A 56,093-nucleotide genomic window follows, 5' to 3' on the forward strand; every position below is an offset into this window, starting at 1 on the left:
CAGGAATGCGTGCCTCCTTAGCTCGAAACTGGCCGCGATAGTCCTCACGTAGCTTCTCGCATACACTTTCTAGAGCAGATGACTGTCGCTCCAACGCGTCTGAGTACTGGGCGATGAGAGTATTTCGGGGAATGGTAGTAGCACCACGCTTCACCTGCGGGGTGTGCGCCCATAGTTCGTAGATTCGCTCACGTGGAATACCGTTGCTCAGATATTCACGGTAGTAGGAATCCGTGATTGCAGGCGAGTATTGGCTGCGTCGGTAGCGTTCGACAGTATCGAACAATGTGATGACATGTCGGCTTGGCGCGAAGACCAGCCGTCTAACAATGTCCTCGACAGTTACAATGGTTGCCGCTTCAACCGAGTCGGCGCGCTCAAGCATTTCATCGCCCGCGAAAACCCATGCAAGCGCTTTTGCCCGTCGGGCAGACAACGCAAGGACTCGAGGTAAATGCCTTCCCATAGCGTTGCAAAGCTCTTGGAACTGCCGCTGTTCCCAGAAGTGGATTTGTCCTGTAATAGACGTCCCCCCCTTCATTTGCTCGGCAGTTTCAATCCACGTGGCAATTTGGGTCAGGAATCCTTCCAGTGCGACCCATTCCGCTAATAATGACTTATCGTCAACAATGAAGGGGACCGGTCGGAATCGGCGTGGTGACTGGCCAGCTGTGAAGGTGGTTGCAACACCGCTGAGCGCGAGCCCTGTTAAGAATCCTGAGCTGGAGTCAAAGTTGATGCTCGCGTAGAGCAAGATGTTTGCGGCACGGACCAACGAAGCAATGGCACCTGTGGTGTCTCTGGAAACATTGCCGGAGTTGATGGCTGCCGACCGTGCGGGAAAAGCCTTAGCCTCTTTTTTCAAGAGAGTGTGTAATTGCAAGGCAGGATGGCCCAATGCGCCAGCAAGCGCTGCGGTGTCAGCTACGGTATTCTGATGGAGAACTTTTTTGGCTCCTCGCGTAATACCCGGAACTAAGCAAAGGTGACCTGTAGACTCTGCTAGAGGCATGCAGTAGTGCCCAGGGTTTACGTCTACGACGTTTCGATGGGCCTGGCCCATGTGACGCCTGTCGCCCAGCCAGTCACATGCGCTGCAACTGCCTGAAATGTGCCAGTCTAGAGCCTGCCAGCCCTGCCCAGGTGTTTTGCCCATGCGCACAACCCGAGCTACATCATTGAAGAAGCTACGGATCGTCGGAAGGTAGAAGCGAAGCTGAGCATCTTCCGAGTCTGCTATCAACGCATCAAGTAACGCCTGCTGGGTAGTACCAGCTTGTGCCTCAGCTTTGTCGAGACTACTGTTAACTTGGTTGTGCCGTGTCCATAGTCTCGCGTCGAGACTTACAAAAAATCGGCAGGCGAGCTGCGGTCGGGCTTGTAGCCAATTTGCTAGCATCACTGCATACATCGCAATCTCCGAGCAGTAACTCGGGTTTGACTCGGAGGTATGCTTAACGTCGAAAACGCAAACGGCTTTCCTTGGCTCAACCAGCTCATTTATTGGGCCACGGGTCCCGTTGGGCAGAACTTCTTGGTCTCCCGCCTTTGCTTCCCGAATGTAAAAAATATCAGGTACGAAGTCGGTTATGGGGGGGATTTGCGAAATATCTGCCGCATCCACTCCTATCGTTGAAAGCACGGTTGACTGCTGTGCTCCAATCGAAAAGTGTCCTTGCAAGATGAGCTGGGGTGCAGACGTCACTGCAGTCAGTATCGACTGTAGATCGACGGTCCCGTACTGGTTGGCATTTTTTGAGTACTGCACTATGCCGCCGAAAAGGCGTACGAGCTGATCGTTTCTGCCAATTTCGAAGTCTTTTCCATGCACAGCCAGGGTGCCAATGCCAGGCCGTTTGATTGGCTCAGGAAGGCCTGCAGCCGCCATTGCCTTCTTGTCGTGCAACGATAGGAACAGCTCCTTATCGCATTTGGTTCGAAGGAACATCGACAAGGTACTCTTCGATACCTTTAACTGGATGGAGCCTCCTGCAGTAGCCATATTCTCTCCCTAGCTTCTTCTTACATGGAAGTCATATTCTTTGGCCGCAGCTGAGCCCGCAGCCATGTGGTCGGCTTGGCGTTTTCCAGATGCAGCAGTCTTTGCACTACGCACTGAGACCTCGTCCCAATGTACACCAGACGCCTCTAAAGACGCGCGGATTAAAGCTTTCGCATCGACCTTTGAAGATGGAATGATTCCGAAACGGATATGCATATCCAAGTCTTCAGCTTTCGTCCTAGCCATGTTTTTCCAAACTCTGCCAAGAGACTCTGCGAATGATTCGATCCCTGCGTGCTGAAGCTGTTCGCTATTACCATAGGCAACGTGATCCGGACCTCCCAGAAACCAGTTCCTTAGCCACTGATCCTCGACATAAGTACGCATGCCGTAGTACGGCGGCGATGTGACGACAACGGAAAAGTCTCGACAAGATGGCGGCAGCGAGGCCGCTATTCGAGAGTCTCCCTTACGCACATCTTTCAATACTCCTGTCTTAGGCAAGTGGGTGCTTTCAAGGCGCGTAAGCTTACGCTGCAACACCTTTAGAACATCTAGCTCTGGCGCCACTAGCCCGTTTTCCTCCCAATAGCGCACAGAGTAATCCGGCTTGGAGGAAAATGTGCGCGGCATTTGATTCGAAAAATAAGAGTGCCGTTCTGGCGTTTTGCTCATCGGGCCATGCAGGCAACCAAGCATCGCGGCGCGCAGGATAACTGTCGTATCAGTGTCACGCCCCACTCGAAGTAGCCCTTCGCGTATCGCACAAACCCTTCGAAGGACGTTGGGGTGAAATGCAGTTTTAAAGAAGCTGCTATCTGGTACTGTGGATGAGTCGTACTCTTTAATGTAGCGCTTAGCTAACGCCAACGCTTTAGTGGTGTAGACTGCGGCTAGCTTCGCACGGGCGATAGCGATTGCAATCGGAGAGCTATCAATACCGCGGGCGGACAGCCCCAGCTTGCGCGCAGCAAACAGCGTTGTTCCGCGACCGCAAAACGGGTCCATCACTACCGGGTTTGCCTCACGGTACTGCTCGAGTACCTCGAGTGGATACTCGAGCGGGAACATCGTGAAGTATGGGCAGATAGCGTTGAGAGCATTGTCACGCTCATAGGCGAGAGTTCGAGGCATGTGCGGTCCGCTGCTGATTTGCGCTCGGAAAATAAAGAGCTTTTTGTGCCCGCTCCGGTGCCGGCAGCCTTACCCTCTCGCCGGGTGATTAACCCAGCTATTCAGATCATCCGCCTGCTTTACTCGTCGCGATCTGTGATTATCCTCATTGGAGACCTAGGCCACAACCCAGTTTGAACAAACCGTTGACGTAGGCGGCTTTTCGCCTTTAACGCTCGATATTGGCTACTGAGTTCAGATTTTTCCTCAGACGTCGAACACATGATTTTTCTAGTCGACGAGCGAGTAGCCGTACCGTCAGCAAGTAGTAGTACCGCGATGCCTCGCTGCTCCGGACTGGGCGATGCTTGATAAACCAAGCCAAGTGCTTTCTTTGCCAAGACCATGGCGTCTCTCGTTGCCACCGCTCTGCAATCTCAGCCTGGATGATTTTCGCCTGCCGTACATGGCGTCGCCGGTTTGCGTGTGAGCCGGTCAGCACTCCAGACAAGAACAGCTCCATGTCGAATGGCTTGCTCATGTCCGTCCTCCAATGTAGGCCGCGACCACGTCGATCCGACCGTGCCCAAGCTCATAGCTGATCTGCCTTCGGGCCTCACGATCAAGGGGCTTATCTACCAGGCAACATTGGCCGCCGTTAATAGGCGCGGGGTGTTGGGTAATTTGTACATAGCGTTCACATGCATACGCCGCTCGTAGCTCATGGAAGCCTTTGAGCTTGTGTGCATGCAGGACGTCCCGCGCTGGGCGGATGATTTGTTGTAGAAGATTGAGGTAGCTTTCGTGTGGTGCAATCAGGTTGTGGCTATTCGCAGGCGACACCTGCCATGCAAACCCAAGTGCACTTCGAACGTTGTCGTCCACCGCAATCCAGCGGGGGGCGGAGGAGCCGCTGCGGCCGCCTTTGGTGCCATCCTGAATGTTGATTCTGTCTAGCTCTTTAGCCTCACGGCTCAGCCGTGGCAGGTCAGCCAAGATGGCCTCACGCAAGCGCATGCCGGTGGCTCGCGCCAACAAAACAATCGCGGCGGCCCGTAGTTCATGTTGGTTGCAAAGCGCATCGACGATCTGCTTAACCTGTTCGCGGTCCTGGCCCTGCGGCACTGAATGTCGAACCCCGGTGCGCTGCACACCCAGCGCCTTGCTCGGACTGGGCAATTTCACGCACTGATCACCGCGAAGCGCCGCCATGGTCCTGTTAACGCTGGATAGCCGGTTTTGTGCGGTACTGACGGCGAGGTCACCAGGCCCAACCATGTTGCGCAGATACGCCGCGTAGTCAGCCAACACCTTACGATCAATCTGTCGCGCATTATTGATGCCGGGCCCCTGTTCGGAGCGGCACCATTTGACGAATGCCTGCCACCGATCACAGTGCGCTTTGACCGTGCCGTAATGACCGCCGCCGAACATGTCTTTCAGCGCTTGCAGCCCTGCGTAACTTAACTGCCTGCCGTAACCGAAATTGCGGCCATCGCGTCTACCTACCAATGCCATGTCGGTCACCTCATCTGCCGTTCTCCGATCCTCGCCCCACGTCATCCCGCCAAGAATGCTGAGTGTTATCAGGGATCAAGGCCCCTGCGACCTGTGGGGAATGTCCTCTACGCGGGACTGCGGCTCCTTACGTCCGGGAGCAAGGGCATCTCATGATCTGGCCTCCTGAACACCGTTACCGGTGGGCGGGTGGAGGCTGCATTGGCTGACGAGACCAGTGCCGCGAGATCCTGAGCCAGGTGCAAGCAGCAATGCGATGACCGGGGCATGCCTGACTGTCAGTCAGGTGCAGTCCGCTCCTTGGTCTGCGGCACCATTATCTACATCGCTGTTGCTGGTGACATCAGCGTTTGTCACACCGATTGTCACGAGGGGGACTGGCCGCAAAGCCATATGCGATCGGGGCTGCAGAAGTGTTAGGAGCGCCCGTTTCATCCCGGAGAAAAGAGACGGGCGCAAGCAAGTGGGCAAGCGGTTGGGTTGCTATCAACGCTTTGCAGCCCGTTTTGGATTTTAGATATGAAGGCATGGGCTTTACTAAGTTGCGCCAGCCCTAAGCGTCCAATGCAACCAGCACATCATCAACCACAGCCTTACTCATCTCTTGCAAGTAATGCGAAGCCCAGGCATGCCGGCCTGTATCGCGCTCTTGCGTGGCATCCTCGGCCAGTCGCTTGGCCAGGTGCAATAGGTCCGAAACGTGGGCCAACGCCTCGCTGATCGGTACACCGGCATTAACCCGAAATAACGCCTGCTCGCCCTGGCCGGCAAAGGTCGTAAGGCCGGGAGTAGTGAGGGTATGAAGGTCAGGCATGGGCACCTCCGGGGGAGGTGTGGGATGCAGTCTGCATTGTCTAGCTCCTTGACTGATGGGAGCCGCAACCGTCCTTCCTACGGGATTGGGTGGCGGCTGTACGCGGGGTAGGAATACCGGGAGTCAAGGCACCCGGCACACCCGAAGGTGTCCCGCGCACAGCCACCATTGAACGCTAGCGCAGACACAAAAAAAGCGCCTGCACTGGTTGGTTGGCGCTGTCGCACCTTGACTGATTCGGGTTCCTACGCCCGGTCGCTGATTTGGCAGCGACGGGGGAAGGTTAGCCGGGAGGGCGAGCAAGGACAACCGCTGGTGAGTCAAAGCTGTAAAGGGATGTTATTGGATGGACGCTTTGTTACGTATACGTAGCAGGAAAAAACAACCACCCCAAAACAACAAAGCCCTCGCATTTCTGCGAGGGCTTCGTCTTATATGGTGCCGGCACCAGGAGTCGAACCCGGGACCTACTGATTACAAGTCAGTTGCTCTACCAACTGAGCTATACCGGCATAGGGGCGCTATTATAGCGATCGGTTTGGTTCTGTAAACCACTTCCGCTCAATCTTGCGCAAGGCCACGGTTCACGTGGCCTTCAGCCCTTCTACTACCACCCGCGATGCAGGCTTTCGGCCGTCGGTTCGGCCTTGGCCGGGTCGAACAGCATCGGCTTCTGTTCATGGCAGCCACGCTTGCTGCATTTCACGTAGCGATGCGGCTGCGCCGGCAGGCCGTTGTCGCCCAGCACCTGCATCTGCGGCATGTCCCAGCCCGCAAGGCTGTCGCCGCGGCTGGCGTGCCCACCGGCACAGCCACCCAGCAGCAGGGCAAAGGCCACCAGGGCGATGGTGTTGAAGGTGTTCATGGTCATGTGTGTTTCCCCGATTGCATCATGCGGCCCGCAAGCCGTCAGTCCTTGTTCAATATCCGGTGAATCGTGCCGCCACAACCCTGGTAGCACTGGTCGTACTCGCGCCCGCAATCACTCGACAGCCCCGCGCTGTAGGGGTAGCTCGGGTAGTAGCAACTGCGCCGCGCATCCTTCTTGCTCTTGCCCTGCTGGCAGTACTGGTAACTGCGCATCTCGGACTGGTACAGGGCCTGGTTGGCGTTGTCCTGCATGCGTGCCAGTTGCCCGCAGTAGTTGCGCTGCTGCGAGCACGCGCTGATGCACTGCATGCCGTGCTGGCTCGGCGGTGGCGAATAGCGATAGGTGTAGCTCGGCCCACAGCCGCCCAGCAGGCCGGCGGCCAGCAGCAGCGCTGCGCGCCAGTGAAAGGTGATGCTCACGAGAGGGTGTTCCTTGTTCAGTCCTCGCTGAATTCCAGCAGGTCTCCCGGCTGGCACTTCAGCGCGCGACACAGCTTCTCCAGGGTCTCGATCTTGAAACCCTTGATCTTGCCGTTCTTCAGCAACGATAAGTTAGCTTCGGTAATGCCAATAATCTCGGCCAGGTCCTTGGAACGGATCTTGTTCCGGGCCATCACGACGTCGAGCCTGATGATTATCGGCATGGGGCTAGGCTAGACATAACAGTTGTGTTCATCGCTGATGGTCTTGGCGTCACGCATGAGGAGGGAGAAGGCACACAGCAATATGCCCTTCATGATCTCGTAAACCGCCGCGGATGATACACCGATCCCCACGCTGAAGCTCCTTTCGCCTGGCGGCAGGTCGATGCAGAAGGCCAGGCCCTGCAAGGTGGCGATCACCGGCCACAGCAACGGCAGGCCGATGCACAGCAGGCCCACCCACCACAGCAGCTTGATGTTGGAGGCCGTCCACGTCTGCCCGCGCGACAGGCGGATGAAGAACAGGCCGGTGAGGTACAGGGCCAATACCGACAGGCTGGCCGGGATCATGTCCAGGGTGATGACCAGTGCCTGGGCCAGGACGCTGGGCTGGAAGCCCGGCGCCACCAGCAGGGGCATCTGGTCGGCGAAGCTTTGCAGGTAGGCGGCCAGCACGTCGTGCCGGTCGAAAAGCCAGAACCAGGCATTGCAGCCAAATTCGGCCAGCGCCGTCCCCCACGCCAGCAACGCCGCAAAGGCACCGATTGCACGCAGACGCGAGCGTGCGTAGGCCACTGTTTTGCTGTTCATGGTTTTTCCTTGGTCTGGTTTGAACGGGGCGGATTATTGAGCAAAAATTATCGCAGTACAATAATTAATTTGTGTGGGATGAGGTGGTGTGGCGATTTGACTCGCAGGGGGGCGGGGTCAGCGTTGCAGCCTTCGCGGGTCAAGCCCGCTCCCACAGGGATCGCCGCCAACCTTGTGGGCGCGGGCTTGACCCGCGATTGGGCCTTACAGGCTACGCCGGATTTGGGAATTATAATTTACGGGCCTTGCAGCCACCTTTCAGGGGCTTTCACCAAATAACGAATGATCCGCAGCAAAATTCATTAGTCATTCTCTATCGATTTGACTTCCACAATGCCCTCAGCTAATTTGTTGTGCATTATGTTGAACACTCAAGCGTTGCCGCTCCTCACCTCCCGCCTGGTTTCCCGTGAACGTCACTGGACCGGCGACCTCTAGCGCCACCCTCCCAAACCCCGGCTTTTTTGCTGACGCCGCCGTCAGCCCCTCGCGTTTTTCGTAATGCCCATGGGAGGGCACCATGCGTTCCTGGATCTATCTGTTCATCGCCATCGTGGCCGAAGTGATCGGCACCACGTCGATGAAATTCGCCGCCGATCATTCGCCGATTCTCGGTCACGCCCTCATGTACGCCATGATCGGCCTGTCCTACGGCTTTCTCGCGCTCGCCGTGAAGCGCGTGCCGCTGGGTGTGGCCTACGCCCTGTGGGAAGGCATCGGCATCGTGCTGATCACCGTGGTCAGCGTCACCTGGCTGGGTGAAAGCATCGGCCTGCTCAAGGCCCTGGGCCTGGGCGTGATGATCGCGGGTATCCTGCTGATCAAGTCCGGTACCCGCAGCGCCCGCCGTGAAACCACCGGGGAGGCCCTGCCATGCTGAGCCTGCAAGTGATCCCCTTTGCCTGGCTGGCACTGGCTATCGTGCTCGAGGTGCTCGCCAACCTGCTGCTCAAGTACTCCGATGGCCTGCGCAAGCGCTGGGTCGCGGCGGCATCGATCGTCTGTGTGCTGGCCGCCTTCACGGCGCTGGCCCAGGCGGTCAAGGACATCCCCCTGTCGATGGCCTACGCCATCTGGGGCGGCTTCGGCATTCTTGCCACCGTTGCCATGGGCTGGGCCCTGTTCGGCCAGCGCCTGGCCGGTCGCGGCTGGCTTGGCCTGCTGCTTCTGCTGGGCGGCATGGGTCTGCTGAAACTGGCCTGATCGCAGCCCTTAGAGCCATTCGCGAAAATGCTTATGCACAAGCTGCATGCCAACTCGGCGCGTAGTGCATCGCCAGTGGCCAGCCCGTTCGTCTTTGCGCAAATGGCTGTTTTTGCTCAGGTTTAGAAGGTGAACAAAAAATGACCAGCTGTCGCCAGCCCTTGTCGGGCGGCTTTTTCAGCGATTCATCAAAATGTTGCGCACAGACTTATCCACAGGTTTGCACGTCAACCGCGCTCTGCCAAAAGCATCAGATTCCGAGGCGTGAGAGGGTAGGGGCAGAAGCTGCCCAGGCGCACCTCGAAGCCCTGTTCGCCCAGGTACAGTGCGCGATCCAGCACCAGCCATAGCTCCAGCGGGCGGCGGAACAGGTTGCGCACCTGTTCAAGGTTGCGCACCCGGGCCAGTCGCGCCCAGCCAGCCTGTTCCAGTGCCGCCCAATCGGGCGCACCCGTTACCTGCAGCCCCTTGAGTTCGGCCAGGTCCTGGCAGTACTGGGCGAAGGGCTTGTGCAGCCAGTGGCTGGGCAGCGAAGGGGTGGGCAGGTAGCTGTCGCAGCCGCGAACCTCGCGCTGCAGCAGGTCGAAGCCCAGGCGCCGCGCCATCGACGCGTCACGCTGGCGGCGCACGCGGTTGCCGGCGGTGACGGTTTCGCTCAGCGGCAGGCCCAGGTCGTCGACCGACAGGCTCAACGTCGAAGCTTGAGCGGCTGTGGATAACGGTTGGTAGTGCGCTGCGCTGATACGGTTGTAGCAGCACGGCGCAATCGCCAGCTGACGGCAGCCGCCAGCGCTGGCCAGTTGCATCAGGCGCACGTGCAGGTCGCCGCAGGCATGCAGCGCAACGGCGGTGTGCTGGCTGCCCAGCTGGGTAGCAGCATCGGCGGCCATCACGTCCTGCAGGCGATGCTCCGCAGGCAAGCGATGGTGCTGGCTGAGCTGTTCGCCGGCCAACACCAGCGCGGGGTCGTGTTCCAGGCAGGTCAGTTGCTGCGCCGGGCCCAGCAGGCGCCGGCCCAGGTGCCCCTTGCCCGCACACCAGTCCAGCCAGTGCGTGGGCTGGCGGGCAAAATCAAGGCGCCCGGCAAAGGCCTCGATCTGCTGCCATTTGCGCCCTGGCACGTCCACGTTCAGGCGCGGGTGGGCAGTGGCCAGCTCGATTGTGGATAACTCGCCCACCGCCGACAGCGCCTGGCACTGCGCGGCCAGCTGTGGATAAGGTGCGGGGGCGTTTTCAGGCGGGGTCTCGGCCTCGCTCAGCGGCCGCTGGCGCAGCCAGTGACTCAGGGCGGGGTGCTCGCGCTCCCACGGCAGGTGCAGCTGGGTAAACGGCCGCGGCCGCCACAGGCCCTGGTGCTCCAGCAAAAAGCTGTCCAGGGCCTGGAAGCGGCTATGCAGTGGCTCGCCCTGCAGTACCTCAGCGGCCCTGGCAGGCATCGACCCGCAACCAGCGCTCGAGCACCTTGAAGCCCTGCACCAACAGGAACGAGATCAGCAGGTAGAACAGGCCGGCGGCAAAGAAGATCTCCACCGGCAGGTAGGTGCGCGCGATGATCGTGCGTGCCATGCCGGTCAGTTCCAGCAGGGTCACGGTACTGGCCAGGGCGCTGGCCTTGAGCATCAGGATCACTTCGTTGCTGTAGGCCGGCAGGCCGATGCGCGCCGCGCGCGGCAGCATGATGTAGAACAGCGCCTTGGCCCGGGACATGCCCAGCGCCCGCGCCGCCTCGATCTCCCCGCGCGGGATGGCCTGCAGCGCGCCCCTCAGGATCTCGGCGATGTAGGCGGCGGTGTGCAGGGTCATGGTCAGCACGGTGCACCAGAACGGATCGCGCAGGTACGGCCACAGGGCGCTGTTGCGCACGATCTCGAACTGCGCCATGCCGTAGTACACCAGAAACAGCTGCACCAGCAGCGGCGTGCCACGGAAGAAGAAGATGTAGCCATACGGCAGCGCGCGCACATACCAGTGGCGCGAGGAGCGGGCGATGCCCAGCGGGATGGCCAGGATCAGCCCGGCGATGACCGCGATGGCCACCAGCTCCAGGGTCAGGGTTGCGCCCTGGGCCAGGCGTGGCAGCCACTTGATGATCACTTCCCAGTTCATTGGTTGGCCCTCGCGAAGCCGCGTGCGGCGCGTTTTTCCAGGAAGTGCATGCCGATCATCGCAAGGATGGTCAGGCCCAGGTAGATGATTGCCGCCACCATGTAGAAGGTGAACGGCTGCTTGGTCACGGTCACGGCCACCTGCGAGTGGCGCATGATCTCTTCAAGGCCGATCACCGATACCAGCGCGGTGTCCTTCATCAGGATCATGAACAGGTTGCCCAGGCCGGGCAGGGCGATGCGCCACATCTGCGGCAGGATCAGCCGCGAGAAGATCCGCGCCTTGGACAGGCCCAGGGCCAGGCCCGCTTCGCGGTGGCCCTTGGGGATGGCCAGGATCGCGCCACGGAACACTTCGGTGGCATAGGCACCGAAGCACAGGCCCAGAGCGATCACGCCGGCAGCAAAGGCGCTCAGCTCAAGGCCGGGAATATTCAGGAGGTCGCCCAGCTTGCTCATCAGGCTGACGGTGCCGAAGTAGATCAGCAACACCCACAGCAGCTCGGGCACGCCGCGCACCAGGGTCGAGTAGAAACCGCCAAGCCACTGCAGCGGCTTGTACGGCGAGGTCTTGGCCAGGGCGCCGAGCAACCCCAGCACCAGCCCCAGGCACAGGGCCGACAGCGCCAGTTGCACGGTCATCAGGGTGCCAGCCGCCAGGGCCGGACCGAATCCGTAGAGATCAATATTCATGGGCAGGCTTGTTCAGGGACGGGCACCGCCGCAGGGGCGGTGCCGGTCGGGCGAATCAATAGATGCTGAAAGGGAAGTACTTGTCGTTGATCTTCTTGTAGGTGCCGTCGGCAACGATTTCCTTGAGGGCGGCGTTCAGCCTGTCGCGCAGCTGGGTGTCACCCTTGCGCACGGCAATGCCGACCTTGTCGCTCTCGTTGACCGGGTCGCCCTTGAACTCGTAGTTCTTGCCGGCGTCGGACTTGAGCCAGTCGTAGTTGGCGTACTTGTCGGCCAGGATGGCGTCCAGGCGGCCGGAGGTCAGGTCCAGGTAGGCGTTTTCCTGGCCGTCGTACAGGTTGACCTTGAAGTCGCCGTCCATGCCGCCGTTGTCGTCCAGCCAGGTCGCGGCCTGGGTGGCGCGCTGGGTGCCGATGGTCTTGCCCTTGAGCGAGGCGCGGTCGGTCTTGAAGTCGACGTTTTTCGGGGCGATGAACTGCTGCTTGTTGGAGTAGTACGGGTCGGTGAAGTCAACGGCCTGCTTGCGCTCGTCGGTGATCGACAGCGACGAGATCAGGAAGTCGAATTTCTTGGCGTTCAGAGCCGGGATGATGCCGTCCCAGTCGGAGGTGACCACTTCGCATTCGACCTTCATCTTGGCGCACAGGGCGTCGCCGATGTCCTTGTCGAAGCCTACGACCTGGCCGCTGGCATCCTTGTTGTTGAAGGGCGGGTAGGCCGCTTCGATGCCCATTTTCAGCTTTTCGGCGGCCATGGCGTTGGCCGAGAACACCAGGGTGGCGGCAGCGGCCAGGAGGAATTTCTTGTAGTTCTGCATGCGTGTTGCTCCGTTAGCGGTTGCTGGACATGAATTGTTTACAGCGCGCCGAGTTCGGGTTTTCGAAAACCTGCTGCGGCGATCCTTGCTCTTCCACCAGGCCCTGGTGCAGGAAGATGACTTCACTGGACACCTGCCGGGCGAAGCTCATTTCATGGGTAACCAGTAGCATGGTACGGCCTTCTTCGGCCAGCGCGCGGATCACGTTGAGCACTTCCTGGACCATTTCCGGGTCCAGCGCCGAGGTGGGCTCGTCGAACAGAATGACCTTGGGCTTCATCGCCAGGGTGCGCGCAATGGCGGCACGCTGCTGCTGGCCGCCGGAGAGTTCGGCCGGGTAGCTGTGGCGCTTGTTGTGGATGCCGACCTTGTCCAGCAGCGCCTCGGCGTGCTCGATGGCCTCGGCCTTGCTCTGGCCGAGCACGCGGCGCGGCGCCTCGATGATGTTGTCGAGCACGCTCATGTGCGGCCACAGGTTGAAGTTCTGGAACACGAAGCCGATCTCGCTGCGCAGGCGGTTGATCTGCCTGTTGTCGGCGGCGATCAGTTCGCCGTTCTTGCCGGCCTTGAGCCTGAGCTCTTCACCGGCGACCAGGATCTGGCCTTCGTGGGGGTTTTCCAGCAGGTTGATGCAGCGCAGCAAGGTGGACTTGCCGGAACCGGACGACCCCAGGATCGAAATCACGTCGCCGTCGCGGGCGGTCAGCGAAATGCCCTTGAGAATCTCCTGCGCGCCGTAGCGCTTGTGCAGGTTGCGGATTTCCAGCGCGGGCGTGGCCTGGGCCATGTGCGGTCCTCTTGAGTTCTGGTGCGTGCCTGCTGTTGTCGGCCTTCCTGGCGAGGCGCAACGCTAGCATAGCGCTCGAACGACAGCCAACAACGGCGGGCGGGGCGAAGGGCCTGTGGGCAGGTGGGTGTCGCATCGATGCAGCGGACTGTCGCGCGGATGACCGCGCGCCCCATTTCCACGGGCCGTAGCCGTGATGAAAAAAGGCGCGATGGTGCCAGTTTTGGCCGATGCTGGAAAGCCGTTTTTGACCGGTTGCACAGCATCCGGGGGTTTTGCCGGCCCTGGGCTGCGGCGCAGCCCGGGTCGTTGCTCAACCGAATTTCTTCTGCTTGGAGACGATCTCCGACGCCTGCACATAGGCGTCCTGGAACTCGTCGCTCTCCAGCCACTGCATCGCTTGGGCCTCTTCGGTGCCGTCCAGCCAGTGGCGGTAGGCGCAGAACACCTTGCAGATGTAGTCGGTGGAGTGTTCTTCCTTGTGCCCCTTGAGCACCAGGGCCAGCAGCGGGTCGACCAGGAACACGGCAATCATCGAGGCCAGGCCGGTGTCCTGGGCCTGTTTCATCTTCTCGAACAGCGCGGTGTAGCTGCCCGATTCCATGGCCTTGGTGAACACCTGCTCGACGCTGGCGCTGGCGCTCTCGCCGCTGCTCTTGACCGCCTGGCCGCTGCGTACCATGCGGTTCTCGCGGGCCTTGCTGGCGGCGCGCTTGGCGCGTTTTTGCTGTTTGCTGCTGGAAGCCATTGCGGGTAATCCTTGAAAGAAGGTGATGCGTGGCGCTATTGAACCTCACTCCCTCGGCAAACCCAAGCCTGTGTCGCCGCGTGCAGCAGGGGCGTGCCGCTAGGGCAGCCGCCCGCACAGCGCATTGCCTTCATAGCCGTGCATGATCGGCGCCAGGAACATGAACGGGCCGCAGGCATTGAGGTAGGGGTTCTTGTCGACGCTGTGGGTGGTGTACATCAGCACGCGCTCGTCGCCGAACCTGTCGTGGCCGAACGCGGCTTCGGTGTAGGTCGAGCACACCGGCAGCTTCAGCGGCACGGGCAGCACCACCAGCCACAGGCTGATGCCGCACCATTCCCGGGTGGCTTCGGAACGTTCGGTGCGGGTGATGTGCGGGGTGATATCACGGCCGAGCAACTGGCGGTAGGTGTCGGTCTTTTCGACGCGGGTCTGGGGCGAGGCGGACTTGAAGCCGACGCAACCGTTCAGGCACACCAGCGCAAGCGCCGTCATCACAAGCCTTTTCATCCATGAACCCTGGTAGGCGCCGGCCTGGCCGGCGAAGGTGACGACCTGGCGAGCACCAAATCGCAGGCAATAAAAAACCCCAAGGAATCACTTCGCTTGGGGCTTTTCGGTATTAGTGGTGCCCAGAGACGGAATCGAACCGCCGACACGGGGATTTTCAATCCCCTGCTCTACCGACTGAGCTATCTGGGCAACGGGGCGCATTAAAAGCGTTTTTTGGATTTGCGTCAACGACTTTTTGAAAATTTATTAAATTAATTCCGTCGCTTACGAATTTCCGGGGTTATTCGGCAGGCGGCACGTAGCCTTCGGCCTTCTCGTATTCTTCGCCGGAGAAGAACTTGTCCATCTCGCCCTGGAGGTACTTGCGGTCCTCGGCGTTCATCATGTTCAGGCGCTTCTCGTTGATCAGCATGGTCTGTTCCTTCTGCCAGTCGGCCCAGGCCTTCTGCGAGATATGCTCGAAAATGTCCTGGCCCTTGGCGCCGGGATACGGCGGGCGCTCCAGGCCAGGCAGCTCTTCTTTGTACTTGCGGCACATTACGGTGCGGGTCATGACGACTCTCCTGCATTCAATACGTGGGCCGCGCGTTTGAGCAGTTTCTTGACCGGGGCAGCAAGGCCCAGGCGCGGCGGGGTGGCGAGGTTATACCAGAGCCAGTCGGCCTCGGCCACGTGGTCACCCTGGGGGGCCACCGGCACCAGCCAGGGTTGGATCGCCAGCTGGAAGTGGCTGAAGGTGTGGGTCAGGCTGTCCAGCGCCACGGGCTCGCCCAGGTTCACCCCGTGCTGCTCGGCCAGGTGTTTCAGGTCGTCGAGGCTGTCCAGCTCCGGCAGGCTCCACAAACCGCCCCACAGGCCGCTGGACGGGCGCCGGTACAGCAGGATGGCGCCCTCGTTGTTGGCCAGCAGCGGCATCAGTGTGCTGCGCTGGGGCAGGGTCTTGCGCGGCTTGGGGATCGGGTAGCGGATCTCCTGGCCGAGCATGTGCGCCTCGCAGCCGCGCTCCAGCGGGCACAGCAGGCAACTGGGCTTGCTGCGCGTGCACAGGGTGGCGCCCAGGTCCATCATCGCCTGGGTGTAGTGGTTGACCCGGCTGTGGGGGGTAAAGCGCTCGGCGTTGGCCCACAGCGCCTTGGCCACCTTGGGCTCGCCCGGGTAGCCTTCCTGCGCGGTGTAGCGGGCCAGCACGCGCTTGACGTTGCCGTCCAGGATCGGCGCACGCAGGCCCATGCTGATGCTGGCGATTGCCCCGGCAGTGGACAGGCCGATGCCGGGCAGCTCGGTGAGCTTCTCGACATCGCGCGGGAATTGGCCGGCGTACTGTTCCACCACGATCTTCGCGGTCTTCTGCAGGTTGCGCGCGCGGGTGTAGTAGCCCAGCCCGGTCCACAGGTGCAGCACCTCGTCCTCCGGCGCCGCGGCCAGGGCCTCGACGCTGGGCAGGGCTTGCATGAAGCGCCCGAAGTAGTTGAGTACGGTGCTCACCTGGGTCTGTTGCAGCATGATCTCCGACACCCACACCCGGTACGGGGTGATGCCCTGTTGCCAGGGCAGGTCGTGGCGGCCGTTACGGTCGTACCATTCCAGCACGGCGCTGGAAAACTGCTCGGGATTCATCGTTTGAACAGGCCCTTGAGTGCGTCTTTGAGTTCGGGACTGACCTTGTCACCCAGCTTTTCGTTGAGCTTTTCCTGCAGCTTGTTGCCCAGCGCCTTGCCGGCCAGCTTGCCCAGGCCGTCCTTGTCCACGCGGCAGGCCTTGGCACCCAGCTCCAGCGGGCCACGGCAGCGCAGCGGGAATTCCAGCCCCACGTAGCGCTCGTTGACCTGGCAGGCCGGGTCGGGCATGTCGCGCTTGTCGCCCTCGACGATCACGCCCACGCGGTAGTCCATGCCCAGCACGCGCAGGTCGAGGTCGCCGTGGCCGTTGACGGTCAGGCCCGGGATGCGCACCTTCAGGTCCGGGTTGCTGGCCACGCCGTTGCGCAGCACCAGGCTGCCCTTGAGTTCCTGGAACGGGGTGTCCTTGCCGCGCGGTTCCCCGCTCAGGGCCTTGCGGTTGAGGGTGGCGATGCCCTGGCACAGCTGCTGCTCGAGGTTGGCATTGACCAGCACACCGTTGTTGATGACGAAGCTGGCGTTGCCATTGAGGGTGTCGATCAGCGCCTTCTGGCTGTTGCCGCTGCCGGTCAGGTTGCTGCTCAGGGTCAGCAGGCCCTTGACCGGCGGGGTGTCGGTCTGGCTCTTGATGAAGTGCTCCACCGGTACGCGGTTGACCTGGGTACTCAGGCCGATCTGCGGTACCGCAGGGCGCACGTCGAGGGTGCCCTTGGTAGCGAAGTCGCCGTTGTAGAGGCCGCCCTGCAGGGTGTCCAGGGTGATCAGGCCACCCTGGCCACGGGCCTTGAGCACGGCGTTCTGGATAGGCAGCTGTTCAAGGGTGAGCACGCCGAAGCTCAGGTCTGCCTGCAGGTCGAGTACGCGCAGGCGGTCCACCGGCAGCAGCTTGTCGGTGCTCCAGGCGGTCTTGGTGGGTGCGTCCGGCAGCGGTGTGGTGCCGGCTCCGGCCAGCGCACCGGCTTCATTCTGCTGCACCTCGGCCTGGCGCGCGGCCTTGGCGCCGGTGGCGGCCTCGCTCTTGGCCGGCAGGTAGCGGTCGGCATTGAACGTGTCGGCTTTTAGCTGCACGCGCAGGGCCTGCTTGGCGAAGTCATCCACCGCCAGGCGGCCGGTGAAGGTGCTGTCGTCGAGCTTCACTGCCAGGTCTTCCAGGGCCAGGCGGGTGGGGCTGCCTTCCAGGCGGCTGACCAGCTCGAACTTGCCCAGGGTGGCGGCATCGGCCATCGGTGGCACTGCCACGCCGACGCTGTCGAGGAACGTGCGCAGGTCGAGCTGGGCGATGGACAGGCCGCCGGTGAGCTTGGGCGTGCTGTTCAGGTCACGCACGTTAAGCTCGCCCAGGGCGCGCAGCTGGTTGGCCGACAGCTTCAGGCCGTTCCATTCGGCGACGTTCGCGGCCATGTCCACCAGCAACTGGCCCTGGGCGGCGAAGGTCATGGTCTTGCCCTGCAGCGGCTCGCCGGAGGCTTCGCCGCTGAGCTTCATGTCTTCGAACTGGTAGCGCTTGAGCGCACGGTCGAAGCGCAGTTCGCCCTTGAGCTCGGTGCGGGCGCGCAGGGCCGGCTGGCCAGCGCTGAAGAAGGCGGTCATGGTCAGCGGAATGTTGACCCCTTCGTGAACCGCGCCGGTGCTCAGCTGGATGCTCTCGGCGCTGAAACTCTGGCCGCTTTGCGCATCGCTGTACTGCACCTTGGCGTTGTTCACGGTGAGGCTGTCGATGTCCAGCTTGACCGGGCGCTCGGCGGCGGCCGGCTTGGCCGGGGCCTCGCCTGGGGCGGGTGCGCCGGCGCTGCCTTCGGCCGGTGCAGCCGGGGTGGCGGCCGGCAGCGGCTTGCCGATGTCTTCCCAGTTGCCGTGGCCGTGCTCGTCGCGGGCCAGGGTCAGGTTAAGGCCCTCGACGCGCACGTCGCTCATCTGCACTTCACGGCGCAGCAGCGGCAGTACGCGCACCGACAGGCCGAGCATCTGCAGGTCGGCGAATGGCACCTTGGGATTGTTGAGCGTGGCGATGCTCGCCTCGTGCAGTTCCAGCCCCAGCCACGGGAACAGGCTCCAGCCGATGTCGCCGTTGAGCGTCAGCTCGACGTGGGCCTTGTCGCGTGCCAGCTGGCGGATCTCGTCTTTGTAGTCGTTGGGATCGAAGAGGTGGGTCAGGGCAAAGCCCAGCGCCACAATGATCAGCAACAACCCGAGTATCACCAGCCCCAGGATTTTGCCGAACGCTTTCATGGGCGAGTCCTTGTAGTCCGATTGTAAAATTCAGCCGCAGAGTATAGCCCCGTGCAGGGCGCGCGGGCGCGGCGCGACCCGGGTTTGGACAGCAACCGGCGGGGCAGTTCCTGACACGGGGGTATCAGTTTTCGCAAAAACCACAGTATCAGCCTAATTTCAGCGAGAGCGGCGAATGGTACTCTCTCGCGCCTCCACGGTCCCGTTGCGGCCGATTGTCGCGTCAAAGGGCCGGTTGCCAGATAAACGACGTGCTGCCCCTGGCAGCCAAAGTCGCAGGCAGCAGGCCTGGTCGGTGGAGCATCCATATCACGAGGGGAACAACAATGAGCAGCACTACGGTGGGCGGCATCGCCAGTACGCCCGGCTTCCTGTCCAAGGAACGCATTGTCGCCAGGGCCGGTTTCAACCGCTGGCTGGTGCCACCGGCGGCCCTGGCCATTCACCTGTGCATCGGCATGGCCTATGGCTTTTCGGTGTTCTGGCTGCCGCTGTCGCAGGCCATCGGTATCAGTGCGCCGGTGGCGTGTGCGCCGGAGATGAGCTTCGTGGCGCGCCTGTTCACCGCCGAGTGCGACTGGCCGATCTCGATGCTGAGCTGGATCTACACGCTGTTCTTCGTGTTCCTCGGCTGTTCGGCGGCCATCTGGGGCGGCTGGCTGGAGCATGCCGGGCCGCGCAAGGCCGGGGTGGTCTCGACCCTGTGCTGGTGCGGTGGCCTGCTGATGTCGGCGCTGGGGGTGTACACCCACCAACTGTGGCTGATGTGGCTGGGCAGTGGCGTGATCGGCGGTATCGGCCTGGGGCTGGGCTACATTTCGCCGGTATCGACGCTGATCAAGTGGTTCCCGGACAAGCGCGGCATGGCCACCGGCATGGCGATCATGGGCTTTGGCGGCGGCGCCATGGTCGGCGCGCCACTGGCGGCGGCGCTGATGAGCCACTTCGCCGGCCCTGACGGGGTGGGCGTGTGGCAGAGCTTCGTGGTGATGGCGCTGATCTACTTCGTGTTCATGCTCGGCGGCGCCCTGGCCTACCGTGTGCCGCCCACCGGCTGGAAGCCCGAAGGCTGGAGCGCGCCGCAGAAAAAGGCCGGCAACGCGATGATCACGCACCGTCACGTGCACGTCAGCGTGGCGTGGAAGACGCCGCAGTTCGCGCTGATCTGGCTGGTGCTGTGCCTTAACGTGTCGGCCGGCATCGGCATTCTGGGCATGGCCTCGCCGCTGCTGCAGGAAGTGTTCGCCGGCAAGCTACTGGGCAACGACCTGAGCTTCAGCCAGCTGGATGCCACGCAACTGGCGCAGATTGCCGCCATTGCCGCCGGCTTCACCGGGTTGCTGAGCCTGTTCAACATCGGCGGGCGTTTCTTCTGGGCCTCGTTCTCCGACTACATCGGGCGCAAGAACACCTACTTTGCCTTCTTCGCCTTGGGCGTGGCGCTGTATGCGCTGATCCCGAACATGGGCCACCTGGGCAACATCGCGCTGTTCGTGGCGGCGTTCTGCATCATCCTGTCGATGTACGGTGGCGGCTTCGCCACGGTGCCGGCGTACCTGGCCGACCTGTTCGGCACGCAGATGGTGGGCGCCATTCACGGTCGCCTGCTGACCGCCTGGGCGGCAGCCGGGGTGCTGGGCCCGGTGCTGATCACCTACCTGCGCGAATATCAGCTGGAGATGGGCGTGGAGCGGGCGGCGGCGTATGACATGACCCTGTACATCCTGGCCGGGCTGCTGGCGCTGGGCTTTTTGTGCAACGCGCTGGTGCGGCCGGTGGCCGACAAGTACTTCATGACCGATGCGCAACTGGCGGCCGAACAGGCGCTGGGGCACGACAAGGGCGCCAATGGCAGCACCGTGCTGGAGTGGAAGGCCGCGCCGGGCAGCCGGCCGCTGGTGATTGCCGCGTGGCTGGTGGTGGGCGTTCCGCTGGCGTGGGGGGTGTGGGTGACCCTGCAGAAGACTGCGGTGCTGTTCCATTAAAGGCATCGCGGGTCAAGCCCGCTCCTACAAGGATCTCTGCTGACCGTGTGGGAGCGGGCTTGACCCGCGATGAGGCCGGTACTGCTGACGCAAATTCCCCGCCAACTGTCTTCTTCGTTCCAAGCCACGCGTATCTAGGCCTATAATGGACACCTTTTTCGCCCAATGATTTTGCGGAGCTGGTGATGGTCGAACGTACGGCTAGCGTCGAGCGCAATACTCTGGAAACCCAGATCAAGGCCTCGATTAACCTGGATGGCAGCGGCAAGGCCCGATTCGATATCGGTGTGCCTTTCCTCGAACACATGCTCGACCAGATCGCCCGACATGGGCTGATCGATCTGGACATCGAGTGCAAGGGCGACCTGCACATCGACGATCACCATACCGTCGAAGACGTCGGTATCACCCTGGGCCAGGCATTCAACCAGGCCATCGGCGACAAGAAGGGCATCCGTCGCTACGGCCATGCCTACGTGCCGCTGGACGAGGCGCTGTCGCGCGTGGTCATCGACTTCTCCGGCCGCCCGGGCCTGGAGATGCACGTGCCCTTCACCCGCGCCACCGTGGGCGGTTTCGACGTCGACCTGTTCCAGGAATTCTTCCAGGGCTTCGTCAACCACGCCAACGTCTCGCTGCACATCGACAACCTGCGCGGGCACAACACCCACCACCAGATCGAGACCGTGTTCAAGGCCTTCGGCCGCGCACTGCGCATGGCCATCGAGCTGGACGAACGCATGGCCGGCCAGATGCCGTCGACCAAGGGCTGCCTGTAATGCAGACGGTAGCCGTTATCGACTACGGCATGGGCAACCTGCACTCGGTGGCCAAGGCCCTGGAGCACGTGGGTGCCGGCAAGGTGCTGATCACCAGCGATGCTGCGGTGATCCGCGAGGCTGACCGCGTGGTGTTCCCGGGTGTGGGCGCGATCCGCGACTGCATGGCCGAGATTCGCCGCCTGGGCTTCGACAGCCTGGTGCGTGAAGTCAGCCAGGACCGCCCCTTCCTCGGCATCTGCGTGGGTATGCAGGCCCTGCTCGACCACAGCGAAGAGAACGACGGCGTCGATTGCATCGGCCTGTTCCCGGGCAATGTGCGCTTCTTCGGCAAGGGCCTGCACGAGGACGGCGAGCACCTTAAGGTGCCGCACATGGGCTGGAACGAAGTATCCCAGGCCATCGACCACCCGCTGTGGCACGACATCCCCGACCGTGCGCGCTTCTACTTCGTGCACAGCTACTACATCACCGCCGCCAACGCGGCGCAGGTGGCGGGCAGTGGTCACTATGGCGTCGACTTTGCCGCCGCGCTGGCCGACGGCTCGCGCTTTGCCGTGCAGTTCCACCCGGAGAAGAGCCATACCCATGGCCTGCAGCTGCTGCAGAACTTCGCCGGCTGGGATGGTCGCCGGTAATGGGCAAGTCCCGCGCCAAGCGGCCGATCCTCACCCTCGCGCCTGAAGAAGAGCGCGAGGCGCTGGCCAAGCTCAAGCGTTTTCTCGAAGACCGCTTCGAGCTTGAGCTGGGTTCGTTCGAGGTGGCTGAAGTGCTGGAGCTGTTCAGCCAGGAGATTGCACCGCATTACTACAACAGGGCGATTTTCGATGTGCAGGCGCACCTCAAAGAGAGGTTCGAAAGCATTGAAAGCGACTTGTGGTCGCTCGAGAAGAACTGACTTCCCGAGCTCACTGTTTACCGAATAGACAGGTTCCCCAGATGCTGATTATTCCCGCTATCGATCTCAAGGACGGTGCTTGCGTACGTTTGCGCCAAGGCCGCATGGAAGATTCCACGGTATTTTCCGATGACCCGGTGAGCATGGCCGCCAAATGGGTCGACGGTGGTTGCCGCCGCCTGCACCTGGTCGACCTGAACGGTGCCTTCGAAGGCCAGCCGGTCAACGGCGAGGTGGTGACTGCCATTGCCAAGCGCTACCCGAACCTGCCGATCCAGATCGGCGGCGGCATCCGCTCGCTGGAAACCATCGAGCACTACGTCAAGGCCGGCGTCAGCTACGTGATCATCGGCACCAAGGCGGTCAAGCAACCCGAGTTCGTGGCCGAAGCCTGCCGTGCGTTCCCCGGCAAGGTGATCGTGGGCCTGGACGCCAAGGACGGCTTCGTGGCCACCGACGGCTGGGCCGAGGTCAGCTCGGTGCAGGTCATCGACCTGGCCAAGCGTTTCGAGGCCGATGGCGTCTCGGCGATCGTCTACACCGACATCGCCAAGGACGGCATGATGCAAGGCTGCAACGTGCCGTTCACCGCCGCCCTGGCTGCCGCCACCAAGATCCCGGTGATCGCCTCCGGTGGCATCCACAACCTGGGTGACATCAAGGCCCTGCTCGACGCCAGGGCACCGGGGATCATCGGCGCCATCACCGGCCGTGCGATCTACGAAGGCACGCTGGATGTGGCCGAGGCGCAAGCCTTCTGCGACAGCTACAAAGGCTGAGGAGAACGGCATGGCGCTGGCCAAACGCATCATCCCTTGCCTGGACGTCGACAACGGTCGAGTGGTCAAGGGCGTCAAGTTCGAGAACATCCGTGATGCCGGCGACCCGGTGGAAATCGCCCGTCGCTACGATGAGCAGGGTGCCGACGAGATCACCTTCCTCGACATCACTGCCAGCGTCGATGGCCGCGACACCACGCTGCATACCGTCGAGCGCATGGCCAGCCAGGTGTTCATTCCGCTGACCGTGGGCGGTGGCGTGCGCACCGTGCAGGATATCCGCAACCTGCTCAACGCCGGTGCCGACAAGGTCTCGATCAACACCGCAGCGGTGTTCAACCCCGAGTTCGTGGGCGAGGCCGCGCAGCATTTCGGCTCGCAGTGCATCGTGGTTGCCATCGATGCCAAGAAGGTCTCCGGCCCGGGCGAAACCCCGCGCTGGGAGATCTTCACCCACGGCGGGCGCAAGCCTACCGGGCTGGATGCGGTGGAGTGGGCGAAGAAGATGGAAGGCCTGGGCGCGGGCGAGATCCTGCTCACCAGCATGGACCAGGACGGCATGAAGAGCGGCTTCGACCTGGGCGTGACCCGCGCCATCAGCGACGCGCTGGGCATTCCGGTGATCGCCTCCGGTGGTGTGGGCAACCTGCAGCACCTGGCCGACGGCATCCTGGAAGGGCATGCCAGCGCAGTGCTGGCGGCCAGCATCTTCCACTTCGGCGAGTACACAGTGCCTGAAGCCAAGGCCTACATGGCGCAGCGCGGCATCTGCGTGCGCTGAGCGGCCGCATTCGCCGGCAAGGCCGGCTCCTACACTGCAGCGAACCTGTAGGAGCCGGCCTTGCCGGCGAAGCATTTGCTGTTAAGGTAATGCAGGCACATCGCCAGGGAATCGGGTCCATCCTATGTTCACACGCTTGCTCGTCGTGCTCGTCAGCCTCTTCTCCCTCGCTGCCACCGTCCGCGCCGCGGACCCGATGGTGCTGCTCACCGAAAACTTCCCGCCCTACAACATGGCCAGCGACGGCAAGAACTTCGCCCGCGAAGACAAGATCCAGGGCATCGCCGCCGACCTGGTTCGCGAGATGTTCAAGCGCGCCGCCATCCCCTACAGCATGACCCTGCGCTTCCCGTGGGAACGCGTGTACCAGCAGGCCCTGAACAGCCCCAATCACGGTGTGTTCGTGATGGCCCGCCAACCCGACCGCGAAAAGCTCTTCAAGTGGGTCGGGCCGCTGGGCCCCGACGACTGGATTCTGCTGGCCCGCCCCGACAGCCCCATCACCCTCGAACACCTCGGCGACGCGCGCGGCTACCGGATCGGTGCCTATAAAGGCGATGCCATCGCCCAGCACCTGAGCAGCAAGGGGCTCAAGCCGATCACCGTGCTGCGGGACCAGGACAACGCGCGCAAGCTGCTCGAAGGCCAGATCGACCTGTGGGCCACCGGTGACCCCGCCGGGCGCTACCTGGCCCGCCAGATCGGCATCACCCAGCTCAAGACCGTGCTGCGCTTCAACGGCGCCCAGCTGTACCTGGCACTCAACCGCCAGGTACCCGATGCGGTGGTGGAAAAGCTCCAGCACAGCCTGGACCAGTTGCGCGACGAAGGCTTCGTCGACGCCACCTTCGCCCGCTACCTGTAAGCGCCTAACTATGTAGTGCCGCGGCCATGCACCGGGCTGCTGTGATGGATCGTCGCTGTGAATTGCACAGCCCGATCACTCATGGAAGGTGTTAGATGCCACTGCATATCCTGCAAGACCTGCCCACGCCCGAACCCGACAATGCCCTCGCAGCCATGGTGGCCGAGCAGTTCGCCAGCCGCCCGACCCTGCGCAGCGCCAGCGTCACGCTGCTGGAGCGTTTGCTGCGCGAGTACTTCCCCGGGCTGTCCGCCGATGTGGAGGCGCTGCGTTTGTACGTGCCCGACAGCAGCGCGCAGTTCTATCAGGTACGCCCGCTGTTGGACGCTGCACTGGACAACCTGTGCACCTGGGAACCGTTGCAGATGCATGCGGGTGGCTTGTCCGGTTTTCTGGGCCAGGCCGACGCAGTGAAACTCAAGCTGCAGGGCCATGCACTTGATGCGGACACCCTGCGCGAAATGATCAAGGTGTTTGCCGACGGCATCGTGGCCGAGTTCCAGCGGGCCCTGATGAACTACTGGCAGGCCAGGGGCAGTGAAGGCGTTCCGCGCCTGAGCTGGCTGGCCAGAACCCTGGCCCAGGCCCTGGTGCCACACGCCGGCGGCAAACAGGCCTGGGCCGGGATGCTGGGCCAGGTGCTGCAATGGCCACGCTGGTCGCTGCGTCAGGCCCAGGGCGAGCAGGCCGTGCGGGTGTACCTGGTGCAACTGCAGCTCGACGCCAGCCTGACCAGCACGCAGATGCTGCTCAGCGATCTGGTGTTGGTCCGCGGCGAGCAGGTGCTGCGCTGTACGCCCGCAGGTCAGGTCAGCGCCCACGCCTCGCTGAAGGCGTTCGGCGAGGCGTTGACCGACGAACTCGAAGGCGCCTATCGGCTGGTCGGGCTGCAGTGGCAGTTGCTGGAGGTCGAAGGCAATCCGTTCAGGGTCCAGGCCGAGGCGTTGCTCGATCAGCAACTGCGCGATGTGCAGGCGCTGCGCCTGGGCGGGCAGTCGGTGACTGAGCTCGAGGGGTTGTTTGCCACGGTGTCCGATGTGGCTGCGCGCCTGGCCGGCAACCGGGCATTCGTGCCGACGCTTGCCGACACCCAGGTGCTTGGCCAGCTGCCGGCATGGCTCAAGCAGGCTTCGGGGGCCGATTACCTGGACTACCGCATGCAATGGCTGAGCATGGCGCTGGCGCACCAGCACAATGCCGGCAAGGCCTATGACCACGGTATCCCGACCCTGCGCGACTATGCCGCCAAGGCGCTGGGCGAGCGCATGGCGGCAGATCAACCGGACGGTCCGACCTACGACCCCTACAAGCTGGTGCTGACCTTCCAGGTGCCCTATGGCCAGGGTGGCTTCGGCTTCGTCGAGACGGTCAGGCTGCTGCTGGTGGATGCCGCGCTGGAAAACCTGTCCGGCCTGCCCAAGGGCCCGATGAGCATTGCCCATGCCGATGGCGACGAGATCGCCGCATGGCTGAGCGCCGAGTATGTGATGACACTCATCACCGCCGTGGATGTCGGGGCCAACTACCTGGCAGTAATCGAACAGGCCATGCGCACCGATGCACGCCAGGCCGACGAGCGTCGGCAGCTGTTCGCCGACACGCTGCGCGCACAACTGCCATTGCTGGCGCTGGAGTACCGGATCAGGGGCGAGCAGGGCTTCACCCGCCAGGGCCTGCGCTGCGTGGACTACGCCATGAGCACCGACCAGACCGACCGGGTCGAGGTGCGCCCGCTGACCTTCCTCAGTGGCGAAGGGGCCAGCCCCGACGTGGTCGACAATATGTTCGTGTTCGCCCTGCCCGGCAGGCCCGAGCGCGTGCTGTACCGACCGCTGTTCGAGCCCCTGCTGCGCGAATTTGCCAGCGAGGCTGCATTGTTCAAGGCCCTCGAGGAGCCCGAGCTGCAAGCCAGCGTGCTGAGCTGGATGGGACGGGACGCCCGGCGCATCTATGCCAATGGCGGCTTTGCCAACCCTCACCTGGGTATCACGGTGGATGAACCGGTGGCTGTGCCGGGGGCGAACGTGCCGCGTCTTGGCGGCGCTGCGCTGACCGGTGACCTGCTGGCGCATTTCTACACCAGTACGGTGGATGCGCTGATCACCCTGGGTGACCGGCAATCGGTATCCAACGCCGAAGATCGCTGGCTGCGCTTCAAGGAGGCGGGCTGGCTGCTGTTCAATATCGCGCTGCCCTACCTGCGTGGGCCGACAGCTGTGGCCGGATGGCTGGTGCAACTGGTCAGCAGCCTGGACAGCGACTTCAAGGCGCTGCGCGAGGGGGATGACACCACGCGCGCCCAGGCCGTGGTCGACCTGCTGTTCAACCTGAGCACGGTGTTCATGCACGGGGCCGGGGAGGTCGGCATGGCGCGCGCGACGCCGATCAAGGTGCAGCCCTCGATGCTGCAGCAAACGTTGCCGGTGCGCGGCGAGCTGCCAGTGACCGGCGTGCTGGTACCGGTGCAGCAACCCCTGGGCCCGCAACTGCGCAGTGCCGGTGCGTTGCCGACAGCCATGGACTTCTCCTGGAGCGGCATGCGCAACGAAGCGACGCCCGAGCTGCGTGCGTTCCTGCGCCCGATGCAGGTCACGCCCGGCCAGGAGCCGACCGGCCTGATCGAGACGGGGGAGCGCCGCGGCCTGGTGCTGATCGACGGGCAAGCGCATGTAAAACTCGATGACCGCTGGTACCGCGTGCTGGAGGTGGAGGGGCGCTTCTGCATCGTCGACCCCCTCGACAGCAGCCGCCGTGGCCCGTGGCTGCGGCGCAGCAGCGAAGGCAGCTGGCAACTGGACCTGCGCCTGGGGCTGCGCGGGGGCGGGCCGAAAAAGCGCATGAGCCTGCAGGAGAAGAAGGCGCAGAACAGGCTGCAGCTTCAGCAGCTCAACGCAACGCTGGAGTCGGCGCAGCAGGATTGCCTCAGGCGCATTGTGGCCATGACCCCCAAGGTCAACGAGCTCAACGCCTTGCTCGACCCGATGTTCAAGGCCCAGCGCGAGTACCAGCTCGATCGCACGGCGACCCGGCTGGTAGCGATGAAGCAGGCACGCACGCGTGCGCAAGTGGCCGAGCAGGCACTCAAGGTCGAGCAGGACGCCTTCATCGAGGTGGCCAAGGACCTGCTGCGCACCACCCTCGAAGCCCGCGAAACCCTGAAACTGGCGGATTTCTACGGCCATATCACTGCGGCCGACTACAGCAAGGCGCTGAACCTGAACTTCAGGATGAACTTCCAGGCGCGCCTGCAGTTGCAGGCCCAGTACCACAGCAAGCAGTTCAAGATCTCGTTGCACGATGCCTGGATCGAGAATGCGTTCCAGGTCACCCTGGGTGATACCGCACAGCCGTTTTCCGCGTTGCTGGAGGCCAACACGCAGAACGAGACGTTCCACCTGCTGGCCCTGGAGCAGGCCGAGGCCTGCAGCGCCCTGGTCGAGGAGGTTCGCCGCGAGCCGGCGGTCAAGGCCACGGCCGACGAGATCATCCGCTATGGCGAGGCCAAGCGTGAAGAGCTCAAGGTGTTCAGCGCCCAGCGCATCCGCACGGCCTACCTGGAAATCCTCGGCTACATGAGCCTGGACACGCGTATCGCGGACGCCACCCAGCGCCCGTTCTACAAGGACTTGCTGCTGGACCCGGACATCGTCGCCGGGGTGCTTTCGCATGAGCAGCTGGGCATCGATGCCCAGGAGTTCACGCCCCAGGAGCGCATCCAGGTGCTGCGCGAGGCCTCGCACTGCTACTCGCGGGCCAAGGCGGTTGCCCAGTATGTGGGCGACCTGTTCGCGCCGGTGCCCGGCAAGGACTATCTGGCGGCGTTCGTGCAGACCCTCGACGAGCTCGATGCCAGCGCCAGGGCAGAACTGGACAGCCTGGTCACGGTGCCGGCCACCAGCACGACGCCCCGGCCGACGCGCAAGCGCAAGGTGATCGTCACGCGTACCCGCCGGGTGGTGGTGGGGCGGGTACGGGCGCCATCGCCCGGCGAGCCGGTGCCGATCGTGGATATCGAGGATGCCAACCACCGCATCGTGGCGTCCTACCGCGAGCACGGCGGCGATGACTGGAACCCGATCAAGACCGTACTGCCCGCCACGCCGGTCGGCCTCAAGCCGCGCAAGGCCCTGCGCAGCGAGGCGCGCCAGGTGCTCGATCAGGTCGCCCCGCTCAAGGCCAAGCAGCAGGGGTTGTCCGGCAGCGGGCATCAACCGGGGGATATCGTGTTCCCGCTGACCATCCTGGCCGATCGGCTGATCCGCGTGGCGGATGACTTCGAGCGCCACAGCGGCCTGCCCGATGCCGAGCAGGCCACCGTTACCCAGCTGCGCCAGGAGGCCCAGGGGCTCAGGGACGCAGCCGATGCCCTGCGCCTGAGCATGTGCAAGGCGCAGAAGCCCACCGCGCGCAACCTGCTGTATCTGTGGGAGCGCAAGCAACTGCACATCGAATTCAAGGCGCCGCGCAAGGCCCTGGCGGCCGGCGACTTCATCGACGAGTACGAAGTGCGTGTGGCGGGCGGCGACAAATGGTACGTGCACCTGCACTATCCTGCCCTGGACACGCCCACGGCAGCGTTCAGCAAGGGCCACATCAAACTGGAGGCGCAACGCACCAAAGGCTATGCCGACCTGCTCGAAGAGGCGAAAACCACCGGCAAGATGGGCGTGATCTGGCGCGCCGACCTCACCCCGGCCTTCATCAAGGGCTGGTTTCCGCTACGCCCCCTGGCGTAGGCGCCTCACTGGCCGCCGGCGCTGGCGCGATAGCGCCCGCCGGCACCATGGGCCGCCATCGCCTGGTTGCTGCGCAGGGCAATCATCTGGTGGATCTCGACCCACTCGATGCCCTGCGCCTTCAGGCGAGGCAGCTCGCGTTCGAGCACCTCCAGGGTTTGCGGGTAGGGGTGGCCGATCAGTACAGCCGAGCCCTGCCGGCGCGCCAGCTCCACGGCGATGCGCAGTTGCCCGGCAATCGCCTCGGGGGTGCGCACGTCATCCAGGAACACATCCCGCGACAGGCTTGCCAGCCCCTGTTCCTGCGCCTTGGCCGCAGCGACCGTGGCGGCGCTGGTGCGGCTGTCGACAAAGAACAGATGGCGGCGCTGCAACTCGCCCATCAGCCAGGCCATGGGCACCGGCTGTGCAGTCATGCGGCTGCCCATGTGGTTGTTGATGCCGCTGGCATAGGGCACCTTGGCCAGGGCCGCGCCCAGGCGTTGTTCCAGCTCCGGCAGCGGGGTGTCCGGATGCCAGGCGTAGGGGCCGGTGGCCGGGTCCATGGGCATGTGCAGGATCACCGTCTTGCCGGCCTTGTGCGCCTGGCGGGCGAACGCGGTGGCGTGCGGGGTATCGGGCATGATCGCGAGGGTGACCGGGCCGGGCAGGGCCAAGGTGCGCGCATCTCGCGCAGGGCTCTGCCCCAGGTCGTCGATGATCAGCGTGAGGTAGGCCTTGGCCGGTGCCGCGTGTGCGGTACCGGCCAGGCAGAGCAGGGCGAACAGCAGATAGCGCATCACTTGCCGCTGGTGATGCTCAGGCCCTTGAGCAGGTTCAGCGCCTGGCTGAGCTGGAAGTCGTCGTCCTGCGGACGGTCCTTCTTGCTCGCGGCCTTGCCCGAAGGCCGGTCGGCGCCGCCGTTGCCGTTGCCCAGGTGACCTTGCAGGTCGGCTTCCTTGAAGTTGTCGTTGTCCTGCTCGCTGGTGATCTTGGCGCGGCGCACCTCGATGTCCGGCACGATGCCCTGGGCCTGGATCGAGCGGCCGTTGGGGGTGTAGTACAGCGCGGTGGTGATCTTCAGGGCGCGGTCGTTGTTCAGCGGCAGCACGGTCTGTACCGAGCCCTTGCCGAAACTGTCGGTGCCCATCAGTACGCCGCGCTTCTGGTCCTGCAGGGCGCCGGCGACAATCTCGGAGGCCGAGGCGCTGCCGCCGTTGATCAGCACCACCAGCGGCACGCCTTCGCTGGCATCGGCCGGGTCGGCCGAGAAGCGCAGTTCGGAGTTGGCGATGCGGCCCTTGGTGTACACGATCAGGCCCTTGGTCAGGAAGTGGTCGGCCACTTCGACGGCGGCCTGCAGCACGCCACCGGGGTTGTTGCGCAGGTCCAGCACCAGGCCGCGCAGTTTCTTGCCGTTGTCCTTGCGCAGCTTGGCCAGGGCCTTGCCTACCTCTTCGCCGGTCTTGACCTGGAACTGGGTGATGCGGATATAGCCGTAGCCGTCCTCGAGCAGCTGCGACTTGACGCTCTTGACCTGGATGACCGCGCGGGCCAGGGTCACGTCGAACGGCGTGCCGCCGTCGCGCACCAGGGTCAGGGTGATCTTCTGGCCGATCTTGCCGCGCATCTTGTCGACCGCCTCGGTCATGGTCTGGCCGCGGGTCGGCTGGCCGTCGATCTTGACGATCAGGTCGCCCGCCTCGATGCCGGCACGCGAGGCCGGGGTGTCGTCGATGGGCGATACCACCTTGACGAAGCCGTCCTCCATGCCCACTTCGATGCCCAGGCCGCCGAACTCGCCGCTGGTGCTCTCCTGCAGCTCCTGGAAGTCTTCAGGGCCCAGGTAGGCGGAGTGCGGGTCGAGGTTGCTGAGCATGCCCTTGATGGCGTTTTCGAGCAGGGTCTTGTCGTCCACCGGCTCGACATAGGCGGCCTTGATGCGGTCCATCACCTCGGCGAAGGTGCGCAGCTCTTCCAGCGGCAGCGGCGCCTGGGCAGTGACCGTGGTCGGTGCCACCGTGGCTGGCTTGGCAGGCTCGGCCGCGTGGGCCAGTGGCGCGCCGATGACCAGGGCAATGGTCAGGGCCAGCGAGGTAAGGCGAGGCGTATGCAGCATGTCGAACGAACTCCTGATCCTGGTTTTGCCCCCGGGGGAGCGTCGCTGGCACCGGTTGGCGGGGCTAGCGTGAAATGAACGATGTGCCCCTATCCCTGGGCACGGCACCATTGTGTCGGGTCGCTCGGGCGGCCTTGCTGGCGAATCGCGAAGTACAGGGCGGCGGTGTCCTGGCCGCCGCTGTTGCCGACGGTGGAGATCGCCTCGCCCGACTTGACCACGTCGCCGGCATTCTTGAGCAGGCTCTGGTTGTGCCCGTACAGGCTCAGGTAGCCGTTGCCATGGTCGAGAATGACCAGAAGTCCGGCGCCGCGCAACCAGTCGGCGAACACCACGCGCCCGCCATGCACCGCATGTACCTGGCTGCCGGCGGAGGCGCTGATCATCACCCCGTCCCACTTGGCCCGCGAGTCGTCGCCGCGGGTTTCACCAAAACGTGCCAGCAATCGACCATTGACCGGCCATGGAAGTTTGCCCCGTGCTGCAGAAAAAGCGCCGCCGAAGGTTGCGCCGTCGCTGGAAACCAGCGGCCCGGGCACTGCCCTGGGCTTTTTCGGGGTGGCGTCCTGGTTGGCGGCCAGGGCTTCGCGCTGGCGCTGCTTCTCGGCTTCCTGGGCGGCCAGCAGGGCGCGCTGACGCGCCTCTTCGGCTTCGCGTGCCTGGCGTGCCAGGGTCTGCTCGATGGTCTTGAGCACCTGGGCGAGGTCGGCCTGGTCCTGTTCGCGGGCGGCCAGCTTCTGGTCGCGCGCTTTGACGTCGCTGTTGAGCTTGGCCAGCACCTGCTGGCGCTCGGCGCGGACCTTTTCCAGGTCCTGGCGCTGGGTTTCGAGGGTGCCTTGCTGGGCCAGCAACTGGGCCTGCTGCAGGGCGATGTCCTTTTCCACATTGGCCAGCTGGCGCAGGGTCTCGTTGAAGCTGCGCAGCTGCTCCAGGCGGGCCTGGCTCAGGTAGTCGTAATAGGTGAGGGTGCGCGCGAACTTCTCGGGGTTCTGCTGGTTGAGCAGCAGCTTGAGGTATTCCTCGCGACCGTTCTGGTAGGCCGAACGGGCCTGGATGGCGATCAGGCGTTGCTGTTCAACGCGGGCGCTCTGGAGTTTTTTTTTCTCTTTGTCGAGGCGCTCCAGCTCGCCTTCAGTCTTTTTTAGTTCCTGCTGCAGGGCCTCCACCTGCTTTTGCAGCTTGCCGATTTCGGTTTCGGTGCCGCGCAGGTCTTTCTGCACGCCGGACTTTTCCTGCTGCAACTGGCCAAGCAGCTTTTTCAGCTCGGCAATGTCCTGGCGCGTGGCGTCCAGTTGCTGCTGGGTTTGCGCGCGCTCGTCGGCGAATGCCGGGCCGAACAGGCAGGTCAGGGCTATGAGGATAAGTGCGCGAAGCATGGAGTAGGCGGAACCCAGGATGGAGACTGGCCTAGTATGCCCGCCATGGCGATCAAAAAAAACGACCTTCAAGCGGGATGCGATTCAGCTGCCTGTTTCAAGCTGCACGCCGCAAGAGGCGCAGCGCACGTGGCGCTGGCTCCTGCAGCTTGAACCGTGCAGCGTGGGGCGTGCCGTTCAGACGTCTACGAGAATCGAAGTACCGGTCATTTCGGCCGGTTTTTCCAGGCCCAGCAGCTTGAGCATGGTCGGCGCCACGTCCGCCAGCACGCCGCCTTCACGCACCTTGAGGTTGCGCTTGCCGACATAGATGAACGGCACCGGCTCGGTGGTGTGGGCGGTGTGGGCCTGGCCGGTGCACGCGTCTTCCATCTGCTCGACGTTGCCGTGGTCGGCGGTGATCAGCGCTTCGCCACCCACCTTGTCGAGGGCCTCGACGATGCGGCCCACGCACAGGTCCAGGGCCTCCACGGCCTTGACCGCAGCGTCGAACACGCCGCTGTGGCCGACCATGTCGCCGTTGGCGTAGTTGACCACGATCACGTCATAGCGCTGCTGTTCGATGGCCTCGACGATGCGGTCGGTGACCTCCGGCGCGCTCATTTCCGGCTGCAGGTCGTAGGTGGCGACCTTCGGCGACGGGATCAGGATGCGCTCTTCGCCTTCGAACGGTTCTTCGCGCCCGCCGGAGAAGAAGAAGGTGACGTGGGCGTACTTTTCGGTTTCGGCGATGCGCAGCTGGGTCTTGCCCTTCTTGGCCAGGTACTCGCCCAGTACGTTGTTCAGGCTGCCTGGGGCGAACGCCGCCGGGGCGGCGATCTTGGCCGAGTACTGGGTCAGGCCGATATAGGCGGCCAGTTTGGGCAGGCGTGCGCGCGGGAACTCGTTGAAGTCCGGCTCGACGAATACCCGCGACAGCTCGCGGGCGCGGTCGGCGCGAAAGTTCATGAAGATCACCGCGTCGCCGTCCTCGACCCTGACGGCCTCGCCCACGCGGGTGGCCTTGACGAACTCGTCGCTCTCGCCGCGTGCATAGGCGGCTTCAAGGCCGGCGGTGGCGGTGCTGGCGCTGAATTCGGCGGTGCTGTCGACGATCAGGTTGTAGGCGGCGCTGACGCGGTCCCAGCGGTTGTCGCGGTCCATCGCGAAGTAACGGCCGATGAGGCTGGCGATGCGGCCCTTGCCCAGGCGGGCGAAGGTGGCGTCGAGCAGTTCGATGGAAGACTGTGCGCTCTTGGGCGGGGTGTCGCGGCCGTCGAGGAAGGCGTGCAGGTAGATCTTCTCGGCGCCACGTTGCGCGGCCAGTTCGGCCATGGCCACCAGGTGGTCCTGGTGGCTGTGCACGCCACCATCGGACAGCAGGCCGAGGATGTGCACGGCCTTGCCGGCACCGGCAGCCTTGTCCACGGCGTCGCACAGCACCGGGTTCTGGAAGAACTCGCCATCCTTGATGGCCTTGGTCACGCGGGTGAAATCCTGGTACACCACGCGCCCGGCACCCAGGTTCATGTGGCCGACTTCGGAGTTGCCCATCTGCCCGTCGGGCAGGCCCACGTCCATGCCCGAGCCCGAGATCAGGCCGTGCGGCTGGGTGGCGCGCAGGCGGTCGTAAACCGGCGTGGTGGCCGAATAGATGGCGTTGTATTCGTGGCTTTCGCTGTGACCGAAACCATCCAGGATGATCAGGACCAAGGGTTTTGGCGTGCTAGTCATCTATCCCACTCGCGCTTTTGTCAGGTGATAAAGACACGCATTTTAGGGCAAATTGGTCAGCAGTGACGAATTAACCTTGCGCGCCCGCCATTGCCGCCCGACGGGTAGCAGCCCGGCAATGAGAATTACTGTCGACAACCAGTGCCGGTGGGCTTTGGCCGGCCTTGGGTGCTGTGTATACTGCCCATCATTTTTAACGGCCCGGAACCCTCTGATGGTTGCTCACCTGATCGAATTCGCGACATCTCACTATCTGCTGGTTGGTATCTTCGTCGTTCTGCTGGTCCTGCTGATCGTCACCGAAGCGCGCAAGGGCGGCCGCAGCCTGAGCAACGGCGAACTGACCGCGCTGGTCAACGCCGACAAGGGCCTGGTCATCGATATCCGTGCCAGCAAGGAGTTCTCCGCCGGGCACATCGTCGGTGCGCTGAACATCCCGCAGGACAAGTTCGCCGCGCGTATCGGCGAGCTGGAAAAGCACAAGGCGACCAAGACCCTGATCGTGGTCGACAACCTGGGCCAGCATGCCGGCGCCGTGTGCCGCGACCTGCTCAAGGCCGGCTTCAACGCCGCCAAGCTGTCGGGCGGCGTGTCGAGCTGGAAGGCCGACAACCTGCCGCTGGTGAAGTGACATGAGCAACGTCATCGTCTACTCCAGCGACTACTGCCCTTACTGCTCGCGTGCCAAGCAGCTGCTGTCCAGCAAAGGTGTGGCCTTCGAAGAGATCAAGGTCGATGGCAAGCCCCAGCTGCGCGCAGAGATGAGCCAGAAGGCCGGCCGCACCTCGGTGCCGCAGATCTGGATCGGCAGCACCCACGTCGGCGGTTGCGACGACCTGTTTGCCCTTGAGCGCGCCGGCAAGCTCGACGCGCTGCTCAAGGCCTGAATTCCCTACAAGACCCTGCAAAGAAGGATCTGTCATGACTGAAGAACAGAACAACGGCGCTGCGGCAGCCGACGAAAGCTCCCCGCAATTCTCCCTGCAGCGCATCTATGTGCGTGACCTGTCGTTCGAAGCGCCGAAAAGCCCGGCGATCTTTCGCCAGCAGTGGGAACCGAGCGTCGCGCTGGACCTGAACACCAAGCAGAAAGGCCTGGAAGGCGACTTCCACGAGGTCGTGCTGACCCTGTCGGTCACGGTCAAGAACGGTGAGGAGGTTGCCTTCATCGCCGAAGTTCAGCAGGCGGGTATCTTCCTGATCAAGAACCTCGACCCGGCTTCGATGAGCCACACCCTGGGCGCGTTCTGCCCGAACATCCTGTTCCCGTATGCGCGTGAAGCGCTGGACAACCTGGTGACCCGTGGTTCGTTCCCGGCCCTGATGCTGTCGCCGGTGAACTTCGATGCCCTGTACGCGCAAGAGATGCAGCGCATGCAGGAAGCAGGCGAAGCGCCTTCGCTGCAGTAAGCTGACTGCGGTACGTTGAAAGCGCCCTTCGGGGCGCTTTTTTCATGCCTCAGGCAAAACCTTGCTGGCGCCAGGCTTCGTACACCGCCACGGCCACGGTGTTGGACAGGTTCAGGCTGCGGCAGCCTTCACGCATGGGCAGGCGCAGGCGCTGGTCGCTGCCCAGCGGGTCGAGCACCTCGGGCGGCAGGCCACGGCTTTCGGGGCCGAACAGAAAGGCGTCGCCGGGGGCGAAGGCCACGTCGTGAAACGGCCGCGAGCCCTTGGTGGTGAAGGCGAACAGGCGCGGGTTGCCCAGGCTCTCGAGGCAGCTGGGCAGGTCGCTGTGGCGCTTGAGGGTGGCGTACTCGTGGTAATCCAGGCCCGCACGGCGCAGGCGCTTGTCGTCCAGTTCGAAGCCGATCGGGTCGATCAGGTGCAGCTGGCAGCCGCTGTTGGCGCACAGCCGTATAATGTTGCCGGTATTCGGTGGAATTTCCGGTTGAAAAAGGATGACGTGAAACATGCACGGCTCCGAGCATAAAGATGACGAGCATTCTACCCCCGAACCGGACCCGCGTTCGAAACTGTGGCCGCGGGTGCTGTTCTCCATGGCCCTGTTCGGCATGCTGGTAGGCCTGATGATCGGCCGCCTCACCGCGCCTGAACCACGGGTACTGGAGCGGGTGGAGGTGGTGGCCGATGGCCTGAACCTGTGGTTCAACGAAGAGCCGCAACTGCATGGCGAGGAGGTCGAGGGCACGCTGGCGTTGGTGTTCCAGGCCAGTGGGCGGAGCCAGAAGGGTCAGTTGCAGTTGGCGGGCAAGCCCGTGAGCTGGCGCCTGCAGAACAGCGACCAGGGCCTGTTGCTGAGCCTGGTGGCGGCCCGGCCGCTGCGCGGCGACTGGGCCGGCGAGCCGGTGCAGGGCCGCTGGAGGGTGCAGGTGAAACTGCACGAATAAAAGAGGGGATTCCCCGGCCTGCCTGTACCAAGGTCCCCAAAACTGGGTTGTGCTTAGGTATATGCAGGGGGTGTGCCAAGTTGGCCTGGGGCAATGGAACCTGGGGTTTTGCTGGGTTTGATGCGGTTGTGAGGGGTGTTTTTGCCTTCAGGCGGTGCAGCGGGGGCAGGCATGGTGCAGCAATGGGGCAAGCTGTTCGCCGGCAAGGCCGGCTCCTACAGGTTCGGCGGCGTTTGTAGGAGCCGGCCTTGCCGGCGAAAAGGCCCCTGAGTCAGGCCTCGTCGTCGCCCTCGTCGTCCCCGCCGTCGACCTTCATGCCCAGTTCCTTGATCTTGCGCGTCAGGGTGTTGCGCCCCCAGCCCAGCAGCACCGCTGCATCGCGCCGCCGCCCGGCGGTGTGCTTGAGCGCCGTCTCGATCATGATCCGCTCGAAACTCGGCACTGCGCTGTCCAGCAGGTTCGACTGGCCACGGCTCAGCGCCTGGTCGGCCCACTGGCGCAGCGCCTGCTCCCAGTTGGTCACCGGCGCCGCGTCCTGCGGCAGGTTCAGCAGCTCCGGCGGCAAGTCGCCGATATGCACCTCGCGCCCCGAGGCCATCACCGTGATCCAGCGGCAGGTGTTCTCCAGCTGGCGCACGTTGCCCGGCCACGGCAGGTTGCGCATGAACTCCTCGGTCTCCGGCTTGAGCAGCTTGGGCTCCACCGACAGCTCCTGCGCCGCACGCCCCAGAAAGTGCCGGGCCAGGGTCGGGATGTCTTCGCGGCGGTCGGCCAGGCGCGGGATGTGGATGCGGATCACGTTCAGGCGGTGGAACAGGTCTTCACGGAACTTGCCGGCCTGCACCAGGGTTTCCAGATTCTGGTGGGTGGCGGCAATGATGCGCACGTCCACCTTCACCGGCACATGCCCGCCCACCCGGTAGAACTCGCCATCGGCCAGCACGCGCAGCAGGCGGGTCTGGGTGTCGGCCGGCATGTCGCCGATCTCGTCGAGAAACAGCGTGCCGCCGTCGGCCTGCTCGAAACGCCCGCGGCGCAGGTTGGCCGCGCCGGTGAACGCGCCCTTTTCATGACCGAACAGCTCGGACTCCATCAGGTCCTTGGGAATCGCCGCCATGTTCAGCGCGATGAACGGCGAGGCGGCGCGCGGGCTGTGACGGTGCAGGGCGTGGGCCACCAACTCCTTGCCGGTGCCCGATTCGCCGTTGATCAGCACGGTGATGTTGGAATGGCTGAGCCGGCCGATGGCGCGAAACACCTCCTGCATGGCCGGCGCTTCGCCGATGATTTCCGGGGTGCGGGTCAGCGCCTGGGGCTCGGCCATGCCCTGCTGTTCCTGGGCGTGCTGGTTGGCGCGCTTGACCAGCGACACCGCCTCGTCCACGTCGAATGGCTTGGGCAGGTACTCGAACGCGCCGCCCTGGTACGAGGCCACGGCGCTGTCCAGGTCCGAGTGCGCGGTCATGATGATCACCGGCAGACGCGGATGCTGCTCGCGGATCTGCGCCAGCAGGTCCAGGCCGCTGGCACCGGGCATGCGAATGTCGGAGATGATCACGTCCGGCTGCTGGCGGGCCAGGCGGCTCATGACCCCATCGGCACTGTCGAAGCTCTGGGTGGTCATGCCTTCCTGTTGCAGGGCTTTTTCCAGGACCCAACGGATGGAGCGGTCGTCGTCGACGATCCAGACGGTTTCGCTTCGGCTCATGAAGAAGTGGCTCCTTGTTCCAGCGGCAGGAAGATCGAGAAGGTGGTGTGGCCAGGGTGGCTGTCACATTCGATCAGGCCCTGGTGCTGGCTGATGATGTTCTGGGTGATGGCCAGGCCCAGCCCGGTACCGTCCGGGCGACCGCTGACCATGGGATAGAAGAGGGTGTCCTGCAGTTCCGCGGGGATACCCGGGCCGTTGTCGATGATTTCGATGCGCGCCACCAGGCGGTGGCGGGTGTGGCCGATGGTGAACTGGCGCATGGCGCGGCTGCGCAGGGTGATGCGGCCCAGGCGCAGTTCGTTCTGCCCGCTGATCGCCTGCATGGCGTTGCGCACGATGTTGAGCACGGCCTGGATCATCTGCTCGCGGTCCACCAGCACGTCGGGCAGGCTCGGGTCGTAGTCGCGCACCAGGGTGATGCCGCCCTGGCTTTCGGCCTCCACCAGGCTGCACACGCGCTCGAGCACTTCGTGGATGTTGGTCATGGCCAGCGACGGCAGTTTGTTGGAGCCGAGCATGCGGTCGACCAGGTTACGCAGGCGGTCGGCCTCTTCGATGATGACGTTGGTGTAGTCCTTGAGGCCGTTGTCGGGCAGTTCGCGGGCCAGCAGCTGCGCGGCGCCACGGATGCCGCCCAGCGGGTTCTTGATTTCGTGGGCCATGCCGCGCACCAGCATCTTGGTGGTTTCCTGCTTGGACAGCTGCGCCTCTTCCTTGGTTATGCGCAGCAGGCGGTCGCGCGGGTGCACTTCGAGCAGCAGCAGGGTGCGGCCGTGGTTGAGGATCGGGGTGACGGCGTAGTCGACGGTCAGGGTCTGGCCGGTGAGGGCGGTGAGCATGGCTTCGCGCTTGGTGAACGGATGCGCGTGCTCCACGGCCTGGCGCAGCGAGTTGAGCGCTTCGGTCGATTCGGTGAACAGCTCGCTGATGAACTGCCCGTGGCTGCGCTGGCCGCTGATGGCCAGGAGCATTTCCGCTGCCGGGTTCATGTACTCCAGGCGCAATTCGGCATTGAGCAGAATGGTGGCAGTGGTCAGGTTGTCCAGTAGCAGTCGGTGCAGTGCATCGCTGATGGTCATGGGGCGTCGTTGACCTCTTTTGGCACAGTACCGCCCTGATCGGGGCCAGGGTGGCGCGCGCTGGTAATCGGCTGATGCCAGGAAAATGCAAGAACCAAACCAAGGCTCCGAAAAGAAGCGCAATTCCCTGAAACCGGGCCTTGGCTGCGCAAAAAATGACTGGGTTAACAGGTTGCAGGCTGTTTTTGAACCAAAATGGGCTGTTGGTGCAGGGGTAGCGCTGCCTTGTGCACCATTGTAGAGCACTGCTGACTTCATCGCGGGTCAAGCCCGCTCCCACTGGTTTGTGGCAGCGGGCTTGTCCCGCGATGAAGTCAGCGCAAAAAAAAGGCCTCCCGAATGGGAGACCTCTCTCGTTACGCCGCGTGAGCGAGCGTCACTGGCTTAGCAGCTGTAGTACAGCTCGTATTCCAGTGGGTGTACGAAGGTGCGCACCTTGATTTCTTCTTCGCTTTTCAGGGCGATGTAGGCATCGATGAACTCGTCGGAGAACACGCCGCCCTTGGTCAGGAACGCACGGCCCTTGTCCAGCTCTTCCAGGGCTTCCTTCAGGCTGCCACAGACCTGCGGGATCTCTTTGGCCTCTTCAGGCGGCAGGTCGTACAGGTTCTTGTCGGCGGCATCGCCTGGGTGGATCTTGTTCTGGATGCCGTCCAGGCCGGCCATCAGCAGCGCAGCGAAGGCCAGGTACGGGTTGGCCGCCGGGTCCGGGAAGCGCGCTTCGATACGGCGGGCCTTGGGGCTCGACACGTAAGGAATGCGGATCGAGGCAGAACGGTTGCGTGCCGAGTAGGCCAGCATGACCGGGGCTTCGAAGCCCGGGACCAGACGCTTGTAGGAGTTGGTCGACGGGTTGGTGAAGCCGTTCAGGGCCTTGCCGTGCTTGATGATGCCGCCGATGAAGTACAGGGCGGTATCGGACAGGCCGGCATAGCCTTCGCCGGCGAAGGTGTTCTTGCCGTCTTTCCAGATCGACATGTGCACGTGCATGCCCGAGCCGTTGTCGCCGTACAGCGGTTTTGGCATGAAGGTAGCGGTGCGGCCATAGGCGTCGGCAACGTTGTGCACGACGTATTTCAGGGTCTGAACTTCGTCAGCTTTTTTCACCAGGGTGTTGAACTTGACGCCGATTTCGTTCTGACCGGCAGTCGCCACTTCGTGGTGGTGCACTTCGACGACCTGGCCCATTTCTTCCAGTGCGTTGCACATGGCAGTACGGATCTCGTGGTCGTGGTCGAACGGCGGAACCGGGAAGTAGCCGCCCTTGACGCCTGGACGGTGGCCCTTGTTGCCACCTTCCACGTCCTGGTCGGACATCCACGAGCCCTGCTCGGAGTAGATCTTGAACATCGAGCCCGAAATGTCGGACTTGAACTTCACTTCGTCGAAGATGAAGAACTCAGGCTCAGGGCCTGCGAATACGGTGTCGCCGATGCCGGTGGAGCGCAGGAACTCTTCGGCCTGCTTGGCGATGGCGCGCGGGTCGCGGTCGTAGCCTTGCATGGTCGACGGTTCGATGATGTCGCAGACCAGGATCAGGGTCGGCTCTTCGGTGAACGGGTCGAGCACGGCGGTGGAGTCGTCCGGCATCAGGATCATGTCGGAGGCTTCGATGCCTTTCCAGCCAGCGATGGAGGAACCGTCGAACATCTTGCCGGCTTCGAAGAAGTCGTCTTCCAGCGCGTCACGGGCTGGCATGGTGACGTGGTGCTGGGTGCCCTTGGTGTCAGTGAAGCGCAGATCAATCCATTTAACGTCATGATCTTTGATGAGTTGAACCGACTTCGACATGGTGTCCTCCGGGTGGGGTAGAGCGTGCCTGTGCAGCCCTTGTAATTTGGGTGATGCCGGGCGCGAATAGTCGGCCAAGGCAACCTGCCTCACAAGGGAGCAAATTGCATGCCAGTGCCCCGAGTTGGGTTTTTCGCCCCATTCTCACGCGTTTACGGGTGCCAACGGCGCTTCAGGGGTTTTTCCTGCACCCTTAGGAGGCGTTTTTTCGTTTGAGTGACCCAAAATGGTGCACATGAAACCTTCTGTACAAAAGTTGCTCAAAGCTTGAGCGAATTCCGCTATAATCCGCGCCCCTTCTTTTTCGGCTGGCCACGCGCGCGCTGTTTTCATGAAACTAATCGTCAAAGTCTTTCCAGAGATCACCATCAAGAGCCGCCCGGTTCGAAAGCGCTTCATCCGTCAACTGGGCCGCAACATCCGCACCGTGCTCAAGGACCTGGATCCTGCGCTCGCGGTCGATGGTGTCTGGGACAATCTGGAGGTGGTCACCCGCCTGGACGACGAGAAGGTGCTGCGCGAAATGACCGAGCGCCTGAGCTGCATGCCGGGCATCGCGCATTTCCTCCAGGTCGATGAGTACCCGCTGGGCGACTTCGACGATATCGTCGCCAAGTGCAAGACGCATTTCGGCCACCTGCTGGCCGGCAAGCACTTTGCCGTGCGCTGCAAGCGCGGCGGCCACCATGATTTCAGCTCGATGGACGTCGACCGCTATGTCGGCAGCCAGCTGCGCCAGCAGTGCGGCGCCGCCGGCATCGACCTGCGCAACCCCGAAGTGGAAGTGCGCATCGAGATCCGCGACAAGCGCCTGTACGTGATCCACAACCAGCACAAGGGCATCGGCGGCTACCCGCTGGGCGCGCTGGAGCAGACCCTGGTGCTGATGTCCGGCGGCTTCGACTCCACCGTGGCGGCCTACCAGATGATGCGCCGCGGCCTGATGACCCACTTCTGCTTCTTCAACCTGGGCGGCCGTGCCCACGAGCTGGGCGTGATGGAAGTCGCGCACTACCTGTGGAAGAAGTACGGCAGCAGCCAGCGCGTGCTGTTCGTCAGCGTGCCGTTCGAAGAGGTGGTGGGCGAGATCCTCGGCAAGGTCGACAACAGCTACATGGGCGTGACCCTCAAGCGCATGATGCTGCGCGCCGCCACCAACATCGCCGACCGCCTGCAGATCGACGCGCTGGTCACCGGCGAGGCGATTTCCCAGGTGTCCAGCCAGACATTGCCCAACCTGGCGGTGATCGACTCGGCCACCGAGAAGCTGGTGCTGCGCCCGCTGCTGGCCAGCCACAAGCAGGACATCATCGACCAGGCCAATGAAATCGGCACCGCCGAGTTCGCCAAGCACATGCCCGAGTACTGCGGCGTGATCTCGGTGAACCCGACCACCTGTGCCAAGCGTCACCGCGTCGACCATGAAGAGAAGCAGTTCGACATGGCCGTGCTCGAGCGCGCCCTGGAACGCGCCCGCCTGGTGTCCATCGACCACGTGATCGATGAACTGGGCCAGGATATCCAGATCGAAGAAGTCAGCCAGGCGCTGGCCGGGCAGGTGGTGATCGACATTCGTCACCCCGACGCCCAGGAAGACCAGCCTCTGGAACTGGACGGCATCGAGGTCAAGGCCTTGCCGTTCTACGCCCTCAACAGTCGCTTCAAGGAGCTGGACCCCACGCGCCAGTACTTGCTGTATTGCGACAAGGGAGTGATGAGTCGCCTGCATGCCCACCATCTACTGAGTGAGGGGCATGCCAATGTGCGCGTTTATCGTCCGACATAAGATGCCGGGGTTGTATGGCGGCAGTATCCGCCATCGCCCTCCCGACCGACGAGCCCGTTGAGCGCCGTTCATTCACATTCGCCGCCTAGACTGGGCGGCAACCCGAATCCTCTGATCGAGATACACAAGTGATCGAAAATCTACGCAACATCGCCATCATCGCCCACGTTGACCATGGCAAGACCACCCTGGTAGACAAACTGCTGCGTCAGTCCGGCACCCTGGAGCGCAACGAGCTCAACGACGAGCGCGTGATGGACTCCAACGACCAGGAAAAAGAGCGCGGCATTACCATTCTGGCGAAAAACACCGCCATCAACTGGAACGGCTACCACATCAACATCGTGGACACCCCGGGCCACGCCGACTTCGGTGGTGAAGTAGAGCGTGTGATGTCGATGGTCGACTCCGTGCTGCTGCTGGTTGACGCCCAGGACGGCCCTATGCCGCAAACCCGTTTCGTGACCAAGAAGGCTTTCGAAGCCGGCCTGCGTCCGATCGTGGTGATCAACAAGGTCGACCGTCCGGGCGCGCGTCCTGACTGGGTTCTGGACCAGATCTTCGACCTGTTCGACAACCTGGGTGCCACCGACGAACAGCTGGACTTCAAGGTCGTCTACGCCTCGGCCCTGAACGGCATTGCCGGTCTGGACCACACCGAAATGGCCGAAGACATGACCCCGCTGTACCAGTCGATCGTCGACAACGTGCCAGCGCCAAGCGTCGACCGCGACGGTCCGTTCCAGATGCAGATCTCGGCACTGGACTACAACAGCTTCCTGGGCGTGATCGGTGTTGGCCGCATCGCCCGTGGTCGCGTCAAGCCGAACACCCCGGTTGTGGCCATCGACGTTGACGGCAAGCGCCGCAACGGTCGTATCCTCAAGCTGATGGGTCACCACGGCCTGCACCGCGTCGACGTCGAAGAAGCCCAGGCTGGCGACATCGTCTGCATCAGCGGTTTCGACGAGCTGTTCATCTCCGACACCCTGTGCTCCCCGGACGCAGTCGAGGCGATGAAGCCGCTGACCGTCGACGAGCCGACCGTTTCGATGACCTTCCAGGTCAACGACTCGCCGTTCTGCGGTAAGGAAGGCAAGTTCGTCACCAGCCGCAACATCAAGGAGCGTCTGGACAAGGAGCTGCTGTACAACGTTGCACTGCGCGTTGAAGAAGGCGACTCGGCCGACAAGTTCAAGGTATCGGGCCGTGGTGAGCTGCACCTGTCGGTACTGATCGAAACCATGCGTCGCGAAGGCTTCGAAATGGGTGTTGGTCGTCCGGAAGTGATCATCCGCGAAGTCGACGGTGCCAAGCACGAGCCGTTCGAGAACGTCACCATCGACATCCCTGAAGATTCGCAGGGCAAGGTCATGGAAGAAATGGGCCTGCGTAAAGGCGACCTGACCAACATGGTGCCGGATGGCAAGGGCCGTGTACGTCTGGAATACAACATTCCAGCCCGTGGTCTGATCGGTTTCCGCAACCAGTTCCTGACCCTGACCAACGGTGCAGGCATCCTGACCTCGATCTTCGATCGCTACGCGCCAATGAAGTCCGGCCACATGTCCGGCCGTCAGAACGGCGTACTGGTATCGGTAGAGACCGGCAAGGCGCTGACCTACTCGCTGGAAACCCTGCAGGCGCGCGGCAAGCTGTTCGTCGAGCACGGCCAGGAGATCTACAACGGTCAGATCGTCGGTCTGAACAGCCGTGACAACGACCTGGGCGTCAACCCTACCAAGGGCAAGAAGCTCGACAACATGCGTGCTTCGGGCAAAGACGAAACCATCGCTCTGGTGCCACCTGTTCGCTTCACCCTGGAACAGGCCCTGGAATTCATCCAGGACGACGAGCTGTGCGAAGTCACGCCCAAGTCGATCCGTCTGCGCAAGAAGATCCTGGACGAAGGCGAGCGTACCCGCGCTGCCAAGAAAGCCAAGAACTGAGTTAGCTCAGGCTGAATGAAAACGCCCCCGGTCGAAAGGCCGGGGGCGTTTTTGTTTGTGCAAGGCCTGAAACTTGCGCTGGCCGAATCGCGGGTCAAGCCCGCTCCCACAGGTAAATGCACAACCTTGTGGGAGCGGGCTTGACCCGCGATGCTTTTCAGCGGGCCACGGGCTTTGGCTTGTACGCGCAGTACCCCGGCCGCGGGCCGATCCTTGGGTGGTTGCGGCAGGTGTCGGGGCGCTTGTCGTAAATGGTGCAGAACCGCGTCTTGCGGTCCAGGTACAGGCAATCGTCGTTGCTCATGCGCTGCAAGGTGAAGATCCCGGACTTCTGGTTGAAGCGCTCGACGATCCCATCCTTCTGCAGGCGCTTGGCGATGTTCTTGGGCGGCTCGCCCCGTTCGAATTCGTCCACCACGCCAATGCGGATCAGATCCGTGAGCTTGACCTCCACCGGCAAGGTGCAGCAACTGGACATGCAACCCCCGCACATGTGGCTGGAATACCTCTGCCAGGTATCCAGGCGGTCGAGTTCGGCGGCGGCAATCAGGGTCGGTTTCATCAGGTTCGGTTTTTCAGATGGTCGGGTGGGCGCGCGATCATACCGGAGTTGGTCAAAATGTGAACAACCATTTGCCGGGTTCGTGCCAACCCGGTACCGCTTTTGCACAGAAACAAACGAACCCGCGCTACCGCGCCCGGTCGAACCGTCTAGGCTGAGAAATCCCCATCCGCATTCGTCAACTTGCCCGAGGACGTCGTATGTCTCAGGAACCACTCGCACGTGACGCACAGGTGGCTGCCTTTCGCACCGCTGTACTGGAAAAACTGACCTATGCCGTCGGCAAGGACCCCGAGCACGCCTTCGACCACGACTGGTTCGAGGCCATTGCCCTGGCCGCCCGCGACCACATGGTCGACCACTGGATGGACCACACGCGGCAGATCTACCGCAAGAGCCAGAAGCGCGTCTATTACCTCTCCCTCGAATTTCTCATCGGCCGCCTGCTGTACGACAGCCTGAGCAACCTCGGCCTGCTGGACATCGCCCGTGAAGCAATGACCGGGCTGGACGTGGACCTGGAGCGCATCCGCCTGCTCGAACCCGATGCGGCACTGGGCAACGGCGGCCTCGGGCGCCTGGCGGCGTGCTTCATGGAGAGCATGTCGACCCTGGGCATCGCCGCCCACGGCTACGGTATCCGCTATGAGCACGGGCTGTTTCGCCAGGCCGTGGTCGACGGCTGGCAGCAGGAGCAGACCGAAAACTGGCTGGATTTCGGCAACCCCTGGGAGTTCGAGCGTGCCGAGGTGATCTACCCGATCAGTTTCGGCGGCAGCGTCGAGACCCGGCACGACGAATCCGGCCAGCCGCGCCAGGTGTGGTGGCCGGCCGAAACGGTGCGCGCGGTGGCCTACGACACGCCCGTGGTGGGCTGGCGTGGTGCCAGCGTCAATACCCTGCGCCTGTGGCGCGCACGGGCCCTGGAAGAGCTGCACCTGGAGCGTTTCAATGCCGGCGACCACCTGGGCGCGGTAGCCGAAGTGGCCCGTGCCGAGAGCATCTCGCGGGTACTGTACCCGGCCGACAGCACCGAGGCCGGCCAGGAGCTGCGCCTGCGCCAGGAGTACTTCTTCGTCTCGGCCTCGCTGCAGGACCTGCTGCGCCGCCACCTGAACATGAACCCCACGCTGCTCAACCTGCACGAAAAGGCCGCCATCCAGCTCAACGACACCCACCCCTCGATTGCCGTGGCCGAGCTGATGCGCCTGCTGGTGGACCAGCACGAACTGCCGTGGGACACCGCCTGGCAGCTCACCGTCGACACCCTGGCCTACACCAACCACACCCTGCTGCCCGAGGCGCTGGAGACCTGGTCGGTGGGGCTGATGGAGCGCATGCTGCCGCGCCACATGCAGATCATCTACCTGATCAACGCCTTTCATATCGACGCGCTGCGGGCCAAGGGCATCCATGACTTCGACGTGCTGCGCGCGGTGTCGCTGATCGAGGAGGACAACGGCCGGCGGGTGCGCATGGGCAACCTGGCGTTCCTCGGGTCGCACAGCGTCAACGGCGTGTCGGGGCTGCACACCAAGCTGATGCGCAGCACCGTGTTCGCCGAACTGCACAAGCTCTACCCCGAGCGGATCAACAACAAGACCAACGGCATCACCTTCCGCCGCTGGCTGTACCAGGCCAACCCGCCGCTCACCCGCATGCTGGTGGAGGCGCTGGGGCCCGAGGTGCTGGACGAACCCGAGAAGCACCTGCGGCGCCTCGAACCGTTCGCCGACAAGCCGGCGTTTCGCAAGGCCTTCGCCCAGCAGCGCCTGCACAGCAAGAAGGCCCTGGCCAACCTGATCCAGGAGCGCCTGGGCATCACGGTCGACCCCGAGGCGATGTTCGATGTGCAGGTCAAGCGCATCCACGAATACAAGCGCCAGTTGCTCAACCTGCTGCATACCGTGGCGCTGTACCAGGCGATCCGCGCCGAGCCGGGCACGCACTGGGCGCCGCGGGTGAAGATCTTCGCCGGCAAGGCCGCCGCCAGCTATCACCAGGCCAAGCTGATCATCAAGCTGGCCAACGACATCGCCAGGGTGGTCAACAACGACCCGACCGTGCGCGGGCTGCTCAAGGTGGTGTTCCTGCCCAACTACAACGTGAGCCTGGCCGAGAGCATCATCCCGGCGGCGGACCTGTCCGAGCAGATCTCCACCGCCGGCTACGAGGCCTCGGGCACCAGCAACATGAAGTTCGGCCTCAATGGCGCGCTGACCATCGGCACCCTGGACGGCGCCAACGTCGAGATGTGCGAGCAGGTGGGGGCCGAGCACATGTTCATCTTCGGCCTGACCTCCCAGCAGGTGGAGGCGCGCAAGCGCAGCGGCGATTTCGGTGCCAGCTCCGCCATCGGCGCCTCGTACCGGCTCAACGACGTGCTCCAGGCGATCCGCGGCGGGGTGTTCTCGCCGGACGACCCGGCGCGCTACGTGGGGCTGATCGATTCACTGGTGCCGTACGACCGCTTCCTGGTGTGCGCCGACTTCGATGCCTACTGGGAGGCCCAGCGCCGCGTCGAGGAGCTGTGGCACGACCCCCAGCAGTGGTGGCGCTCGGCCGTGCTCAATACCGCGCGCATGGGCTGGTTCTCGTCGGACCGCACCATTCGCGAATACGCCGGGGAGATCTGGAACGCGCTGGAGTAGGCGCCTGGCATCGGGCCCGGGGGCGTGAACCTTCGGGCCGATGTGTCGTCTGATCGGGCGAGCATGTCCTATTGCTCGCTAGCGCTTCACTCTCCCTGTAAACTGCGTGGGTTTTTTCTACCCCATCCTCCGGAGCCTTACATGTCCCGCGTTACCCTGAGTCGCTATCTGATTGAGCAGACCCGCAGCAACAGCACCCCTGCCGATCTGCGCTTCCTTATCGAAGTGGTGGCGCGTGCGTGCAAGGAAATCAGCCACAACGTGTCCAAGGGCGCCCTGGGCGGCGTGCTGGGCAGCATGGGCACTGAAAACGTGCAGGGCGAAGTCCAGAAGAAACTGGACGTGATTTCCAACGACATCCTGCTCGAAGCCAACGAGTGGGGCGGCCACCTGGCCGGCATGGCGTCCGAAGAGATGGACAATGCCTACCAGATCCCGGGCAAGTACCCCAAGGGTGCCTACCTGCTGGTATTCGACCCGCTGGACGGTTCGTCGAACATCGACGTCAACGTCTCGGTCGGCACCATCTTCTCGGTACTGCGCTGCCCCAACGAGTACCTGAGCCAGAACGAAAGCCTCAACGAACAGGCCTTCCTGCAGCCGGGCACCAAGCAGGTGGCCGCCGGTTACGCGATCTACGGCCCGCAGACCATGCTGATCCTGACCCTGGGCAACGGCGTCAAGGGCTTCACCCTGGACCGCGAGCTGGGCAGTTTCGTGCTGACCCACGAGAACATCCAGGTGCCGGAAACCACCGCCGAGTTCGCCATCAACATGTCCAACCAGCGCCACTGGGAAGCCCCGGTGACCCGCTATGTGGGCGAACTGCTGGCTGGCGAGACCGGCCCGCTGAAAAAGAACTACAACATGCGCTGGATCGCCTCGATGGTTGCCGACGTGCACCGCATCCTGACCCGTGGCGGCCTGTTCATGTACCCGCGCGATGCGCGCGAGCCATCCAAGCCGGGCAAGCTGCGCCTGATGTACGAAGCCAACCCGATGTCGTTCATCATCGAACAGGCCGGCGGTGCTTCCACCGACGGTCGCCAGCGCATCCTCGACATCCAGCCCGAGAGCCTGCACCAGCGTGTGGCGGTGTTCCTGGGTTCGAAGCAGGAAGTCGAGCGCGTCACCGGTTATCACCAGGAGTAAATCATGCTCGCACCTTGGCAGCCGTTGCTGGAGTGGTGGTTCGGCTGGGGCACCAGCCCCCAGGCCGTGGCTGACGAGAAGAGTACGCTGTGGTTCGGCAAGCACCACGACGACGAGGCGCGCGAGCGCTTCGGCGAGCTGGCCGCGCAGGCGCTGGCCGGCGAGCTGGACGAATGGCTGGCAAGCCCCCAGGGCTGGCTGGGCCTGGTGCTGCTGCTGGACCAGCTGCCCCGCATGATCCACCGCGACACGCAGCACGCCTTCGATGGCGACCGGCGTGCGCAGGTGCTGGTGATGCAGGGCCTGGACAAGGCCTGGGACTACCAGCTGCTGCCGATCCAGCGGGTGTTCATCCTGCTGGTGCTGGAGCATGCCGAGGTGCTTGACTGGCAGAACATCAGCATCGAGCGCTATCAGTTGCTGCTGGATGCGCAGCCGGACAGTGACCGGCGCCTGTTCGAAGGTTTCCTGGACTATGCCGAGCAGCACCAGCGGGTGATTGCGCGGTTTGGCCGCTTCCCACACCGCAACCTGGTACTGGGGCGCCCGAGCACCGATGAAGAGATGGACTTTCTGCTGGAGCCGGGCTCGCGGTTCTGAGCTGAACCCAATCGCGGGTCAAGCCCGCTCCCACTAGGACTATCGCTGTCCTTGTGGGAGCGGGCTTGACCCGCGATTGTTTCACCCTAGATCCTGAAGCTGCCCACCAGCTGCTTCAACCTGTCCACCTGGCTCTGCAGGTCATTGCAGGCCCGCAGCGTCGCCTGCAAATTCTCCACCCCTTCCTGATTCAGCGTATTGATCTCGGTGATGTCGACATTGATCGATTCCACCACGGCCGTCTGCTCTTCGGTGGCGGTGGCCACCGACTGGTTCATCCCGTCGATTTCGCCAATGCGCACGGTCACGCTGCCCAGGCGCTCGCCGGCCTGGTTGGCAATGCCCACGCTGTGCTCGCTCTGGCGCTGACTCTCGGTCATGGTGCCCACCGCCACCTGTGCGCCGGCCTGCAACTGCTCGATGATCTTCTGCACCTGTTGCGCCGAGTCCTGGGTACGGTGGGCCAGGTTGCGCACCTCGTCGGCCACCACCGCAAACCCGCGACCGGCCTCGCCGGCACGTGCCGCCTCGATGGCCGCGTTCAGTGCCAGCAGGTTGGTCTGCTGGGAGATGCCGCTGATCACCTCGAGAATCTGGCCGATGTTCACCGTGTTGGCGTTGAGCGTCTCGATATGGGTGCTGGCGTCGCTGATCTTGCTCGACAGCTGGTTCATCACCGCAATGGTCTGGTCGACCACCTGCTGGCCGTCCTCGGCCAGGTTGCGTGCTTCGCTGGAGTGCTGTGAGGCAAGGGCGGCGTTGTGGGCGATCTCATGGGCGGCGGCGCCCAGCTGGTTGATCGCCGCCGCCACGCTGCTGGTGCGGCCCGACTGCTGGTCGGCATTGTGGATCGACGCGTTCGAGGCGCTGACCACGCGCAGGGCCACTTCATTGACCCGACCGGTGGCCGAGGACACTTCGCTGATCGAGTTGTGGATACGTTCCACGAAGCGGTTGAACGAGGAGCCCAGCGCGCCGAACTCGTCATGGGCATGAATGCGCAGGCGCCGGGTCAGGTCGCCTTCGCCTTCGGCGATATCGTGCATGGCGCGGCCCATCACATGCAGCGGCTCCATCAGGACGCGGATCAGCACGCCGAGCAAGGCGATGATGATCAACACGGCGATGGCTGTGGCCACGATGGCCGAGGTACGAAACTCGCCGAGCATGGCAAAGGCGTAGTCCTGGTCGACCACCATCGCCACGTACCAGTCGGCCGAAGGCACGCCGTTGACGCGGGTGAAGCTGATGAACTGCCGGCGCCCGTCCTGCTCGACTTCCTTGAGGCCGCTACCCGGCTGCGGCGTGCCCTGCGGGTAGGCATCGGCCAGGCGCTTGAGGGTCAGCGAGCTGTCCGGGTGGATCAGGATCTTGCCCTCGGCATTGACGATGAACGCCAGGCCGTGGCCGTCGAAGTTCAGCGAGTTGATGATGCTGCTGATGGTGTCCAGGTCGGTGTCGGCACCGCTGACACCGATCAGGCGGCCAGCCTGCTGCACCGGGGTGGCAATGGTGATCACCAGCTTGCCCGAGGAGGCCGAGACGTAGGGTTCGGTAACGATGCTGCGCCCGGCCTCGCTGGCGCCCTTGTACCAGCCGCGTACCCGCGGGTCGTAGTCGGCGGCGCGGTTGCCCGTGGGCACCGATTGCATGCTGCCGTCCTGGCCGCCGAAGTAGGTCAGGGTGAAGTTGCTGGCATACACCGGCAACGCCATCAGCCGGTCCAGGCTCGGCTTGCCGGGGCCATCCACGGCCACCTGCTGGGCAAACGAATGCTGCAGCTGGATGCGGCTCTGCAGCCAGGTCTGGATGTTGCTGGTGGTAAGGCTGCCGAGCTCCTGCATCGTGGCCTCGGTGTTGCTGCGCAGCGACTGGCGCTGGCGGTAATCGTTGAACAGGATGAAACAGGTAAACGCCACCGCGACCACAAGGGCGGCGGCCAGCAGGATCTTGTGGCTGAACTTCAGGTTTTTGGTCATTGCGAGGTCTGTCTGCACAAGGCGGTCAACGGGGAGGGCGCGGCGAAACGTCGCAGCGCCCTCCTGTGTCGTCCGCGCCGGGCAAAAAATGAGGCGGATGTGCGACTAGTCGACAAATGGCAACGATAACCGTGCAGGTAAATGGGGTTGCCGGGAACCGGATAGGGGTTTTTGCTTCTAAGCTCGAGTCAGGCCCCGTGCTTGCACCCTCATGTTCAGGAGTGACCCCATGTCGTTGCGTTCCCTCGCCCTGTTGTCGTTGTGCGTGTTGCTGGCCGCATGCAGCAAGATCAACCAGGAAAACTATTCCAAGCTCCAGGCCGGCATGCCCAAGGCCGAGGTCGAGCGACTGCTGGGCAGCCCCACCGAGTGTTCCGGCGCGCTGGGCATGACCAGTTGTACCTGGGGCGACCAGAAAGCCTTCATCAGCGTGCAGTACGCCGCCGACAAGGTGCTGATGTACTCGGGGCAGGGTCTCAAATGAAACGCCTGCCCCTGCTGTTGAGCCTGTGCGCCGGTCTGCTGCTGACCGGTTGTGCGCATTCGCGCGACGACGGGCCGTTGCCGCCCAAGACCGTCGACAGCGTCGACCTCAAGCGTTACCAGGGCAAGTGGTTCGAGCTGGCGCGGCTGCCGATGTTCTTCCAGCGCAATTGCGCGCAGAGCGAAGCGCATTACAACCTCAAGCCGGACGGCACGGTGGGCGTGCTCAACCGCTGCATCACGCTCGAGGGCGAGTGGGAGGAGGCCAGTGGTACGGCGACGCCACAGGTGCAGGGCAAGACCGACAAGCTGTGGGTGGAGTTCGACAACTGGTTCTCGCGGTTGCTGCCGGGGGTGACGAAGGGCGATTACTGGGTGCTGTACGTGGACAAGGACTACCAGACGGCACTGGTAGGCAACCCGGACCGCAAGTACCTGTGGATACTGTCGCGCACGCCGACGATTCCGGCGCTGGAGCGCGAGAGCCTGCTGGCGCGGGCGCGTCAGCAGGGGTATGACACCACGCGGCTGATCTGGCGCGTCTCCGACCGCGATATCGCGCAAAAACGGTAACGGCCCTTTCGCCGGCAAGGCCGGCTCCTACAGGCGGTGTCGAACCTGTAGGAGCCGGCCTTGCCGGCGAAGGCCGCGCTGCGGTTTGAGATCAGCCCAGCACTTCGCGAAGCACCCCGGCAAACGCCTGCGCGCTCACCTCATCACCCGCATGCCGCCCCTGTTGCACCACCCACTTGCCATTCACCATCACATCGCGCACCTGCCGGTCGCCGCCGGCAAACAGCCAGCGATTGAGAACCCCGTCCCCGCTCGCCGTAGCGATATACGGATCGGCCCCATCCAGCACAATCCAGTCGGCCCGCCTGCCCACCGCCAGTTCGCCAACCGGCTGCCCCAGCGCCTGCGCACCACCGGCCAGGGCCGCATCGAACAGGGTGCGCCCCACCATCGGCTGATCGGCCCCATGCAACCGGTTGCGCCGCTGGTCGCGCAGGCGTTGGCCATACTCGAGCCAGCGCAATTCCTCCACCACGCTCAGCGACACATGGCTGTCCGAGCCGATGCCCATGCGCCCGCCCTGGGCCAGGTAGTCGACGGCAGGGAAGATGCCGTCGCCCAGGTTGGCCTCGGTGGTCAGGCACAGGCCGGCCACCGCCTTGCTGCGCGCCATGGCGCTGACTTCGTCGGGCTCGGCGTGGGTGGCATGCACCAGGCACCAGCGCTGGTCGACATCGACGTTTTCATACAGCCACTGCAACGGCCGGCGGCCACTCCAGGCCAGGCAGTCGTCGACTTCCTTCTGCTGTTCGGCAATGTGGATATGCACCGGGCAGGCCTTGTCACCGGCAGCCATGACCTGGGCGATCTGCTGCGGGGTGACCGCGCGCAGGGAGTGAAAGCACAGCCCCAGGCGCTGCGCTGGTTGCTGGGCGAGCAGCGGCGCCAGTTGCGTGTGCAGGTGCAGGTACTGCTCGGTGCCGTTGATGAAGCGACGTTGCCCGTCATTGGGCGCCTGCCCGCCGAAACCCGAGTGGCTGTACAGCACCGGCAGCAGGGTCAGGCCGATGCCGGTGTCGGCGGCGGCCTGGCTGATGCGCAGCGACAGTTCGGCCGGGTCGGCATAGGCCTTGCCCTGGGCGTCATGGTGCACGTAATGGAATTCGGCCACCGAGGTGTAGCCGGCCTTGAGCATCTCGATGTACAGCTGGCGCGCGATGATGCCCAGTTGCTCGGGGCTGATCCGGCCCACCAGCCGATACATCAGCTCGCGCCAGGTCCAGAAGCTGTCGTTGGGGTTGCCGGCCACTTCCGCCAGGCCGGCCATGGCGCGCTGGAAGGCGTGCGAGTGCAGGTTCGGCATGCCCGGTAGCAACGGCCCGGCCAGGCGCTCGGCGCCATCGGCCGAGGCGCCTGGCTGTACGCTATTCAACAGGCCGTCGGGGCCTGTCTCGATTCGCACGTTTTCTGCCCAGCCTGTAGGCAACAAAGCACGTTCGGCAAAGAACACGGACATCGGTACGCCACCCTTTTCTGGTTATTTGTATATACATATACAGACGTTTGCCTGCCCGGTAAACTGCGGCACTCTACCGGTCATACTCATCACCAAGGATTTTTGCCGTGTCGACACCTCCTGTCTCCGCGTTGGTTGCCCACATGGGCGAGGGCCCGGCGCCGCTGTATGCGCGGGTCAAGCAGATGATCGCCCAGCAGATCCAGAACGGCAGCTGGCCGCCGCATCACCGCGTACCGTCCGAGAGCGAACTGGTCACCGAGCTGGGCTTCAGCCGCATGACCATCAACCGCGCCTTGCGCGAGCTGACCGCCGAAGGCCTGCTGGTGCGCATGCAGGGCGTCGGCACCTTCGTCGCCGAGCCCAAGAGCCGCTCGGCGCTGTTCGAGGTCAACAACATCGCCGACGAGATCGCCGCGCGCGGCCACCAGCACAGCTGCAAGGTGATCACCCTGACCGAAGAGGCGGCAGGCTCGGAGCGGGCGCTGGCGCTGGACATGCGCGAAGGGCAGCGGGTGTTCCATTCGCTGATCGTGCACTACGAAAACGGCATCCCGGTGCAGATCGAGGATCGCTTCGTCAACGCCCAGGTCGCCCCGGACTACCTCAAGCAGGACTTCACCCGCCAGACCCCCTACGCCTACCTGTCCCAGGTGGCGCCGCTGACCGAAGGCGAGCACGTGGTCGAGGCGATCCTGGCCGAACCCGAGGAATGCCGCCTGCTGCAGATCGAGCCGGGCGAGCCGTGCCTGCTGATCCGCCGGCGCACCTGGTCGGGTCGCCAGCCGGTCACGGCGGCGCGCCTGATTCACCCCGGTTCCCGTCACCGCCTGGAAGGACGCTTCAGCAAATGAGTTCGTTGACCCTGTTACGTGCCGCCGACTACCCGCGCATGCCGTGGAAGAACGGCGGCGGCAGTACCGAAGAGATCACCCGCGATGGCGGGGCCGGCCTGGAGGGCTTTGGCTGGCGCCTGTCGATTGCCGACATCGCCGAGTCGGGCGGGTTCTCCAGCTTTGCCGGGTATCAGCGCGTGATCAGCGTGCTGCAAGGCGATGGCATGCGCCTGATGGTGGATGGCCAGGCCAGCCGCGATCTGCTGGCGTTCGATGCCTTCGCCTTCAGCGGCGAAAGTGCAGTGAGCTGCAACCTGCTGGGCGGACCGATTCGCGACTTCAACCTGATCTATGCGCCGCAGCGGTTTGCCGCGCGGTTGCAGTGGCTGCCGGGTGAAAGCCGGGTGTACAGCTCGGCCCAGACGCTGCTGGTGTTCGCGGCGCACGAGCGGGTGCGGGTCAAGGTCGCAGGGCATGCCGAGCAGTGGCTGGGTCGCTATGACTGCCTGCGGCTGGACGGCAACCACGGGTTGCTGGAGTTCGAGGTCAGTGGGCAGATCTGCCTGATCGAGCTGACCGAACGTTAAGGGCTTCGCCAGCAAGGCTGGCTCCTGCAGGTTCCATTCTTTTTTTGCGTGTAGGAGCCGGCCTTGCCGGCGAAGCGGACGACACTGTTTTTTGGTTGCCTGTACTTGTACATACAAGTAAATATATGTTTGTATTGCATCCATGGCAGTGCCATCCCGAATTCGCCTTTCGCTCGAGGAGCCCTTACGTGACGAACAAGCACAATAAATTCCGTGACGTCGAAATTCGCGCCCCGCGCGGCACCCAGCTCACCGCCAAGAGCTGGCTGACCGA

The 56,093-nt window shown here is 63.5% G+C and carries 54 protein-coding genes, 2 tRNA genes and 1 pseudogene (2 of these 57 running past the window's edge); 24 read left to right on the forward strand and 33 right to left on the reverse strand.

From position 1 onward, the window contains the following. The 10 genes from LOY33_RS01365 to LOY33_RS01410 form a co-directional block, all read right to left on the reverse strand. On the reverse strand, positions 1–2,002 hold the beginning of the coding sequence (locus LOY33_RS01365; protein ID WP_088514136.1) for an AAA domain-containing protein. The gene continues 2,243 nt to the left of window position 1, outside the view; only the first 2,002 of its 4,245 coding nucleotides appear in the window; it begins with the start codon at positions 2,000–2,002; its stop codon lies beyond the left edge, outside the window. Between the two features lie 9 nt (positions 2,003–2,011). Then, positions 2,012–3,136: a site-specific DNA-methyltransferase gene (locus LOY33_RS01370; RefSeq protein ID WP_258660816.1), complete on the reverse strand. Its 1,125-nt coding sequence runs from the start codon at positions 3,134–3,136 to the stop codon at positions 2,012–2,014. A 208-nt stretch (positions 3,137–3,344) separates the two neighbouring features. Continuing rightward, entirely contained in the window at positions 3,345–3,656 is a 312-nt protein-coding gene (locus LOY33_RS01375) for a hypothetical protein (RefSeq protein WP_088514138.1), read from the reverse strand. Further along, entirely contained in the window at positions 3,653–4,633 is a 981-nt protein-coding gene (locus LOY33_RS01380) for an integrase domain-containing protein (RefSeq protein WP_258660817.1), read from the reverse strand. The genes LOY33_RS01375 and LOY33_RS01380 overlap by 4 nt, the downstream gene beginning before the upstream one ends. A gap of 553 nt (positions 4,634–5,186) precedes the next feature. Next, positions 5,187–5,447: a DUF3077 domain-containing protein gene (locus tag LOY33_RS01385; protein WP_258660820.1), complete on the reverse strand. Its 261-nt coding sequence runs from the start codon at positions 5,445–5,447 to the stop codon at positions 5,187–5,189. A gap of 436 nt (positions 5,448–5,883) precedes the next feature. Then, positions 5,884–5,959: transfer RNA gene (locus LOY33_RS01390), tRNA-Thr, on the reverse strand. 95 nt (positions 5,960–6,054) lie between these two features. Next, positions 6,055–6,318, reverse strand: coding sequence for a hypothetical protein (locus tag LOY33_RS01395; RefSeq protein ID WP_258660821.1), 264 nt, complete (start codon positions 6,316–6,318; stop codon positions 6,055–6,057). A 38-nt stretch (positions 6,319–6,356) separates the two neighbouring features. Further along, positions 6,357–6,737 (reverse strand): hypothetical protein, encoded by a 381-nt coding sequence (locus LOY33_RS01400; protein ID WP_043862226.1) that lies wholly within the window; start codon positions 6,735–6,737, stop codon positions 6,357–6,359. Positions 6,738–6,754: 17 nt separating this feature from the next. Beyond that, positions 6,755–6,961, reverse strand: coding sequence for a helix-turn-helix transcriptional regulator (locus tag LOY33_RS01405; protein ID WP_043862225.1), 207 nt, complete (start codon positions 6,959–6,961; stop codon positions 6,755–6,757). Between the two features lie 9 nt (positions 6,962–6,970). Further along, positions 6,971–7,549 (reverse strand): hypothetical protein, encoded by a 579-nt coding sequence (locus tag LOY33_RS01410; RefSeq protein ID WP_043862224.1) that lies wholly within the window; start codon positions 7,547–7,549, stop codon positions 6,971–6,973. Positions 7,550–8,069: 520 nt separating this feature from the next. On the opposite strand from LOY33_RS01410, the gene LOY33_RS01415 reads away from it, so the two are divergent. Further along, a complete protein-coding gene (locus tag LOY33_RS01415) occupies positions 8,070–8,429 on the forward strand; it encodes a multidrug/spermidine efflux SMR transporter subunit MdtJ (protein ID WP_043862223.1) in 360 nt (119 codons plus the stop codon). Next, on the forward strand, positions 8,423–8,752 hold the full coding sequence (gene mdtI / locus LOY33_RS01420; protein WP_043862222.1) for a multidrug/spermidine efflux SMR transporter subunit MdtI: 330 nt from the start codon (positions 8,423–8,425) through the stop codon (positions 8,750–8,752). Before LOY33_RS01415 ends, mdtI begins: the two co-directional genes overlap by 7 nt. Positions 8,753–8,979: 227 nt before the next feature. On the opposite strand, the gene LOY33_RS01425 is transcribed toward mdtI, so the two are convergent. The 11 genes from LOY33_RS01425 to LOY33_RS01475 form a co-directional block, all read right to left on the reverse strand. Beyond that, entirely contained in the window at positions 8,980–10,188 is a 1,209-nt protein-coding gene (locus LOY33_RS01425; protein WP_258660829.1) for an SAM-dependent methyltransferase, read from the reverse strand. Then, positions 10,169–10,858, reverse strand: a complete 690-nt coding sequence (locus tag LOY33_RS01430; protein ID WP_043862220.1) for an ABC transporter permease — start codon at positions 10,856–10,858, stop codon at positions 10,169–10,171. The genes LOY33_RS01425 and LOY33_RS01430 overlap by 20 nt, the downstream gene beginning before the upstream one ends. Further along, a complete protein-coding gene (locus tag LOY33_RS01435; RefSeq protein WP_043862219.1) occupies positions 10,855–11,550 on the reverse strand; it encodes an ABC transporter permease in 696 nt (231 codons plus the stop codon). Before LOY33_RS01435 ends, LOY33_RS01430 begins: the two co-directional genes overlap by 4 nt. Before the next feature lie 55 nt (positions 11,551–11,605). After that, positions 11,606–12,367 carry an ABC transporter substrate-binding protein gene (locus tag LOY33_RS01440; RefSeq protein WP_043862218.1) on the reverse strand — a complete coding sequence of 254 codons (762 nt, stop codon included), beginning with the start codon at positions 12,365–12,367 and terminating at the stop codon, positions 11,606–11,608. Positions 12,368–12,380: 13 nt separating this feature from the next. Continuing rightward, entirely contained in the window at positions 12,381–13,154 is a 774-nt protein-coding gene (locus tag LOY33_RS01445) for an ABC transporter ATP-binding protein (RefSeq protein ID WP_088514664.1), read from the reverse strand. Between the two features lie 313 nt (positions 13,155–13,467). Next, positions 13,468–13,902 carry a hypothetical protein gene (locus tag LOY33_RS01450; protein WP_043862216.1) on the reverse strand — a complete coding sequence of 145 codons (435 nt, stop codon included), beginning with the start codon at positions 13,900–13,902 and terminating at the stop codon, positions 13,468–13,470. Positions 13,903–14,001: 99 nt separating this feature from the next. Further along, complete coding sequence (locus LOY33_RS01455) at positions 14,002–14,412, reverse strand: hypothetical protein (RefSeq protein ID WP_054915790.1); 411 nt, start codon at positions 14,410–14,412, stop codon at positions 14,002–14,004. A 116-nt stretch (positions 14,413–14,528) separates the two neighbouring features. Then, positions 14,529–14,604, reverse strand: a tRNA-Phe gene (locus LOY33_RS01460). A 91-nt stretch (positions 14,605–14,695) separates the two neighbouring features. Further along, entirely contained in the window at positions 14,696–14,968 is a 273-nt protein-coding gene (locus tag LOY33_RS01465; RefSeq protein ID WP_043862214.1) for an oxidative damage protection protein, read from the reverse strand. Beyond that, positions 14,965–16,032, reverse strand: a complete 1,068-nt coding sequence (gene mutY, locus LOY33_RS01470; protein WP_123753327.1) for an A/G-specific adenine glycosylase — start codon at positions 16,030–16,032, stop codon at positions 14,965–14,967. Before mutY ends, LOY33_RS01465 begins: the two co-directional genes overlap by 4 nt. Then, on the reverse strand, positions 16,029–18,263 hold the full coding sequence (locus tag LOY33_RS01475) for an AsmA family protein (protein WP_088514667.1): 2,235 nt from the start codon (positions 18,261–18,263) through the stop codon (positions 16,029–16,031). The genes mutY and LOY33_RS01475 overlap by 4 nt, the downstream gene beginning before the upstream one ends. Before the next feature lie 326 nt (positions 18,264–18,589). Between LOY33_RS01475 and LOY33_RS01480 the strand changes: the two genes are divergently transcribed. From LOY33_RS01480 to LOY33_RS01515, 8 genes are all read left to right on the forward strand, one after another. Further along, positions 18,590–20,248 (forward strand): OFA family MFS transporter, encoded by a 1,659-nt coding sequence (locus tag LOY33_RS01480; protein WP_116052510.1) that lies wholly within the window; start codon positions 18,590–18,592, stop codon positions 20,246–20,248. Between the two features lie 185 nt (positions 20,249–20,433). After that, positions 20,434–21,027 carry an imidazoleglycerol-phosphate dehydratase HisB gene (hisB, locus tag LOY33_RS01485; RefSeq protein WP_043862210.1) on the forward strand — a complete coding sequence of 198 codons (594 nt, stop codon included), beginning with the start codon at positions 20,434–20,436 and terminating at the stop codon, positions 21,025–21,027. Next, the gene (hisH, locus tag LOY33_RS01490) at positions 21,027–21,665 is read left to right on the forward strand and encodes an imidazole glycerol phosphate synthase subunit HisH (RefSeq protein WP_043862209.1); all 639 of its coding nucleotides are present in this window, start codon (positions 21,027–21,029) and stop codon (positions 21,663–21,665) included. The genes hisB and hisH overlap by 1 nt, the downstream gene beginning before the upstream one ends. Beyond that, positions 21,665–21,925 carry a DUF2164 domain-containing protein gene (locus LOY33_RS01495; protein ID WP_043862208.1) on the forward strand — a complete coding sequence of 87 codons (261 nt, stop codon included), beginning with the start codon at positions 21,665–21,667 and terminating at the stop codon, positions 21,923–21,925. Before hisH ends, LOY33_RS01495 begins: the two co-directional genes overlap by 1 nt. 41 nt (positions 21,926–21,966) lie before the next feature. Then, entirely contained in the window at positions 21,967–22,704 is a 738-nt protein-coding gene (gene hisA, locus LOY33_RS01500; protein ID WP_043862207.1) for a 1-(5-phosphoribosyl)-5-[(5-phosphoribosylamino)methylideneamino]imidazole-4-carboxamide isomerase, read from the forward strand. 10 nt (positions 22,705–22,714) lie between these two features. Beyond that, positions 22,715–23,485, forward strand: coding sequence for an imidazole glycerol phosphate synthase subunit HisF (gene hisF / locus LOY33_RS01505; protein WP_043862206.1), 771 nt, complete (start codon positions 22,715–22,717; stop codon positions 23,483–23,485). 124 nt (positions 23,486–23,609) lie between these two features. Further along, entirely contained in the window at positions 23,610–24,350 is a 741-nt protein-coding gene (locus tag LOY33_RS01510; RefSeq protein WP_054915786.1) for an ABC transporter substrate-binding protein, read from the forward strand. A gap of 95 nt (positions 24,351–24,445) precedes the next feature. Beyond that, entirely contained in the window at positions 24,446–29,086 is a 4,641-nt protein-coding gene (locus tag LOY33_RS01515; protein WP_258660847.1) for a hypothetical protein, read from the forward strand. A gap of 5 nt (positions 29,087–29,091) precedes the next feature. On the opposite strand, the gene LOY33_RS01520 is transcribed toward LOY33_RS01515, so the two are convergent. From LOY33_RS01520 to gpmI, 4 genes are all read right to left on the reverse strand, one after another. Beyond that, the gene (locus tag LOY33_RS01520; protein WP_123753324.1) at positions 29,092–29,865 is read right to left on the reverse strand and encodes a divergent polysaccharide deacetylase family protein; all 774 of its coding nucleotides are present in this window, start codon (positions 29,863–29,865) and stop codon (positions 29,092–29,094) included. Beyond that, positions 29,865–31,184, reverse strand: a complete 1,320-nt coding sequence (locus LOY33_RS01525) for a S41 family peptidase (RefSeq protein ID WP_043862202.1) — start codon at positions 31,182–31,184, stop codon at positions 29,865–29,867. Before LOY33_RS01525 ends, LOY33_RS01520 begins: the two co-directional genes overlap by 1 nt. Before the next feature lie 89 nt (positions 31,185–31,273). Next, a complete protein-coding gene (locus LOY33_RS01530) occupies positions 31,274–32,560 on the reverse strand; it encodes a murein hydrolase activator EnvC (protein ID WP_043862201.1) in 1,287 nt (428 codons plus the stop codon). A gap of 177 nt (positions 32,561–32,737) precedes the next feature. Continuing rightward, entirely contained in the window at positions 32,738–34,273 is a 1,536-nt protein-coding gene (gpmI, locus tag LOY33_RS01535; RefSeq protein ID WP_043862200.1) for a 2,3-bisphosphoglycerate-independent phosphoglycerate mutase, read from the reverse strand. Positions 34,274–34,487: 214 nt separating this feature from the next. Between gpmI and LOY33_RS01540 the strand changes: the two genes are divergently transcribed. From LOY33_RS01540 to secB, 3 genes are read left to right on the forward strand one after another with little or no spacing between them, the layout of a single operon-like run. Next, entirely contained in the window at positions 34,488–34,904 is a 417-nt protein-coding gene (locus LOY33_RS01540; RefSeq protein WP_043862199.1) for a rhodanese-like domain-containing protein, read from the forward strand. 1 nt (position 34,905) lies between these two features. Then, a complete protein-coding gene (grxC, locus tag LOY33_RS01545) occupies positions 34,906–35,160 on the forward strand; it encodes a glutaredoxin 3 (protein WP_043862198.1) in 255 nt (84 codons plus the stop codon). A gap of 34 nt (positions 35,161–35,194) precedes the next feature. Next, positions 35,195–35,683, forward strand: a complete 489-nt coding sequence (gene secB / locus LOY33_RS01550) for a protein-export chaperone SecB (protein ID WP_043862197.1) — start codon at positions 35,195–35,197, stop codon at positions 35,681–35,683. 49 nt (positions 35,684–35,732) lie between these two features. On the opposite strand, the gene LOY33_RS01555 is transcribed toward secB, so the two are convergent. Further along, positions 35,733–36,188, reverse strand: coding sequence for a tRNA (cytidine(34)-2'-O)-methyltransferase (locus LOY33_RS01555; protein WP_043862196.1), 456 nt, complete (start codon positions 36,186–36,188; stop codon positions 35,733–35,735). Here LOY33_RS01555 and LOY33_RS01560 point away from each other — a divergent pair. After that, a complete protein-coding gene (locus tag LOY33_RS01560; protein WP_058541653.1) occupies positions 36,187–36,624 on the forward strand; it encodes a hypothetical protein in 438 nt (145 codons plus the stop codon). The two genes, LOY33_RS01555 and LOY33_RS01560, sit on opposite strands and share 2 nt — an antisense overlap. A gap of 271 nt (positions 36,625–36,895) precedes the next feature. On the opposite strand, the gene ntrC is transcribed toward LOY33_RS01560, so the two are convergent. The 3 genes from ntrC to glnA all read right to left on the reverse strand — a co-directional run bounded on the left by ntrC (position 36,896) and on the right by glnA (position 41,205). Then, the gene (ntrC, locus tag LOY33_RS01565) at positions 36,896–38,332 is read right to left on the reverse strand and encodes a nitrogen regulation protein NR(I) (RefSeq protein WP_043862194.1); all 1,437 of its coding nucleotides are present in this window, start codon (positions 38,330–38,332) and stop codon (positions 36,896–36,898) included. Beyond that, complete coding sequence (glnL, locus tag LOY33_RS01570; RefSeq protein WP_043862193.1) at positions 38,329–39,414, reverse strand: nitrogen regulation protein NR(II); 1,086 nt, start codon at positions 39,412–39,414, stop codon at positions 38,329–38,331. The genes ntrC and glnL overlap by 4 nt, the downstream gene beginning before the upstream one ends. Positions 39,415–39,798: 384 nt before the next feature. Beyond that, on the reverse strand, positions 39,799–41,205 hold the full coding sequence (gene glnA / locus LOY33_RS01575) for a glutamate--ammonia ligase (protein ID WP_043862192.1): 1,407 nt from the start codon (positions 41,203–41,205) through the stop codon (positions 39,799–39,801). A 331-nt stretch (positions 41,206–41,536) separates the two neighbouring features. Between glnA and thiI the strand changes: the two genes are divergently transcribed. After that, positions 41,537–42,991 carry a tRNA uracil 4-sulfurtransferase ThiI gene (gene thiI, locus LOY33_RS01580; protein WP_043862191.1) on the forward strand — a complete coding sequence of 485 codons (1,455 nt, stop codon included), beginning with the start codon at positions 41,537–41,539 and terminating at the stop codon, positions 42,989–42,991. 128 nt (positions 42,992–43,119) lie between these two features. After that, positions 43,120–44,940, forward strand: coding sequence for a translational GTPase TypA (typA, locus tag LOY33_RS01585; RefSeq protein ID WP_210013908.1), 1,821 nt, complete (start codon positions 43,120–43,122; stop codon positions 44,938–44,940). Between the two features lie 157 nt (positions 44,941–45,097). Here the strand turns inward: typA and LOY33_RS01590 are convergent, their stop codons facing one another. Then, positions 45,098–45,502, reverse strand: coding sequence for a YkgJ family cysteine cluster protein (locus tag LOY33_RS01590; protein ID WP_043862189.1), 405 nt, complete (start codon positions 45,500–45,502; stop codon positions 45,098–45,100). Positions 45,503–45,702: 200 nt separating this feature from the next. Between LOY33_RS01590 and LOY33_RS01595 the strand changes: the two genes are divergently transcribed. The 3 genes from LOY33_RS01595 (at position 45,703) to LOY33_RS01605 (ending at position 49,905) form a co-directional block, all read left to right on the forward strand. Continuing rightward, entirely contained in the window at positions 45,703–48,153 is a 2,451-nt protein-coding gene (locus LOY33_RS01595; RefSeq protein ID WP_043862188.1) for a glycogen/starch/alpha-glucan phosphorylase, read from the forward strand. A 141-nt stretch (positions 48,154–48,294) separates the two neighbouring features. Continuing rightward, positions 48,295–49,305, forward strand: coding sequence for a class 1 fructose-bisphosphatase (locus tag LOY33_RS01600; protein ID WP_043862187.1), 1,011 nt, complete (start codon positions 48,295–48,297; stop codon positions 49,303–49,305). A 3-nt stretch (positions 49,306–49,308) separates the two neighbouring features. After that, positions 49,309–49,905 carry a DUF924 family protein gene (locus LOY33_RS01605; RefSeq protein ID WP_043862186.1) on the forward strand — a complete coding sequence of 199 codons (597 nt, stop codon included), beginning with the start codon at positions 49,309–49,311 and terminating at the stop codon, positions 49,903–49,905. An 86-nt stretch (positions 49,906–49,991) separates the two neighbouring features. Here the strand turns inward: LOY33_RS01605 and LOY33_RS25950 are convergent, their stop codons facing one another. Together LOY33_RS25950 and LOY33_RS25955 are read right to left on the reverse strand one after the other, a co-directional pair. After that, positions 49,992–50,852 (reverse strand): methyl-accepting chemotaxis protein, encoded by an 861-nt coding sequence (locus LOY33_RS25950; protein ID WP_370409076.1) that lies wholly within the window; start codon positions 50,850–50,852, stop codon positions 49,992–49,994. Next, positions 50,850–51,884, reverse strand: a pseudogene (locus LOY33_RS25955) (cache domain-containing protein); the annotation flags it as partial. The gene LOY33_RS25950 and the pseudogene LOY33_RS25955, both read right to left, overlap by 3 nt. A 229-nt stretch (positions 51,885–52,113) precedes the next feature. Between LOY33_RS25955 and bamE the strand changes: the two are divergent. Both bamE and LOY33_RS01620 read left to right on the forward strand, forming a co-directional pair. Further along, positions 52,114–52,368, forward strand: coding sequence for an outer membrane protein assembly factor BamE (gene bamE, locus LOY33_RS01615; protein ID WP_043862184.1), 255 nt, complete (start codon positions 52,114–52,116; stop codon positions 52,366–52,368). Beyond that, positions 52,365–52,940, forward strand: coding sequence for a lipocalin family protein (locus LOY33_RS01620; protein WP_058541650.1), 576 nt, complete (start codon positions 52,365–52,367; stop codon positions 52,938–52,940). The genes bamE and LOY33_RS01620 overlap by 4 nt, the downstream gene beginning before the upstream one ends. Positions 52,941–53,031: 91 nt before the next feature. Here the strand turns inward: LOY33_RS01620 and LOY33_RS01625 are convergent, their stop codons facing one another. Continuing rightward, positions 53,032–54,396: a formimidoylglutamate deiminase gene (locus LOY33_RS01625; protein WP_116052514.1), complete on the reverse strand. Its 1,365-nt coding sequence runs from the start codon at positions 54,394–54,396 to the stop codon at positions 53,032–53,034. Between the two features lie 143 nt (positions 54,397–54,539). Here LOY33_RS01625 and hutC point away from each other — a divergent pair, with 143 nt between their 5' ends. The 3 genes from hutC to hutU all read left to right on the forward strand — a co-directional run. Then, the gene (hutC, locus tag LOY33_RS01630; protein ID WP_162484873.1) at positions 54,540–55,250 is read left to right on the forward strand and encodes a histidine utilization repressor; all 711 of its coding nucleotides are present in this window, start codon (positions 54,540–54,542) and stop codon (positions 55,248–55,250) included. Further along, complete coding sequence (locus LOY33_RS01635; RefSeq protein WP_058541648.1) at positions 55,247–55,819, forward strand: HutD family protein; 573 nt, start codon at positions 55,247–55,249, stop codon at positions 55,817–55,819. The genes hutC and LOY33_RS01635 overlap by 4 nt, the downstream gene beginning before the upstream one ends. Before the next feature lie 188 nt (positions 55,820–56,007). Then, positions 56,008–56,093 carry the beginning of a urocanate hydratase gene (hutU, locus tag LOY33_RS01640; protein WP_043862179.1) on the forward strand. Its footprint extends 1,591 nt past the window's final position, so 86 of the gene's 1,677 nt are visible here — the first part of the coding sequence; its start codon is at positions 56,008–56,010; its stop codon lies beyond the right edge, outside the window.

Origin of the sequence: Pseudomonas sp. B21-036 (genome assembly GCF_024748925.1) — a bacterium.
GTDB lineage: Bacteria > Pseudomonadota > Gammaproteobacteria > Pseudomonadales > Pseudomonadaceae > Aquipseudomonas > Aquipseudomonas palmensis.

Coding starts and splice junctions, on each gene's coding strand:
- LOY33_RS01380 (WP_258660817.1), bottom strand. CDS start 4,633: ATGGCATTGGTAGGTAGACGCGATGGCCGCAATTTCGGTTACGGCAGG.
- LOY33_RS01475 (WP_088514667.1), bottom strand. CDS start 18,263: ATGAAAGCGTTCGGCAAAATCCTGGGGCTGGTGATACTCGGGTTGTTG.
- LOY33_RS01555 (WP_043862196.1), bottom strand. CDS start 36,188: ATGTTTCACGTCATCCTTTTTCAACCGGAAATTCCACCGAATACCGGC.
- LOY33_RS01560 (WP_058541653.1), top strand. CDS start 36,187: ATGCACGGCTCCGAGCATAAAGATGACGAGCATTCTACCCCCGAACCG.
- bamE (WP_043862184.1), top strand. CDS start 52,114: ATGTCGTTGCGTTCCCTCGCCCTGTTGTCGTTGTGCGTGTTGCTGGCC.
- hisF (WP_043862206.1), top strand. CDS start 22,715: ATGGCGCTGGCCAAACGCATCATCCCTTGCCTGGACGTCGACAACGGT.
- mutY (WP_123753327.1), bottom strand. CDS start 16,032: ATGAATCCCGAGCAGTTTTCCAGCGCCGTGCTGGAATGGTACGACCGT.
- hisB (WP_043862210.1), top strand. CDS start 20,434: ATGGTCGAACGTACGGCTAGCGTCGAGCGCAATACTCTGGAAACCCAG.
- hisH (WP_043862209.1), top strand. CDS start 21,027: ATGCAGACGGTAGCCGTTATCGACTACGGCATGGGCAACCTGCACTCG.
- LOY33_RS01600 (WP_043862187.1), top strand. CDS start 48,295: ATGTCCCGCGTTACCCTGAGTCGCTATCTGATTGAGCAGACCCGCAGC.
- LOY33_RS01465 (WP_043862214.1), bottom strand. CDS start 14,968: ATGACCCGCACCGTAATGTGCCGCAAGTACAAAGAAGAGCTGCCTGGC.
- LOY33_RS01590 (WP_043862189.1), bottom strand. CDS start 45,502: ATGAAACCGACCCTGATTGCCGCCGCCGAACTCGACCGCCTGGATACC.
- LOY33_RS01620 (WP_058541650.1), top strand. CDS start 52,365: ATGAAACGCCTGCCCCTGCTGTTGAGCCTGTGCGCCGGTCTGCTGCTG.
- LOY33_RS01520 (WP_123753324.1), bottom strand. CDS start 29,865: ATGCGCTATCTGCTGTTCGCCCTGCTCTGCCTGGCCGGTACCGCACAC.
- LOY33_RS01635 (WP_058541648.1), top strand. CDS start 55,247: ATGAGTTCGTTGACCCTGTTACGTGCCGCCGACTACCCGCGCATGCCG.
- LOY33_RS01370 (WP_258660816.1), bottom strand. CDS start 3,136: ATGCCTCGAACTCTCGCCTATGAGCGTGACAATGCTCTCAACGCTATC.
- secB (WP_043862197.1), top strand. CDS start 35,195: ATGACTGAAGAACAGAACAACGGCGCTGCGGCAGCCGACGAAAGCTCC.
- hutC (WP_162484873.1), top strand. CDS start 54,540: ATGGGCGAGGGCCCGGCGCCGCTGTATGCGCGGGTCAAGCAGATGATC.
- LOY33_RS01510 (WP_054915786.1), top strand. CDS start 23,610: ATGTTCACACGCTTGCTCGTCGTGCTCGTCAGCCTCTTCTCCCTCGCT.
- LOY33_RS01455 (WP_054915790.1), bottom strand. CDS start 14,412: ATGAAAAGGCTTGTGATGACGGCGCTTGCGCTGGTGTGCCTGAACGGT.
- LOY33_RS01410 (WP_043862224.1), bottom strand. CDS start 7,549: ATGAACAGCAAAACAGTGGCCTACGCACGCTCGCGTCTGCGTGCAATC.
- LOY33_RS01540 (WP_043862199.1), top strand. CDS start 34,488: ATGGTTGCTCACCTGATCGAATTCGCGACATCTCACTATCTGCTGGTT.
- glnA (WP_043862192.1), bottom strand. CDS start 41,205: ATGTCGAAGTCGGTTCAACTCATCAAAGATCATGACGTTAAATGGATT.
- ntrC (WP_043862194.1), bottom strand. CDS start 38,332: ATGAGCCGAAGCGAAACCGTCTGGATCGTCGACGACGACCGCTCCATC.
- LOY33_RS01415 (WP_043862223.1), top strand. CDS start 8,070: ATGCGTTCCTGGATCTATCTGTTCATCGCCATCGTGGCCGAAGTGATC.
- LOY33_RS01605 (WP_043862186.1), top strand. CDS start 49,309: ATGCTCGCACCTTGGCAGCCGTTGCTGGAGTGGTGGTTCGGCTGGGGC.
- LOY33_RS01480 (WP_116052510.1), top strand. CDS start 18,590: ATGAGCAGCACTACGGTGGGCGGCATCGCCAGTACGCCCGGCTTCCTG.
- LOY33_RS01435 (WP_043862219.1), bottom strand. CDS start 11,550: ATGAATATTGATCTCTACGGATTCGGTCCGGCCCTGGCGGCTGGCACC.
- mdtI (WP_043862222.1), top strand. CDS start 8,423: ATGCTGAGCCTGCAAGTGATCCCCTTTGCCTGGCTGGCACTGGCTATC.
- thiI (WP_043862191.1), top strand. CDS start 41,537: ATGAAACTAATCGTCAAAGTCTTTCCAGAGATCACCATCAAGAGCCGC.
- LOY33_RS01495 (WP_043862208.1), top strand. CDS start 21,665: ATGGGCAAGTCCCGCGCCAAGCGGCCGATCCTCACCCTCGCGCCTGAA.
- glnL (WP_043862193.1), bottom strand. CDS start 39,414: ATGACCATCAGCGATGCACTGCACCGACTGCTACTGGACAACCTGACC.
- LOY33_RS01440 (WP_043862218.1), bottom strand. CDS start 12,367: ATGCAGAACTACAAGAAATTCCTCCTGGCCGCTGCCGCCACCCTGGTG.
- hisA (WP_043862207.1), top strand. CDS start 21,967: ATGCTGATTATTCCCGCTATCGATCTCAAGGACGGTGCTTGCGTACGT.
- LOY33_RS01450 (WP_043862216.1), bottom strand. CDS start 13,902: ATGGCTTCCAGCAGCAAACAGCAAAAACGCGCCAAGCGCGCCGCCAGC.
- LOY33_RS01625 (WP_116052514.1), bottom strand. CDS start 54,396: ATGTCCGTGTTCTTTGCCGAACGTGCTTTGTTGCCTACAGGCTGGGCA.
- LOY33_RS01515 (WP_258660847.1), top strand. CDS start 24,446: ATGCCACTGCATATCCTGCAAGACCTGCCCACGCCCGAACCCGACAAT.
- grxC (WP_043862198.1), top strand. CDS start 34,906: ATGAGCAACGTCATCGTCTACTCCAGCGACTACTGCCCTTACTGCTCG.
- LOY33_RS01425 (WP_258660829.1), bottom strand. CDS start 10,188: ATGCCTGCCAGGGCCGCTGAGGTACTGCAGGGCGAGCCACTGCATAGC.
- LOY33_RS01385 (WP_258660820.1), bottom strand. CDS start 5,447: ATGCCTGACCTTCATACCCTCACTACTCCCGGCCTTACGACCTTTGCC.
- gpmI (WP_043862200.1), bottom strand. CDS start 34,273: ATGACTAGCACGCCAAAACCCTTGGTCCTGATCATCCTGGATGGTTTC.
- LOY33_RS01445 (WP_088514664.1), bottom strand. CDS start 13,154: ATGGCCCAGGCCACGCCCGCGCTGGAAATCCGCAACCTGCACAAGCGC.
- LOY33_RS01595 (WP_043862188.1), top strand. CDS start 45,703: ATGTCTCAGGAACCACTCGCACGTGACGCACAGGTGGCTGCCTTTCGC.
- LOY33_RS01530 (WP_043862201.1), bottom strand. CDS start 32,560: ATGCTTCGCGCACTTATCCTCATAGCCCTGACCTGCCTGTTCGGCCCG.
- LOY33_RS01405 (WP_043862225.1), bottom strand. CDS start 6,961: ATGCCGATAATCATCAGGCTCGACGTCGTGATGGCCCGGAACAAGATC.
- LOY33_RS01525 (WP_043862202.1), bottom strand. CDS start 31,184: ATGCTGCATACGCCTCGCCTTACCTCGCTGGCCCTGACCATTGCCCTG.
- LOY33_RS01395 (WP_258660821.1), bottom strand. CDS start 6,318: ATGACCATGAACACCTTCAACACCATCGCCCTGGTGGCCTTTGCCCTG.
- LOY33_RS01430 (WP_043862220.1), bottom strand. CDS start 10,858: ATGAACTGGGAAGTGATCATCAAGTGGCTGCCACGCCTGGCCCAGGGC.
- LOY33_RS01375 (WP_088514138.1), bottom strand. CDS start 3,656: ATGAGCAAGCCATTCGACATGGAGCTGTTCTTGTCTGGAGTGCTGACC.